Annotated in this window: 40 protein-coding genes and 4 pseudogenes; 29 read left to right on the top strand and 15 right to left on the bottom strand. The window is 60.8% G+C overall.

Annotated elements, in window-relative coordinates:
• The 4 genes from BBX50_RS30655 to BBX50_RS22760 all read right to left on the bottom strand — a co-directional run.
• Window positions 1-415 (bottom strand): hypothetical protein (locus tag BBX50_RS30655; protein ID WP_203229942.1); only part of this gene is annotated, 415 nt, incomplete at its 3' end.
• Window positions 416-802: 387 nt separating this feature from the next.
• A complete protein-coding gene (locus BBX50_RS30850; RefSeq protein WP_274534040.1) occupies window positions 803-1,240 on the bottom strand; it encodes a PDDEXK nuclease domain-containing protein in 438 nt (145 codons plus the stop codon).
• Between the two features lie 143 nt (window positions 1,241-1,383).
• Window positions 1,384-2,811 carry a sodium:proton antiporter gene (locus BBX50_RS22755; RefSeq protein WP_083213775.1) on the bottom strand — a complete coding sequence of 476 codons (1,428 nt, stop codon included), beginning with the start codon at window positions 2,809-2,811 and terminating at the stop codon, window positions 1,384-1,386.
• A 222-nt stretch (window positions 2,812-3,033) separates the two neighbouring features.
• Entirely contained in the window at window positions 3,034-3,711 is a 678-nt protein-coding gene (locus BBX50_RS22760) for a GntR family transcriptional regulator (protein WP_244515129.1), read from the bottom strand.
• Between the two features lie 251 nt (window positions 3,712-3,962).
• Between BBX50_RS22760 and BBX50_RS22765 the strand changes: the two genes are divergently transcribed.
• The 11 genes from BBX50_RS22765 (at window position 3,963) to hydA (ending at window position 16,044) form a co-directional block, all read left to right on the top strand.
• Window positions 3,963-5,153, top strand: a complete 1,191-nt coding sequence (locus BBX50_RS22765) for an aminotransferase class V-fold PLP-dependent enzyme (RefSeq protein WP_065777597.1) — start codon at window positions 3,963-3,965, stop codon at window positions 5,151-5,153.
• 80 nt (window positions 5,154-5,233) lie between these two features.
• The gene (locus tag BBX50_RS22770; RefSeq protein WP_201723510.1) at window positions 5,234-6,268 is read left to right on the top strand and encodes a TRAP transporter substrate-binding protein; all 1,035 of its coding nucleotides are present in this window, start codon (window positions 5,234-5,236) and stop codon (window positions 6,266-6,268) included.
• 68 nt (window positions 6,269-6,336) lie between these two features.
• Window positions 6,337-6,960 carry a TRAP transporter small permease gene (locus tag BBX50_RS22775; RefSeq protein ID WP_083213778.1) on the top strand — a complete coding sequence of 208 codons (624 nt, stop codon included), beginning with the start codon at window positions 6,337-6,339 and terminating at the stop codon, window positions 6,958-6,960.
• Between the two features lie 18 nt (window positions 6,961-6,978).
• The gene (locus BBX50_RS22780) at window positions 6,979-8,271 is read left to right on the top strand and encodes a TRAP transporter large permease subunit (protein ID WP_065777599.1); all 1,293 of its coding nucleotides are present in this window, start codon (window positions 6,979-6,981) and stop codon (window positions 8,269-8,271) included.
• Window positions 8,271-9,680, top strand: coding sequence for an amidase (locus BBX50_RS22785; protein ID WP_065777600.1), 1,410 nt, complete (start codon window positions 8,271-8,273; stop codon window positions 9,678-9,680). The genes BBX50_RS22780 and BBX50_RS22785 overlap by 1 nt, the downstream gene beginning before the upstream one ends.
• Before the next feature lie 28 nt (window positions 9,681-9,708).
• Window positions 9,709-10,458 (top strand): fumarylacetoacetate hydrolase family protein, encoded by a 750-nt coding sequence (locus BBX50_RS22790; protein WP_065777601.1) that lies wholly within the window; start codon window positions 9,709-9,711, stop codon window positions 10,456-10,458.
• 462 nt (window positions 10,459-10,920) lie between these two features.
• Window positions 10,921-12,219 carry an MFS transporter gene (locus tag BBX50_RS22795; RefSeq protein ID WP_065777602.1) on the top strand — a complete coding sequence of 433 codons (1,299 nt, stop codon included), beginning with the start codon at window positions 10,921-10,923 and terminating at the stop codon, window positions 12,217-12,219.
• Between the two features lie 69 nt (window positions 12,220-12,288).
• Window positions 12,289-13,023, top strand: a complete 735-nt coding sequence (locus BBX50_RS22800) for an aspartate/glutamate racemase family protein (RefSeq protein WP_065777603.1) — start codon at window positions 12,289-12,291, stop codon at window positions 13,021-13,023.
• Window positions 13,024-13,072: 49 nt separating this feature from the next.
• Window positions 13,073-13,819 (top strand): GntR family transcriptional regulator, encoded by a 747-nt coding sequence (locus tag BBX50_RS22805; protein ID WP_065777630.1) that lies wholly within the window; start codon window positions 13,073-13,075, stop codon window positions 13,817-13,819.
• Between the two features lie 21 nt (window positions 13,820-13,840).
• Window positions 13,841-14,626 carry an aspartate/glutamate racemase family protein gene (locus BBX50_RS22810; protein ID WP_065777604.1) on the top strand — a complete coding sequence of 262 codons (786 nt, stop codon included), beginning with the start codon at window positions 13,841-13,843 and terminating at the stop codon, window positions 14,624-14,626.
• Window positions 14,623-16,044 carry a dihydropyrimidinase gene (gene hydA, locus BBX50_RS22815; protein ID WP_065777605.1) on the top strand — a complete coding sequence of 474 codons (1,422 nt, stop codon included), beginning with the start codon at window positions 14,623-14,625 and terminating at the stop codon, window positions 16,042-16,044. The genes BBX50_RS22810 and hydA overlap by 4 nt, the downstream gene beginning before the upstream one ends.
• Before the next feature lie 87 nt (window positions 16,045-16,131).
• Here the strand turns inward: hydA and BBX50_RS30580 are convergent, their stop codons facing one another.
• Window positions 16,132-16,338, bottom strand: a complete 207-nt coding sequence (locus BBX50_RS30580; RefSeq protein ID WP_162493762.1) for a hypothetical protein — start codon at window positions 16,336-16,338, stop codon at window positions 16,132-16,134.
• A 226-nt stretch (window positions 16,339-16,564) separates the two neighbouring features.
• Here BBX50_RS30580 and BBX50_RS30855 point away from each other — a divergent pair, with 226 nt between their 5' ends.
• Entirely contained in the window at window positions 16,565-16,849 is a 285-nt protein-coding gene (locus tag BBX50_RS30855; RefSeq protein WP_244513216.1) for a hypothetical protein, read from the top strand.
• Window positions 16,850-17,247: 398 nt separating this feature from the next.
• Here the strand turns inward: BBX50_RS30855 and BBX50_RS29475 are convergent.
• Window positions 17,248-17,788 (bottom strand): annotated as a pseudogene (locus tag BBX50_RS29475) (substrate-binding domain-containing protein); the annotation flags it as partial.
• 141 nt (window positions 17,789-17,929) lie between these two features.
• On the bottom strand, window positions 17,930-18,412 hold the full coding sequence (locus tag BBX50_RS22835) for a hypothetical protein (protein WP_065777608.1): 483 nt from the start codon (window positions 18,410-18,412) through the stop codon (window positions 17,930-17,932).
• Window positions 18,413-18,756: 344 nt separating this feature from the next.
• Here BBX50_RS22835 and BBX50_RS22840 point away from each other — a divergent pair, with 344 nt between their 5' ends.
• Complete coding sequence (locus tag BBX50_RS22840) at window positions 18,757-19,713, top strand: NAD-dependent epimerase/dehydratase family protein (RefSeq protein WP_065792123.1); 957 nt, start codon at window positions 18,757-18,759, stop codon at window positions 19,711-19,713.
• 496 nt (window positions 19,714-20,209) lie between these two features.
• On the opposite strand, the gene BBX50_RS22845 is transcribed toward BBX50_RS22840, so the two are convergent.
• The 7 genes from BBX50_RS22845 to BBX50_RS22875 form a co-directional block, all read right to left on the bottom strand.
• Window positions 20,210-20,914 (bottom strand): GntR family transcriptional regulator, encoded by a 705-nt coding sequence (locus BBX50_RS22845; RefSeq protein WP_139108547.1) that lies wholly within the window; start codon window positions 20,912-20,914, stop codon window positions 20,210-20,212.
• A 167-nt stretch (window positions 20,915-21,081) separates the two neighbouring features.
• Window positions 21,082-21,816, bottom strand: a complete 735-nt coding sequence (locus tag BBX50_RS22850) for an aspartate/glutamate racemase family protein (RefSeq protein ID WP_065777611.1) — start codon at window positions 21,814-21,816, stop codon at window positions 21,082-21,084.
• A gap of 10 nt (window positions 21,817-21,826) precedes the next feature.
• The gene (locus tag BBX50_RS22855; protein WP_065777612.1) at window positions 21,827-22,549 is read right to left on the bottom strand and encodes an ABC transporter ATP-binding protein; all 723 of its coding nucleotides are present in this window, start codon (window positions 22,547-22,549) and stop codon (window positions 21,827-21,829) included.
• A 3-nt stretch (window positions 22,550-22,552) separates the two neighbouring features.
• Window positions 22,553-23,332 carry an ABC transporter ATP-binding protein gene (locus BBX50_RS22860; RefSeq protein ID WP_065777613.1) on the bottom strand — a complete coding sequence of 260 codons (780 nt, stop codon included), beginning with the start codon at window positions 23,330-23,332 and terminating at the stop codon, window positions 22,553-22,555.
• 2 nt (window positions 23,333-23,334) lie between these two features.
• Entirely contained in the window at window positions 23,335-24,321 is a 987-nt protein-coding gene (locus BBX50_RS22865; RefSeq protein ID WP_065777614.1) for a branched-chain amino acid ABC transporter permease, read from the bottom strand.
• Window positions 24,322-24,325: 4 nt separating this feature from the next.
• Window positions 24,326-25,192, bottom strand: coding sequence for a branched-chain amino acid ABC transporter permease (locus BBX50_RS22870; protein WP_065777615.1), 867 nt, complete (start codon window positions 25,190-25,192; stop codon window positions 24,326-24,328).
• 114 nt (window positions 25,193-25,306) lie between these two features.
• A complete protein-coding gene (locus BBX50_RS22875; protein ID WP_065777616.1) occupies window positions 25,307-26,503 on the bottom strand; it encodes an ABC transporter substrate-binding protein in 1,197 nt (398 codons plus the stop codon).
• A gap of 182 nt (window positions 26,504-26,685) precedes the next feature.
• Between BBX50_RS22875 and BBX50_RS30585 the strand changes: the two are divergent.
• Window positions 26,686-26,848 (top strand): annotated as a pseudogene (locus BBX50_RS30585) (LysR family transcriptional regulator); the annotation flags it as partial.
• Window positions 26,849-27,337: 489 nt separating this feature from the next.
• On the opposite strand, the pseudogene BBX50_RS29485 reads toward BBX50_RS30585, so the two are convergent.
• Window positions 27,338-27,502 (bottom strand): annotated as a pseudogene (locus tag BBX50_RS29485) (HU family DNA-binding protein); the annotation flags it as partial.
• 515 nt (window positions 27,503-28,017) lie between these two features.
• Here BBX50_RS29485 and BBX50_RS22880 point away from each other — a divergent pair.
• The 15 genes and pseudogenes from BBX50_RS22880 to BBX50_RS22950 all read left to right on the top strand — a co-directional run bounded on the left by BBX50_RS22880 (window position 28,018) and on the right by BBX50_RS22950 (window position 43,469).
• The gene (locus BBX50_RS22880; RefSeq protein WP_065777617.1) at window positions 28,018-29,067 is read left to right on the top strand and encodes a LacI family DNA-binding transcriptional regulator; all 1,050 of its coding nucleotides are present in this window, start codon (window positions 28,018-28,020) and stop codon (window positions 29,065-29,067) included.
• Window positions 29,068-29,069: 2 nt separating this feature from the next.
• Window positions 29,070-30,035 (top strand): ABC transporter permease subunit, encoded by a 966-nt coding sequence (locus BBX50_RS22885; RefSeq protein WP_083213776.1) that lies wholly within the window; start codon window positions 29,070-29,072, stop codon window positions 30,033-30,035.
• The gene (locus BBX50_RS22890) at window positions 30,035-30,937 is read left to right on the top strand and encodes a carbohydrate ABC transporter permease (RefSeq protein ID WP_065777632.1); all 903 of its coding nucleotides are present in this window, start codon (window positions 30,035-30,037) and stop codon (window positions 30,935-30,937) included. Before BBX50_RS22885 ends, BBX50_RS22890 begins: the two co-directional genes overlap by 1 nt.
• A gap of 49 nt (window positions 30,938-30,986) precedes the next feature.
• Window positions 30,987-32,408, top strand: a complete 1,422-nt coding sequence (locus BBX50_RS22895) for an extracellular solute-binding protein (protein WP_139108546.1) — start codon at window positions 30,987-30,989, stop codon at window positions 32,406-32,408.
• Window positions 32,398-33,603, top strand: a complete 1,206-nt coding sequence (locus BBX50_RS22900; RefSeq protein WP_065777618.1) for an ADP-ribosylglycohydrolase family protein — start codon at window positions 32,398-32,400, stop codon at window positions 33,601-33,603. Before BBX50_RS22895 ends, BBX50_RS22900 begins: the two co-directional genes overlap by 11 nt.
• 16 nt (window positions 33,604-33,619) lie before the next feature.
• On the top strand, window positions 33,620-35,719 hold the full coding sequence (locus BBX50_RS22905; protein WP_065777619.1) for an ADP-ribosylglycohydrolase family protein: 2,100 nt from the start codon (window positions 33,620-33,622) through the stop codon (window positions 35,717-35,719).
• Between the two features lie 30 nt (window positions 35,720-35,749).
• Entirely contained in the window at window positions 35,750-36,799 is a 1,050-nt protein-coding gene (ugpC, locus tag BBX50_RS22910) for a sn-glycerol-3-phosphate ABC transporter ATP-binding protein UgpC (RefSeq protein ID WP_065777620.1), read from the top strand.
• Entirely contained in the window at window positions 36,796-38,013 is a 1,218-nt protein-coding gene (locus BBX50_RS22915) for a CoA transferase (RefSeq protein WP_065777621.1), read from the top strand. The genes ugpC and BBX50_RS22915 overlap by 4 nt, the downstream gene beginning before the upstream one ends.
• The gene (locus tag BBX50_RS22920; RefSeq protein ID WP_065777622.1) at window positions 38,010-38,852 is read left to right on the top strand and encodes a CoA ester lyase; all 843 of its coding nucleotides are present in this window, start codon (window positions 38,010-38,012) and stop codon (window positions 38,850-38,852) included. Before BBX50_RS22915 ends, BBX50_RS22920 begins: the two co-directional genes overlap by 4 nt.
• Window positions 38,842-39,732 (top strand): annotated as a pseudogene (locus BBX50_RS22925) (IS110 family transposase); the annotation flags it as partial. The gene BBX50_RS22920 and the pseudogene BBX50_RS22925, both read left to right, overlap by 11 nt.
• 352 nt (window positions 39,733-40,084) lie before the next feature.
• Complete coding sequence (locus BBX50_RS22930) at window positions 40,085-40,387, top strand: type II toxin-antitoxin system RelB/DinJ family antitoxin (RefSeq protein ID WP_065777624.1); 303 nt, start codon at window positions 40,085-40,087, stop codon at window positions 40,385-40,387.
• The gene (locus tag BBX50_RS22935) at window positions 40,384-40,677 is read left to right on the top strand and encodes a type II toxin-antitoxin system mRNA interferase toxin, RelE/StbE family (protein ID WP_065777625.1); all 294 of its coding nucleotides are present in this window, start codon (window positions 40,384-40,386) and stop codon (window positions 40,675-40,677) included. The genes BBX50_RS22930 and BBX50_RS22935 overlap by 4 nt, the downstream gene beginning before the upstream one ends.
• A gap of 283 nt (window positions 40,678-40,960) precedes the next feature.
• Complete coding sequence (locus BBX50_RS30050) at window positions 40,961-41,167, top strand: hypothetical protein (protein ID WP_139108545.1); 207 nt, start codon at window positions 40,961-40,963, stop codon at window positions 41,165-41,167.
• A 505-nt stretch (window positions 41,168-41,672) separates the two neighbouring features.
• Window positions 41,673-42,044, top strand: coding sequence for a cupin domain-containing protein (locus BBX50_RS22945; protein ID WP_065777627.1), 372 nt, complete (start codon window positions 41,673-41,675; stop codon window positions 42,042-42,044).
• The gene (locus BBX50_RS22950; RefSeq protein WP_201723511.1) at window positions 42,045-43,469 is read left to right on the top strand and encodes an aspartate ammonia-lyase; all 1,425 of its coding nucleotides are present in this window, start codon (window positions 42,045-42,047) and stop codon (window positions 43,467-43,469) included.
• The last annotated feature ends 364 nt before the right edge of the window (window positions 43,470-43,833 follow it).

The following is a 43,833-nucleotide window of genomic DNA, read 5'->3' on the forward strand; positions in this document are numbered from 1 at the left end:
ACACGGTCGCGAATATCCAACGAATGGAACTTGCCCATGAAACACCTCCACGCAGACGTGAATCACAGATGCCATCACAACGGAATCTCTGCGAGTCGATTAAATCGAACGATGCTTTAAGATCTGAATAGATTGCTGAGCGGACTGTGGACGCCCAGGCGGTGGATTTTTTGTCGAAATTCGAGGGCGTGGTTATGGGATACATCGGTGAGCCTCCCACAATTCTGGATGATGTGGCGGTGAAACGGGAGGGAGCGGCGTTTGCTTCGTCCCGTTCATCGGTCTTCGGGACGATGGCAACCTTCTCGGCCGTTGTCCAACGGCGGTGTTCTTGGCGCATGCGGCGCTTGATATCCCGGCGGTAGTATCTACAGAAGAGCAGCTTCCCAAAATGGGGGCGGTCGAGGTCCAGCATGGATTTTTACTCTATCTCGATAATCGGCCAAGCCGGCGTTATCTACTACATCGTGTTCTTTTTTTCATTGTATAAGTATGTTCGAGCCTATAGGCGAGATAAGGAAGAACGTTTTCTGTTTGAATCAGATGTAGAGTATTATTGGGGAACGCTTCTTTCGTCGAGCTTTTCACTAATATTTACATATTTGATTATGAGAGATTATGGTCATTTCTATAGAGTACACGCTGGATATTTATTAGTTCTACTTACGTCAGGATTAATCGCTGGTGACGCAATAATACGAAGACGGATTCGTGATTCAATGGAATTCAAAGGAGAGGCTTTTTTCTACGGCTTTATTATCGTTGCCGTACTATACGGCGTTGATTCTATTTTCTCGATTTATCAAGTATTTAAGTGCTTAGGGAGATGCGCGTATATCGCAGAAATACTTGGAACTCCGGACCGTATGAACGTAATTACATTCATGTCATACGGATGGTTTTCCGCTGCTGTAATAATATTTACTCTCATGATCGCTGTAGGGAAGAGGGGTTGCCATGAGTGATAGAAGTATACGCAATTTTCATGAAGAATTATCCGAGTTAAATGGTATTTCCGGCTTTGTGCGTCTAGGATCGCATAATGGATCGATGGGAACCAGCGCGTGGTCGTATTGTAGGCTTGGCTGCCGTCCTCGAGATGATGTTGGCTGCCGACGAAGGCTAAGCCTTTTCCGAGCTCGAGGATTAAGGAGCGTAGATGTTCAAGTAGGCTTTGCTCGAGCTCGCGTCCGGACATCGCCGGGCCGAGGGTAAGAAAATCGAAGCTGGTGCAGGCCACTATCCACCCCTGATGTGATCTCAAGGCAATGAGAGACGTTCGCCCATGTTCGGACGCCAAAGATGGCCGCGAGTATTCCGCTCACCGACGGTGTTTTGCAATTTTGCGCGCATCGCGGCCATTCATACAGCCCAGGCGATCGCCTAGCTGAAGAAGACGTAGCTCGCAACGAGGAAAGTCGGAATCAATACCGCCCCCGACCAGAGCATGTAGCCGAAGAAGTTCGGCATCTTGATGCCGCGTTCGCGAGCTATGGCGTAAACCATGAAGTTGGGTGCATTTCCGATATAGGTGTTCGCCCCCATGAACACCGCACCTGTCGAGAGCGCGGTCAAGGTGCTGGACAGCGTCGTTGTCAGGACATGCGGATCTCCGCCGGCCAATTCGAAAAAGAGAAGATAGGTCGGCGCGTTATCCAGAAACGAAGAAAGCAATCCAGTGAGCCAGAAATAGGCGAGATCATTTGGCGCGCCCGATTCCGTTGTAATCAACGACACCAGTGGGCCGAACGCGCCATCGGGTCCGGCGCGCAGCATGGCGATGACCGGCGCAATGCAAACGAAAATGCCGGCAAAGAGCTTGGCGACTTCACGGATCGGTCCCCAGGAGAAGCTGTTGGCGTCGCGGTATTCCGTTTTTGTCACCAGCAGGGAAAGAAGGCCCAGCGCCAGTATGAGGGCATCGCGGATGAGATTCTGCAGCTCGACTTCGACGCTGAGAATGCTGAACGATACGTGTGGGTCCCACGCGGCCGAGAGCAGGATTGCGCCGATGACGCCGGCAAGCAGAAGGAAGTTGAGGCGCCCGCGAATGCGTATGCGCGAATCCGGCGTCGGGTCCTTCAATCTGGCGAGCGGTCTCTCTCGCCTGTAGAGCATCCAGTCCATCGCGACAAAGATCATGAGAACAATGCCCGCCACGAGGAAGGTCTCGTGATAAAGATGGGTCGTGGTCCAGAAGAAATCGACGCCGCGCAGGAAACCGACGAAAAGCGGAGGATCGCCGAGCGGGGTCAGCGAGCCGCCGATGTTCGACACCAAAAAGATGAAGAATACAATGACATGCGCATTGAAGCGACGATTGTCGTTGGCCCGTATCACTGGGCGGATCATGATCATCGAGGCGCCGGTGGTTCCGACAACCGAGGCAAGTGCAGCTCCAATCAGAAGCAGCGCCGCATTATTGCGCGGTGAGCCGTGAATGTTCCCGGCCACCAGGACGCCGCCGGCTATCGTGAACAGCGCAAACAGCAATATAATGAAGGACATGTATTCAACGAGCAGGGCATGCAGTACCGCTTCAGCCGAGACTACCGGGCCATGGAAGAGCAACATCGGCAGCACGCTCAGCATCGCCCAGCCGACGGTGATCTTGCCGTAGTGACGTTCCCAGAAGTGAGGATAGAGGAGGGGGCCGGTTGCGATGGAAAGCAGCATGCCGGCAAATGGCAAGGCCCACCAAAGGGACATTGCAGCGCCGGGCAGGCCACTCTGTGAGGCGAAGGCGGGTTCGGCAAAACACAAGCCGATCCATGCCGTAGCAACAGGGCTACGAAAAATCTTCACAAGCATTCACGTCCCCCAACTGGCCCTTGCTGCGTCGTCCGCTGTCCTGCCCCAAATGAACGCTCCTGCATCGCGAAATAGACGACACTGGATATGCGTGCCGCTCCGACGGATGCCCTCTATCAGGTCGCGACTCCCCTTGCCCGGATGGCCGCGCTTAAATCAACGCCGCTCTGAAGCTGGAAGAGTGTGCCGTGCGGGTTTCGACTGCCCTGACAGCGGCTGCGTTCATTCCGCTTCCGCGGTCCCCAATGCTTCGGAGGTCGCGCTCCACTTATGGATCAGGTGCTCATAGAGGATTTCGGCAAGTTCCCGACCGTCCCGACGTCTGAGCGCGTCCAATATCTGCTCGTGCTCGCGCATGGCCTGGCCCCATCGATCCCGCTTGATCGTGTTCGCAGAGTAGCGCAACCGGCGCATACGCGCGGTCAGTCCATGGTAATAAGTCTCAAGCGCGTGGTTTCCCGCAGCGGCGACGATACGTTCGTGTATGAGTTGGTTCAGGCGGAAATATTCGGGCAGTTCCCGGCGCATGTAATGCCCGTACATCTGATAGTGTAGCGCCTCGATCTGCTCGATCGCCGCTTCGGTTATGCGTTCGCAGGCCAGCCGGCCGGCCGTTGATTCCATGCCCGCCAGCATCTCGAAGAACTCGCGCACGTCGTCGGGCGTGAACTCGCGAATGCGAGCGCCCCGGTTTGGCAAAAGTTCGATGAGACCCTCGGCGGCCAGGACTTTGAGTGCCTCGCGCAACGGCGTGCGGGAAACGCCGAGGCTCTCGCAGAGTTGCCGTTCAGGGACACGGTCGCCCGGGCGAAGATGACCCTCGACGATGAAATCGCGCAGCTTGCTCAAAATTCCATCGTGCAGGCTTTCAACTTCTTCATCGATTTTTGCATTCAAAATTGTCGCCGCTTGCGGCTGTTCATATTCCACATCTTCCTCCCGATGCTCCTGCATCGTTCATAACCAATGGCTGGTCGCAATCAAGTGGTTCGACGGCACGAACCGCGCCGATGCCGTTCTTGGTCTAGGCATCATCCCATGCTGGGCCAAACTGCGCAAGTTTTCTTCGAATGCAAAATTGCCGTTGCCAGTCGATAAATTGTATGCAAAATGTCTAACATTGAGGCATTCAAAGGGAGGAGTTTCATACGATGACGCATAGCGGGCGACACTTCTTGCAGATCCCAGGTCCTACCAACACGCCTTTGCCGGTGCTGGCGGCCGTCGCCAAGCCGACCATCGATCATCGCGGGCCGGACTTTCAGAAGCTGGGCGAGGCGGTGCTGGCCGGGATCCGCTCCGTCTTCAAGACGTCCGGTCCTGTCATCATCTATCCGGCCTCTGGAACCGGCGCGTGGGAGGCGGCGCTGGTGAATACGCTGTCGCCCGGCGACCATGTGCTGATGTTCGAGACAGGTTGGTTCGCCACGCTCTGGAACAAGATGGCCGGACGGCTTGGCATCAGCGCCGAATTCCTCAAGGGGGATTGGCGCTCGGGCGCCGATGCTGGTCTCATCGAGGCACGCCTGAGGGAGGATAGGGGCCACGCTATCAAGGCGGTATGCGTCGTTCACAATGAGACTTCGACGGGCGCCACCTCGAATATCGCCGCCGTCCGGCGCGCCATCGACAACGCCCGCCACCCGGCATTGCTTCTGGTGGATACGATCTCCTCGCTGGCCTCGATCGATTATCGCCACGAGGAATGGGGCGTCGACGTAACCGTCGGCGGATCGCAAAAGGGATTGATGCTGCCGCCGGGTCTTTCCTTTAACGCCATCTCGGAAAAGGCGCTGGCGGCGGCGAAGAAGGCGCGTCTTCCGCGTTCCTTCTGGGACTGGGAAGATATGCTTGCGGCCAACAAAACCGGCTACTTCCCCTACACGCCAGCGACAAACCTGCTTCAGGGCCTGAAGGTTGCGCTGGACATGCTGCACGAGGAAGGGTTGGACAACGTCTTTGCCCGACATGACCGGGCGGCCGAGGCAACGCGGCGCGCGGTTATCCATTGGGGCCTGGAAATCCAATGCCGGAACCCGGCCGAATATTCCTCGTCCCTCACGGCAGTGCGCCTTCCGGAAGGACACTCGGCGGATGGATTGCGCGCCGAGATTCTGAGGCGTTCGAACATGTCGCTGGGCAATGGTCTCGGACCGCTCGCCGACCAGGTGTTCCGGATCGGCCACCTCGGTGACTTCCATGACCTGATGGTTATGGGCACGCTTGCCGGCGTCGAGATGGGCCTGGCTGTGTGCGGCATCCCGCACCGGTCGGGCGGCGTCGAGGCGGCAATGAAATACCTCAATGGAAATGCGGGATCGGTGGCGCACGCCGCAGAATAGACAAAGGCGGCCAGTCATCGCGAGAACGCCGGTCAACCGGCGCCGAACAAACCACCAGTAGGGAACCAATGGAGAAAATCATGCGAAAGCTTCTCTCTCTTACTTTCGGGTTAAGTCTTCTCGCTGGCGCAGCCAGTGCCGAGGACATCCCATTGCGCGTTGCCGGTAACCTGCTTGCCACAGGTCTTATTCAGCAGAACAAGGAAAAGCCGTTCTTCGAGAATCTGGCAGAGACGACAGGCCTGCCGCTTGCCGTCGACTACAAGCCGATGGACGTTATCGGTATCAAGGACAGCGAGGGACTGCGCGTCCTCAAGTCAGGTCTGTTCGACATCGTAACCCTGCGTATCGCTCAGGCCTCGCGCGATGAACCGTTCCTGCTCGGCGCAGACCTGGTCGGCGTCAATGCCAATTACGAGACGGCGCGCAAGGTCGTCGACGCCTATCGTGAAGAGTTCGACAAGCGGCTGCAGGACCAGTTCAACGGCAAGCTGCTGGCGATCTGGCCATTCGGTCCGCAGGTGGTCTTCTGCAACGCTGAAATTCATGGGCTTTCCGATCTGCAGGGCAAGAAGGTACGCGTCTACGACCAGTCGCTCGCCCAGTTCATCGAAAAGATCGGTGGCATTCCCGTCACCATCTCCTTCGGTGAGACGCAGCAATCGCTGCAGCGGGGCGTCGTCGACTGTGCCATCACCGGCCCAAGCTCGGCAAACACGGCGGGTTGGCCCGAGGTATCGACACACTTCATGCCGCTTGGCTTTCAGATTGCTCTCAATGCCTATGCCATCAATCTCGATAGCTGGAACAAATTTACGCCGGAGCAGCAGGCAAAGCTGACCGAGGCTTTCAAGGCGTTGGAGGACGATATTTGGGGCTACTCGAAAGAACTCTTCGAGGACGCTTCGCGCTGTAATGTCGGCAGGGAACCCTGCACGACCGTGAAAAAGTTCGCGATGACCGAAGTGCCGGTCACGGACGAGGACCTGAAAACGGTGCAGGGCGCCGTCCAGACGGTCTCGTTCCCGGCATGGTCGCAAGTGTGCGAGAAATCCTATCCCGGCTGCGGCGAGCTGTGGAAGAAGTTGGTCGGGCCGACCATCGGGCTCCAGTGATCGCAACACGCGAAGGCCTCCCCTGCGGGAGGCCTTTTTGCCATCGATGAGAGAGGATGGAGGATCCCATGCAACATACCCAACCCACGACGATCGACTCGGCTCCGCCGGCAAAGACCGCGCATTTCTCTGACGCTTTGCGCTCAATTGGGGCACTGTTTGCCAACATTACCGGCTATATCTTCCTTGCACTTGCAGTTTTGGTCTTGCTCGAGGTGCTGGGCCGAAAGCTCTTTGGCTTCTCGCTCCAGGGCGTCGACGAGCTCGGCGGCTATGCGCTTGCCGTCGGCTCTTCGCTCGCCTTTACGACTGCACTGGTCGACCGCGCACATATTCGCATCGAGCTGTTTCATCTGAAGTTGCCAAAGGTCCTGCAGACGCTATTGAACTGGCTCTCGATCGTTCTCCTTGCCGGTTTCGGCGTTATGCTCGCCTGGGTGTGCCTGACCATTCTCCTCGACACGCTGACCTATCAAAGTACCGCACCGACGCCATGGGCCACCCCTCTGATCTACCCACAGGGTGTCTGGTACGCATCGCTCGTGGTCTTTGCCGTCGTTGCGGTCGCCATGGCCCTTCACGCTACCGCACTGCTGCTGACGGGTAAGGCGAGCGTTCTCAACCGAACCTACGGCCCGCGTGAAACCGTCGAAGAGATCAAAGATGAACTGCAGGACCTGGACCGCCGCTGAGCGACGTAGGAGAATCTGATGAGCATCACAACGATATCCATAGCCTTTCTTGTTGCTCTAGGCGTCCTTTTGCTGGGCGTGCCCGTTGCGGTCGTCATGGCCGGTGCAGGCGTTATTGGCGGTCTAGCGATCGTCGGCCTGCCCATGATCGAATCCATGGGCAGCGTGATCTGGAGTGTTCAGAACGAAAATCTCCTGACCGCGATCCCGCTGTTTATCCTGCTTGGCGAAATCCTGCTCCGCAGCGGTCTTGCCGACCGGATGTTTGTCTCGCTGTCGGCGTGGTTGGGTCGACTGCCCGGCGGGTTGCTCCATTCCAACATGGCGTCCTGCGCTCTTTTTGCGGCAACATGTGGTTCGTCGGTGGCGACTGCTGCGACAATCGGCACGGTAGCACTGCCTGCACTGCACGAGCGTGGCTATGACAAGCGCCAGGCGCTCGGCTCGCTTGCCGCTGGCGGCACGCTGGGCATCCTCATTCCGCCGAGCGTCGCGATGCTCGTCTATGGCTCGATCACCAACAACTCGATCGGCAAGCTATTCATCGCCGGCGTCATCCCGGGTATCCTGCTCACCCTCATCTTCATGAGCTACATCGCCTATTCGAACTGGAGAGGGGCAGGTCTCGTCGAAGCGCGACTGTCATTCAGTGATAAGCTCAATCTCTCCCGTCACCTCGTACCGCCCTTCGTCATCTTTGGCGTTGTGATGGGCAGCCTTTATCTCGGCTGGGCCACTCCGACGGAAGCGGCTTCGCTCGGCGTCGTCATCGCCATCGGCTTCGCGCTCACGGTCGGGCACTTCGATCTTTCGTCGCTGCATCAGTGCTTCCGCAACACAGCGGCAATCACCGGCATGATCATTCTGATCATCTGCGGCTCATTCATCCTCAACGTGACCCTCAACTTCCTCAACATTCCGCAGGAGCTGACCAAGTTCGTTTCCTCGCTCGGGGTCGGGCCAACGGAGTTCATTTTGATCCTGATCGTGTTCTACCTGATCCTCGGCTGCTTCCTGGAGGTACTGTCGATGCAGGTAACGACGATCCCGATCGCCTATCCGATCGTCACACATCTTGGCGTGGATCCGATCTGGTTCGGCATCTTCATCGTTCTGATGAGCGAGATCGCGATGATCACCCCACCGGTCGGCATGAATCTCTACGTCGTGCAAAGCATCCGCAAGGATGGCGGCTCGATCAACGATGTCATCGCCGGAGTCTGGCCATATGTGGCGATCATGCTCGGCTTTACCGTGCTCCTTTGGTTTGCGCCGGAGCTTGTCCTGTGGCTGCCGAGGAACATGAACTGATGCCGACAACTGCTGCCTTGTGGTCACTTGGAGCCGGAACTCTTTCGCGGGCGTTTGCCGCCCGCGAAATCTCGCCGGTTGAAATCGTCAACGCCGTTCTCGATCGGATCGAGGACGTCAACCCGCGTCTCAATGCGATTGTGACGCTTGATCGTGAGGGGGCGCCGCGGGCGGCCGCCGAAAGCGAACGCCGTTGGCGCGACCGAGAGGCGCGCGGCCCGCTCGACGGCGTGCCGCTCACAGTCAAGGACAATATTCCCGTCAGAGGGATGCGGACGACTTGGGGCAGCCGGCTGTTCGCCGGCCATGTCCCTCACGAGGACGAGCTTCCGGTGGCGAGGCTGCGGGCCGAGGGCATGGTGATCCTCGGCAAGACGAATGTCCCCGAATTCACGCTTCAAGGCTACACGGACAACCCGCTGTTCGGGCCGACCAGAAACCCCTGGGACGCGCGGTTGACCCCAGGCGGTTCGAGCGGCGGCGCGGTCGCTGCCGTCGCGGCGGGTCTCGGACCGGTCGCGATCGCGACGGATGGCGGCGGTTCGATCCGTCGGCCGGCCTCCCACACCGGGTTGTTCGGCTTCAAGCCGTCGCCGGGCCGGGTGGCGCGCGCCCACGGCTTGCCGGTAATCCTCCACGATTTCGAGGCGATCGGGCCGATCGCGCGCACGGTAGCGGATGCTGCGCTGGTGTTTTGTGCCATGAGCGGCGCCGATCCGCACGACGGTGCATCGATGGCTTTTGCGCGGGCCGAAGTTGATACCGCTCGTGATCCGAGAAGACTGCGTATTCTTTTCGTGCAGCACTTCGGCGGTTCTCCTGTCGATCCGGAGATTGCGGCGAGCGTTGCGGCGGCCGCTACCAATCTCGAGGAGCTCGGGCATACAGTCGATCAAGGATCGGTGCCCGTCGATCTGGAGGCGCTGGACCGGATCTGGTCGGTCGTCGGGCCGGCGGGACTTGCCTGGCTGATGCACGGTAGGGATCTGTCGCAGATCTCACCGCCAATTCGGCAAATGGCCGAGAATGGCGCGAGGCTGACGGCCGCCGACTATGTCGGCGCGCTCGATGCCGTTACCAGAATGCGCTCGATTTTGGCGGAGTTCTTCCAATCCTATGACCTGATCCTGACGCCAAGCGCCGCAGCTCTTCCCTGGCCGGCAGAGACAAGCCATCCCGACAGGATCGACGGCACGCCGGTCGGCCCTCGAGGGCACGCTGTCTTCACCGCCTTTGCCAATGCCGGCGGTCTGCCCGGCGCGAGCATTCCATGTGCACCAGCGCATTCCGGTCTGCCGATCGGCTTCCAGCTCGTTGGCCGGTTCGGTGATGACGAGGAATTGCTTCGCGTGGCGGCACAATACGAACGCGCCCATCCGTGGGCCGATCGCTGGCCCCCGATCGGCTGACAACTATTTCCAAGTTCCGGAGACCATCATGACCTTCAATATCCAAGCGGCAGCGTCGGCGCTGATCGACAGCAGGAGAGCAAGAAAACTGGCGCGGGTTCTCCCGCCCGGCCCCCGCGATGCCGACGAGGCCTACCTGGTGCAAGACGCCGTCGCACACCAACTCGGACCGGTTGGCGGCTGGAAGGTGGGCGCAAAGTCGCCAGATGCCACGCCGAACGCAGCCCCTCTGCTTACGGACCTCATAAAGGCGGGCTCGACCGGATGGTCGTCATCAGACCTCAACATCTGCTGCATCGAGCCAGAGATCGCTTTCCGTATCGGTTGCGACATTGAGCCGCGCAGCGAGCCTTTGAGCGAAAGCGAGGTCTATGCCTCCGTCGCCTCGATCCACGCGGCGATCGAGATCGTCGATACAAGGCTGGTGGATTGGGATACTGCCGATCCGCTCTGGAAACTTGCCGACAATCAGAGCAATGGCGGCTTCGTCTACGATCCCGCAGGAAGCGCCTGGGGCGGCGAGGGGCTCGCCGATGCCCATGTGCGCCTGACGGTCAACGACGTCGTGAAAGCCGATCAGCGCGGTGGCAATCCCGCCGGTGATCCACGCTGGCTTCTGCTATGGCTCGTAGACCATTGCGTGAGAAAACGCGGCGGCATCAAGGCCGGTTCACTGGTGACGACCGGCTCCTACGCCGGGATGGTTTTCGTGGAACCACGCGCCGCGGTGAAGGCGGAATTCATTGGAATTGGAAGCGCCTCGTTGCGTTTCACCTGAGCAGATGGGCCAAGTGCGATTCCTGTTTCGCTCGGCTCTCCAGAGCATTCCGCTCTCAGCGGAGAAGACGCCTTAATATCAAAGTGCCGGGGCCTCCTTGAGCGTTCATCTGAACGCACGGCGCTCTGGGATCCCATGCGCGCACAAGGGCCTCTTGACGCGTCCTCGACAGCCGCTACGCGAATGCAGTAGCGGCTGTTCGTGTTCGTGCCGGCCATTCAAATCGAAGTGCTTCAGCTATCATGATCGCGCTGACGGCGGCAGAGTATGGGCCGCGATTGAGCCGATTTCAGCAATATTGACGCTGATATAAACTAGCAATATCAAAAATTTAAATCAAAATTGCATGCAGAATGCAAAATTGCGTTGCCGAACCGCGCGCCTCGGTTTAGCTTTTGCTTGAATTGCGATGCTGGAGAGGAGCCGCGTCGCGATCTCAACGGGCCAAGGGAGGACTTGAGCATGACTGTTACAACGGCCGCCGGTGAAATCGGAGGCAAACGCAGCAGCGTTCGATGGAATATCTTTCTGTTGATGCTGTTTCTTATTTCAATCAACTACATCGATCGCGCGTCGCTTTCCGTTGCGATGCCGATCATCGCCAAGGAGTTCGATCTCGATCCGGCAACGCAAGGGCTGATCCTGAGCTCGTTCTTCTGGACCTATGCGTTCATGCAGGTTCCGGGCGGAATGCTCGCCGATCGCTTCAAGCCGCGCGCTGTCATTGCCGCCGCAACGGTCGGCTGGGGCTTCTTCCAGGCCGTTGCGGCAATGGCTCCGAGCTGGTTCGTTCTGGTCTTGACCCGCCTCGGCCTCGGCGCCGCGGAGGCCCCGATCTATCCGGCCGGCGGCAAGCTCAATGCGATGTGGATGACCCAGAACGAGCGCGGGCGCGGCGCGACGCTGCTCGATGGCGGTGCCCCGCTGGGTGCGGCGCTGGGCGCGGTCGTGATCGCGTGGCTTATCGCCGTTTTCGATTCCTGGCGCATGGCTTTCGTCGTCGCAGGCGCCGGCACGATGGTCTGCGGCCTGTGGGCGTGGTGGTACATCCGCAACTCGCCGCGCGAACATCCCTCAGTCAATGAGGCCGAGGCCCGCTACATCGAGGAGGCCCACGCCGCTGAAGACGCCGCGTCGCCGCATTCGACCGGCCAGGGTCGTGCTGCCTACTTCAAGCACCGCTCGGTATGGTTCATGTGCTGCGGCTGGATGTTCTTCAACGCCGTCTTTTACGGACTTCTCACGTGGCTGCCGAACTACCTGTTCAAGGTGCACGGCCTCGACATCAAGGCGCTGGGCGGGGCGACCTTCGTGATCTTCTTTTCCGGCTTCGTCGGCGAAATCGCCGGCGGCTGGATTGCCGATACTTGGCGTGCGCGCGGCGGTTCGCCAAATCTCGTCTTCAGGACGCTCTTCGGTATTGCCGCCGTGGTCGCAACCGTTTCGATCTTCTCCGTCGCCTTCGTCAGCAATGCGATCGCGGTCGTTGCTCTCCTGTCCATCACGCTGTTCTTCCTGCGCTGGTGCGGCATGTACTGGGCAATCCCCTCGATCCTGGCGACCCGTGACCGCGCCGGGTTCCTCGGTGGCTGCATGAATCTCGGCGGCAACATCGCCGGCATCAGCGTTCCGATCATCGTTGGCTTCATCGTGCAACTCACCGGATCTTATTTCCTCGCGATGATGTTCTTTGCAGCCGCTGGTGTCGCGCTCTTCGCGTGCTCGACCGCGATCGACTACAGCCGGAAGCTGCCGGTTTAAGGCAGCACGGCATGGCCTTTCCACCGGAGGGCCATGCCTCTCATCACGAACAGAAAAGGATCCAGTGAGATGACCCAGACTATCCGGCTCGGCATGCTGACCCCATCGTCCAACACTGTGCTCGAACCCGTGACAACAGCAATGCTTGCCGGTTTATCCGAAGTCACGGCTCATTTTTCGCGCTTCAAGGTGACCGAGATCGCGCTGTCCACACAGGCACTTGGCCAGTTCGACGACAGCGAAATCCTGCGAGCGGCCGAACTGCTCGCCCACGCCAAGGTGGACGTGATCGCCTGGAACGGGACATCGGCAAGCTGGCTCGGTTTCGACCGCGACGAACGGCTCTGCGAGCGTATCATCGCGGCGACGGGCATCGCCGCCTGTACGTCAGTCCTCGCCTTCCGAGAAATTTTCCAGGTGAAGGGCGTCGAGAAGATTGGCCTCGTGACACCTTACATCGACGACGTGCAGGCAAGGATCGCTGCGAATTGGGGCGCGTCCGGCTTCGCCTGCCACGCAGAACGGCACTGCGGTCTACAGGATAATTTCTCCTTCGCCAAGGTCACCGACGCGGAGATTCGAGAGATGGTGCGCGCAGTCGCACGCCAAGGCTGCGATGCCGTGGCGATCGTCTGCACCAATATGCGCGCGGCGCCTTCCGTCACGTCGCTGGAGCGGGAACTCGGCATTCCGGTCTATGACTCGATCGCGACGACGGTCTGGAAAAGCCTTTCCCTTGCCGGTGTGGATACCACACGCCTTCAGGGCTGGGGCTCACTGTTTCGTGCGTTCGAAAATGCCTAACATGCATGCCATGGCAAGCCATGATCCGCCGGAAACAGGGACTTCATCGATGACACGTGAAACCAGGACGCTGAAACTGCCAAGGACAAGCAAGGCCCGCCTGCGTGTGGCGCGTGCTGGCTTGCATGAAGAGGCGGCGACGCGGCTCCGGGCGTTGATCGTGACCGGTGAGCTCCAGCCGGGGCTGCAATTGACGGAGGCGGATCTGTCGGAAGCGCTCGGAGTCTCGCGAACGCCATTGCGTGAAGCGCTCAAACTTCTCGCCACCGAAGGGCTGGTGGAGCTGCGACTCAATCGCGGAGCCGTGGTTGCGCCGCTGCGGCCGGAGGAGCTGGCCGATCTCTTCGAAGCTGTCGCCTGTATCGAGCGCGCCGCAGCCGAACTCGCGGCACGACGCATGACGAGGCGGGACCTCCAGCGTCTCAGAACCCTGCAGGATCGCATGGAGCGCCATTACGAGGCCGGCGAGCTCGAGAGCTACTTCCAGCTCAATCAGCAAATCCATGCATTCATCGTCGCCGGCGCCAAGAACAACGCGCTCAAATCCACCCACGAGGCGCTTCTTTCGCGCGCCGAGCGCGCTCGCTATTTCGCCCTCTCATCGCCCGCACGCTGGGACGAATCCGTCGAGGAACACCGCCTGTTGCTGAAGGCCCTCGAGGAACGTGACAGCGACATGGCCGGAAAGATCCTGGCCCACCACGTGACGCGGACCGGCGACGTCGTTCGTGACGTCCTGCTGACGCAAGTGGATGCCGCGGATGAAAGCCCCATCAACCATGCCGTCGGCGCCTGAAACAACCAACTGGTAGAAATCATGAAAATTCTTCTGCTCAATCCCAATACCTCCGCAGGCGTCACCGATCTTCTGCTTGCGGCCGGCCAGCAGGTCTCGGCGCCCGGCACCACGGTTGTGCCCTTAACGGCGAGCCGCGGCGTGCCTTACATCTCGACCCGGGCCGAGGCACAGATCGGCGGTGCGATTGCGCTCGAAATGCTGGCGGAACATCACGACCATGTCGACGCCGCCATTATCGCGGCGTTCGGTGACCCGGGTCTTCTCGGCGCGCGCGAACTCTTCGACATTCCCGTTGTCGGAATGGCGGAAGCAGCGATGCTCAGCGCCTGCATGCTCGGCCGCCGTTTCGCGATCGTGACCTTCGCGCGGGCGCTTGGGCCCTGGTACCACGAGTGCGTGGCCATGCACGGGCTGGAACACCGCTGCGCCGGCATCCGTATGCTTGACGGCACGTTCGGCTCGATCTCCAGCGTCCAAGAAGAGAAGGAGGCGCTACTCGTCGAGCTTGCCAATCGTGCCGTCGAGGAGGACGAGGCAGATGTCGTCATACTGGCCGGTGCGCCACTCGCTGGCCTTGCCGCCAAGGTGCGCGATCGTATCCCCGTGCCGGTCGTGGACCAGATCGCCGCAGCAGTAAAACAAGCGGAAGCCCTCGTCGCGCTCAAGCCGCGCAAGGCGATCGCGGGCACTTTCCGGCGCCCCGAGCCGAAGCCGACCGTTGGTATCGAAGGGCCCCTCGCAGACCGGATCGAGCACCGGACAAGATTGCCAAATGGCTCGATCCTGGGCGGGGTATTGGCATGAAACCGTTCGACACCGTGATCCGCGGCGGAACCATTGCCACGGCTGCCGATACCTTTCGTTGCGACATCGGCATCCGCGATGGCGTCATCGCCACACTTGGCCACGACCTGGGCCCAGCGGAAGAGGTGATCGATGCGAGCGGCAAGCTTGTTCTTCCCGGTGGGATCGACAGCCACGTGCACCTCGCCCAGCCGACCGGCGACGAAACCGTGATGGCCGATGACTTCGAGAGCGGCACGCGTTCCGCCGCCTTCGGTGGCAACACCACGGTGCTGCCGTTCGTTATGCAGCAGAAGGGCCAGTCTCTGCGTCAGGCGGTCGGCGACTATCATGCGCTCGCCGAGGGCAATTGCTACGTCGACGTTTCCTTCCACCTGATACTGACCGACCCGACTCCGAGCATTCTCGGGCAGGAATTGCCGGCACTGGTCGAAGATGGCTACACCTCGTTCAAGGTGTTCATGACCTACGAGGGACTGGCACTCTCCGACCGCGAGATGCTTGAAGTCATGGACGTGGCGCGCGCGACCGGCGCGCTGGTGATGGTTCATGCCGAGAACTATGATGCGATCCGCTTCCTGACCGATCGTCTCGAACGGGCCGGAAAAACGGCGCCCCATTACCATGGGCCGTCGCGGCCGATCGCGGTCGAGCGGGAAGCGACCCATCGCGCGATCTCGCTCGCCGAGATCGTCGACGTCCCGGTCATGATCGTCCATGTCTCCAACCGGGAGTCCATGGAGGAAATCCGCCGCGCGCAGAGCAAGGGGCTGAAGGTATATGGCGAGACGTGCCCGCAATATCTGGTGCTCTTGGAGAAGGATCTGGACGGGCTCAATATGGAGGGGGCAAAATATGTCTGTTCGCCACCGCCGCGCGACGAGGCAAGCCAAATCGCCTGCTGGGAGGGGCTGCAATCGGGGACATTCTCGGTCTTCTCGTCCGATCACTCGCCGTTCCGCTACAATGACCCGCAAGGCAAGCTCAGGGCGAAGGGACGAACGTCGTTCCGATGGGTGCCGAATGGCATTCCGGGCATCGCCACCCGTCTGCCGATCCTCTTCTCCGAAGGGGTTGTCAAAGGACGAATCGATCTCAACCGCTTCGTCGCCCTGACCTCGACCAATCACGCCAAGACCTACGGTCTCTATCCCCGCAAGGGAACCATTGCGGTCGGAGCCGATGCCGACATCGCCATTTGGGATCCGGAACGTGAGGTCACGATCTCGCACGAGCTGCTGAAAGACGGCTCCGACTATACGCCGTATGAGGGCATGAGGATCATAGGCTGGCCGGTTCTGACCATGGTGCGCGGCCGCACGATCGTGCGTGATGGTGCTCTCGTTGGCGGCAAGGAGCATGGCGCATATCTTCAGCGCAAAAGGACGTCGACAAGCAGCTGGCGCCAAATGACATGAGCAATATCACCCTTCGGTGGGTTTCAGCGTGAACAGGAGATCGTAAACAACGGCTGAGCTAGATTAATCTCGCGTCTCTTGGATGTTTTACGATCGGGCGGTCCGGATCCTCGGCGAAGTCGGGCTGCCGGCCAAGGTGGTGCGGTCGGTCGCCGGCAAGGCGGCTCGCACGATCAGAATCGGAACCGTGTATCCGGCAACGACCGGCGTGCTGGTTGCTTTCGCGTATCGGCCGGAGGCAATCCGGCGCTTTTGCCCGGCCCGCTCGGTGAATCCGCCGAACTGCTTGCTCATCCGGTGTTGGCCGATAGTGCGATACGGACCGCCTTTGTCGCAGGCTACCCGGAGGGGCATCCGAACATTCCGGCGGATCAGCTGAAGGATGCGCTTAAGCGCAAGCTTGAGACCTGCGCGCGTCGGTCGCTTGAGCCTCGGATCGTGTCACAGTTTGCCTTCGACGGCGGGATGATCGGCGCCTGAGCAAAGCAGCTGCACCGCGACTACCCGGAGGTACCCGTTCATGTGGGGCTCGGCCGGCGTCACCAGTTTGACGAAACTGATCCGCTTTGCCGCCATGTGCGGCGTGGGGCCCTCGCTGGCCACTCTCAGGCGCTCGGCGAGCGGTCTTCTCAACATCATCGCAGACCGTAATCCGGGCGACGTGCTCGCCGCTATTGCGTCGACCTATCCTAACCCGCCTACGCCGTTACACCTTCATTTCTTTCCGTTTGGCGGGTGGGAAAAGACGCTTACCTGGCTTGATGACTATCGGGAGGCCCGCCAGATGCAGGCTGGCGCACGATGACCCGCCAAATGCGACCGTTCGTCCTCACTTTGACCTGTGACGACCGGGCGGGGATCGTGGCTACGGTGACCTCGCGACTTCTCGACCTCGGCACCAACATCCAAATGCCTGCAACTCCACCCACCGGTCGAAACATGGCCGACGGCATCACCAGGGTAACCGTCAGGCTCCTAACCTGAAGGCCGCAGGTTCAAAGCCTGCCCCGCAACCATTTGTACTTTCGCCAGCACCAACACCGACGTGCTCACACTCAGGAGATCTGGCATAACCGTCCGCAAGATTCTCCCGAACCGGCGATGCCGCCCTAGCCGCCCCCCAAATATTGCGTATCAGCTTTACGTGCCAGCTGTTCAAATACCATCAAGGCGAAGGACGTCAGTATCGCAATGCGCAGTGGCTCACACCGAACAAACAGAAGTGCGCTCGACAAGTCGGCAGGGTGCAACGCAGCTAAAGGGGGCAACCTCGTCGCCTGCGACCACTCCATTCAACCATGCCGCCCCTGGAAGCCGAGGTCATAGTATGGCAATGCCGCTGTAGTCAGTTCCGGTTTCAGCACCATGGAAACCGTTCGGAAATCATCGAAGCCGACGATGCTAACATCCTGGGGATTCCGCAATCCCAGGGACAACGCAGCGATGTATATTTGGATCGCCATTTCGTCATTACCGCTCACGATCGCGGTCGGTCGTTCCTTTTGTCGCAGCAGCTCGCGGTATGACGGAAGGCGTTGAGGCGCAGCTCCGCGCCGACGAGAACGGGATTGAGCCTGATGTAGCCGATCCTGCGATGCCGCCGTTCAAGCAGGTAGCGGGTGAGATCTCTGGCACCGTGAAAGTCGTCGGGCTCGATAGATGGAAATAGCTGGTCTGTCCGTGGTCGGAAGTTGATCATCACTATCGGGATACTGACGTCGCCGGCCTCGGGGTCGGGAAGGCGGATAGCCGGCACATATGAGAGCCAGGAGACCTGCCGTTATCCAGATCCAATCAGCCGGGCGGGGTTGCCCGGACAAGGAACAGATAATCGTCGACCTCAACCTTCCGCCAGATTTCGCTCTCTCCGCGAGGTATGCTCCCATCACGCATCGATCCAAGCGCTGACCGCGAGCAAGGCCAGAGCGCCGCCAACAATCAGCAATCGTCGACTGTGGAGAACTCGTCGCGGCCACGACGAAGATCCAGGTCCACCAGTGATGTAGCGTTCCGTCACATCACGTTCGGCATAGACGATGTCTTCATCGTTCCAACCGTAAGCCAAGGTTTCCGCGGTCGGCCAAACTGATAATGCACTTCGCTGCTCGATTGCCTTGAGGCTTTTTTCCTGGAGTTCCTTAAGCGTTTCGTTTTTTGATTGTGGCGTCTCGATAATCTTGATGGCCACGAGGTCTGAGACGTTGACGTGTTTTTGGCCGATGACCAGTCTTCCACCGGTGCGGTAGGGGGTGAGGAACTGTTTACTGAGCTGCCGTTCATTGAGGTCCCAAAACAGCAGGATGAGCTGATCTGCGGCTTGCGATGTGCAGCCGACAACGCGGAAGTAGCGTTGTTGGGCCTTCTCCATCGTTCCCCTGCACAATTCCATTGCAGCCGGCAGGATAGGACCCGAGTGCGACGCACATCATCTCGACCAGGCCGTATGGGAGGACTACTCTACGACAAATCCAACAGGACGCGAAGGCATGGGATCGAGGCGAGTGGATCGGATGCCCCGCACTGTACAGAGACACTCGCACTCGAACGGAGGTATGCTCCCGACCTCGGGCCCGGTTTAGCTCAAACCGGTTAACCGACCAATCCAAAAAGGTGAGTTGCTCCACGACGCGCCAATTGTAACGTTGGGAGGTTGCTTCATTGCAGTCACGCCGCTCATCCTGCCCAGGATAACGTGAGATGTCGGGGAGGCCGATGCCGAACGTGCTGATCGTTGGCGGTGCCGGGTTTATCGGCTCGCACCTGGTGGCCCGCTGTGTGAAGGAGGGGCACGCTGTCCACGTGTTGGTGCGCCCTGAAACCAATGTGCACCGCTTGAGACGCGCGGATCTTGAGGCTCAGCTGCACATTTTGCACTTGGACGACCGTAGCGCACTTGAGCGGTGTTTTGCGGCAACACGGCCAGATTACGTCTACTATCTCGCCGCTGCAACGCGGCGCAAGCAAGAAGCCAGGCTTGGCGATGCCTTTGCAAGCGTCCAGGAGGATCTGATCGGCCTGCTGTCAACGATCGCGGCTGCCGCAGAGACACAACATCCCCCGGTCGCGTTCGTTCGAGCCGGTACCTTGGCCGCCTACGGCGGCACGCCCTTGCCGCATGTCGAAACACAGCGAGAAGTGCCCAAAACAACCTACGCTGCGGCATTGGTAGCCGGCGGACACTACATCGACGCGCTACAGCCGCGATTGCCTTTCCCGATCGTGACGGCCCGCCTTTCCCTTGTCTTCGGGCCTGCCCAGTCAGACGCGTTTCTTATCCCGTCATTGATCCGGCGTTGCCTTGGCGGTGAGCGTTCAATCATCCGCCGACCAAACGAGAAAAGAGACCTGTTGTTTGTCGACGATGCCGTGGAGGCAATGTACCGTCTGTCGATGGCGCGCCTGCAAGGGGCATCAATCGTCAATATTGCCTCGGGCAACGCGCCGACCATGCGGGAAGTCGCAGCGCTAATCGTGGCAGCAACCGGTGCGGATCCGGCTCTGATCGAGCTTCTTCCGACGCGCGGTTCCGATGACGTCGATCTGTGCCCTTCTCCAGCCTTGGCAGCGGAGTTGTTCGGCTGGAAGGCCGACATCTCGTTGCATCGAGGTATAGCGAGGACAGTATTCTGGTGGCGAGAGAACATACAATCGTCTCCAATTTCCGGATGACATAGCTCTCTTGATCCTAACCGAACGTGCGATCCGAATGGATCGGATTCCTCCCTACCATTCTGTACGGACCCGAACTGCTCCCTTAAAGGCCGTCACCCTCTCCCTACACGTAGGGATGGAACTAGCTCCGCCCGTGCGCCGGACAAAAACGGGACGAGAAAAACGAGATCAAACCACGCCGCCTGGATTGGTCGCCTGCCGGGTGCCATGCTGTATTTTCGCGGACGATGAACAGCCTCTTCACCACTAGCATCATGTACAAAAAATGTTCGGCCGCCTTCTCTGCGCCAAGTTGTCCGCCGTGGCGACGCATATGAACTGACGGTTTTCCTGCAGCATGCGATCGGGATCTGCACGGTCGGAGCATCTTCCAGAGACGTCGTAGTTTCGGGCATGGCCTCGATGCTTGCCGGTGGCCGCCGCATGCGATCGTGTTCGCGTGGAGCAACGGCCAGGTCCGGGGCAGATCAGCCGCACGCCTCCTGCAGCAAAGTCAGCGCAGAATTTCGGCGAGATTTTCCCGTTTTCGTTCGACGTGATCGAGGTCGAGGCCGGAAAGCAGGTCGAGCAGGTGTTCCGTCATCAAGTGTGCGGCCTTGTCTGCGTCACCGGCCTCGATGGCGTCGACGAGCGCATGGTGCGCGTGGCTCTCGCACGTGGTCTCGCGCCGCCGCCAGTAGAGGGCGATAATCAGCGAGGAGTGGGAAACGAGATCCCGGACGAAGCCGGTCAAGATAGCCTGATCGGCAATCTCGGCAATGCCCACGTGGAACATGGCGGACAGCATGATGGCGTCACTGTCGCGTCCTGCATGCAGCGCGTCGTGCTCTTTTTCCAGATGGCTGCGCAGCAAGCGCACATCGTCGGGTTTCGCGATGCCGGCAGCGAGCGCGGCCACTTTCGGCTCTATCAGCGCGCGCGCGTCGAAGACCTCGCGCGCCTCCTTGGGCGACGGCTGCGCGACGAAGGCGCCGCGGTTGGGCTCCAGCCGGACCAGCCCGTCGTGCGAGAGCGCCTGCAGGGCGGCGCGGATGACGGTCCGGCTGACCGAATAGATTGAGGCGAGCTCATCCTCAGGTAGTTTCGTGCCCGGCGCGAGGCGGTGGCTGACGATGGCATCGCGCAGACCGTGATAGATCGGCGACCAGCGCGCTCCCGGTTTCTCGTGATCGTTTTCAGGCCTGAGTGTCGTCAACATGTTCATCGCTTCTGGCGAACTTACCGTTCCCGCGGCTGCCTCATTCGCCCAATGAATTCTCACAGAGCCCGCCCTTCGGTCAATCGGCTCTGCCGCTCGCGTCGATCGTGGCGAGCGGCCGTCGCTGGACCCGGCGTTCGATGCGGGCGGGAACATTGCGCCCTTCCTCAGTCCGCCTTTGGAGACCAGGGCGCATAGTATCCGGCAAATTGCTTCGCAAGCGGCGCGGCATAGCCGCCTTTCTTCGAAGTCCTGAGCCCCAGCGCCGCGACTGTTTCCGCAAGCCTCACCGCGCAGGCAACGCCGTCGAGCACCGGCACCCCGTGTTCAAGCGAGAGTGCGTGCGCAAGATCCGCCATGCCTGCGCAACCGAGCACGATCGCCTCTGCCCCGTCTTCGCTGACGGCGCGCGCGATCTCGGCGGAGACCCTGCGGCGTGCGTCCGAGCCCGGCAATTCGAGGTCAAGCACGGCAACATCGGAAGCGCGGACCTTGGCGCAACGGGAGGCGAGGCCGTATTTCGAGAGGTTGTGCTCAATCGCCGGAATCGAGCGCGCCAGCGTCGTAACAACGCTGAACTTGCCTGCGATCAGCGTGGCGAGGTGAAAGGCTGCTTCTCCGATGCCGATCACCGGAGCCTCCGTGGCGCAACGTGCCGCGTCGAGCCCGGTGTCGTCGAAGCAGGCAACCACATAGGCGTCTACGGCGCCTGCCTTCGCCATTTCCGCGAGGATGCCTGGGACGACGAAAGCCTCGTCGAAGTAACCCTCGATGCTCGGCGGGCCGTCTTGAGGATTGACGGCAACGATTTGCGTCGTCGGCGATGCTGCCGCCTGAGCGGCTTTGCCGATCTTGCCGGTCATCGAAGTCGTCGTGTTGGGGTTTATGACGAGTATACGCACGTTGGGCCGCCTAGATTTCACCGCCGAGATAGAGATGCTTGACGCGTTCGTCGGTCAGCAGTTCGGCGGAATTGCCGCTGAGCGCAACCTTGCCAATCGTCAACGCATAGGCGCGCTGGGAGATGCGCAGTGCCATACGCGAATTCTGCTCGACAAGGAGGACGCTCACCTTTTCATCCCGATTGATCGCCACGATCGAGCGCGCGATGTCCTGCACCAGCTTCGGTGCAACTCCGAGCGACGGCTCATCGAGCAACAGAAGGCGCGGACGCGCCATCAGCGCCCGGCCGATGACGAGCATTTGCTGCTCACCGCCGCTCATGGTGCCGGCCTGCTGCGAATAGCGCTCCTTCAGACGTGGAAAGCGCGTCAGCACCATCTCCATGCTCTGTCGGATCTCGGCCTTGTCGGTGCGGCTGAAGGCACCCATCAACAGGTTGTCGCGAACGGTCATGAAGGGAAAGACGCGACGTGCCTCCGGCACCATCGAGATGCCCATGCGGACAACCTCATCTGGGCTGATGCCATCGATGCGCTTTCCCCGATAGTGGATCTGCCCGGTGCGGATCTTTCTCAGACCGGTGATGGCGCGCAATATCGATGATTTGCCCGCACCGTTAGCGCCGATCAGCGCGACGGTCTCGCCCTCGTACACCTCGATCGAGACGCCTTTGAGGGCGTAGACGTGGTCGTAGTAGAGCTCTACATCGTCGAATTTCAGCAGTGGTTCCATGGCCTACAGTCCGATCGATTCGTCTTCGACACCGAGATAGGCTTCGATGACCTTCGGGTTTTGCCGGATCTGGGCCGGCGTGCCCTCGGCGATCATCTGGCCGAAGTTGAGCACGACGATACGGTCGGAAATGTTCATGACCGCCGACATGTCGTGCTCTACCAGAAGCACCGTGATGCCGCGTTCGCGCAGCTTGCGCACGATCTGGAGCGCGCGGCGGGTCTCGTCGTAATTCATGCCGGCGAAGGGCTCGTCGAGAAGAATGACAGCGGGATCGGTGGCAAGTGCGATCGCAATGCCGAGCGCGCGCAGGTGGCCATGCGGCAGGTTGCTGGCGATCTCGTCACGCATAGCTGCCAGGCCGAGAAAGGCGAGGATCTCGTCCGCCGAGGCGCCGAAGGCCTCAAGGTCGCTGCGTGCCGCCGCGCTGCCGAAATAAAAGCCGGCCAGGCTCGCGCGCGAGCGCAAATGGTGGGCCGTCACGACGTTGTCGAGTACGGTCATGTTCTTGAAGATCGTCGTTTCCTGGAAGGTCCGCACCACTCCTCTCCTGGCCGCGACGTGCGGGGCGAGCCCCGAAATGCGCTCCCCCTTGAAGCGCACTTCGCCGCTCGTCGGCCGCAGGAAGGAGGAGATCAGCTTGAACAATGTCGACTTGCCGGCACCGTTCGGCCCGATCACAGAAAGAATTTCGCGATCGCGCACGGTGAAGGACACATTGTTGACGGCGACGAGGCCTCCGAAGCGTTTGGTGAGCCCGACGACTTCCAGGAGATCCGGCATGGCTAGACGCTCCTCTTGCGGGGGATGGCGAGGCTCAAGAGGCCGTTGGGCAGCGCGAGCATGAGCACGATGAGCACGGTCGAGAAGATCAGGAGCTGGAATTCTCCCGTCTGGAACAGGAGGTCCCAGCCGAAGTAGAGGACAAAAGTGCCGAGCATCGGTCCGAGCACGTAGCCGAGGCCGCCAAGGAAGCAATTGAGCATGAAATTGACGGAATCGGCGACAGTGAAGCTCGAGGGGTAGATCGACTGCGCTATCGCGGCGAACATTGCTCCGCCGACGCCTCCGAAGAAGGAGGAGAGCGCATAGGCAATGACGCGGAGATAAGCGATGTTGACGCCGATCGACGAGGCGAGTTCCTCATTCTGCTGCAGCGACTGACAAAGCTGCCCTGTGCGCGAGTGGGCGAGCCGGTAAAGACTGAGGAAGCACAATGCCATCAGCAGCACGGCGACAATGTAGAAGGCGAGGCGCGGGTTCGCCAGCGTTGCGAAATCCGGAACGAGCGTGACACCGAAGAAGCTGATGCCCGACGGCAGCGGAATGCTGACGATGCCGCTGGCGCCGTTGGTGACCGGCAGCGCAAGGGCAAGCAGGCGGGCGACTTCGGTCAAAACCAATGTGACCATGGCGAAATAGACGCCGCGCAGGCGCAGGATTGGCAGCCCGATGAGCACGCTCGCCGCGGCGCAGAAGAGACCGGCCAGCGGTAGGGTCAGCCAGAAGGACATGCCGTAGCTCGTAACCAGGATGGCCGAGACATAGCCGCCCATCAGCGCATAGGCGCCCTGGCCGATATTGATGCGGCCGATATAGAATGTAATCCACACGCCCGCGCTGATGATGCTGAGCAGCGCCACCGAGGTCAGCGTGTAATAGAGGTCAGTTCGCCCGGTGGCCTCGATCAGCAACGGCACTGCGACCAGCAGAGCGAGAAGGAAAAGGGCGCTCGCGATGATCCTGACCGTGGTGGCCTGTGACGTACGCATCGCATCAGCCCCACGGTTTGCCCATCAGCCCGTTTGGGCGGATGCTCAAGAAGATCATCAGAAGCGCGAAGATGACGAGGTAGGTCACGTCGCCATATTCGCGTAGCGTCGCTAGGCCTACTGACTCCATCATGCCGAGGATGAAGCCGCCGGCGATCGCACCTCCGACGACGCCGGCCCCGCCGATCATCACCATCAGGAAGGCTTTGATCGAAATCGGCCCACCGATGCCGGAATTGACGCCGGTGATACTGACCAGCAATCCCCCGACGATGCCTGCAAGCATGGCTCCGAGTGCAAAGCCGATCATCGAGTAACGTTCCACCTTGACGCCCATGAGTTGTGCGGCAATGCGATCCTGTGCCAGTGCCCGCATCGCGCGGCCCGGTTTGCTGTACTGCATGAAGAGCATGAAGGTGGCGATCATCAGGATGGCGATCACGCCCACCATGATGCGGTCGTACGGCAGGATCACCCCCTCCGAGGCGAAGACGCCGCTGACAATCTTCGGGACGCCGCGCTGTTTCTCGCCGAACAGAAGCAACATCACGGCATCGAGAAAGAACGCCGTCGCGGCCGCCAGAAGCATCGTGCTTTCCTCGCGCTTGCTGCGGCGGACGACCGTTCGGAAGAGAAACCTCTCCATCAATGCGCCGATGACCGCGAGTGTCACGCCCGAGCAGATCAGGGCGACGACGAAAGGCAGCTTGAGCTGGCCGTAGATCGTATAGGTGACGAAGCCGCCAAGGACATACATCTGGCCATGCGCGAAGTTGAGCACGTTCATGAGCGCGAAGATCAGCGTCAATCCAAGTGCGATCAGCGCGTACTGGGCGCCGAGATAAAGTCCGTTGGCGATCACCTGTTCCATGGCGGCGGATCCGGCGGAGGTCCGGTTGCCCGAACCTCGGTTGAACTCTCTGGGCGCGGTCAAAAGACATCACGGGCTGCTGCTGGCCGCGCCCTTGTCGTCGGTCGGCGGATGTCAGTCCACTTCGCCGACAAACAGCGTCTGGAAGGCGCCGTCCTTGAACTCTGTCACCACCATGGGCACGGAAAGTTGCCGTTTCTGGCCGAACGAGGTCGCGCCGACATATTTCAGCGTGCTGTCCTTGGCGTAAGGGTTGGGCGCGGAGAAGCCGTCAATGGTCTTCTTGAACTCCTCCACATTGTCGATCGCCTTGGGGTTCGCCTTCAGCGTTTCCACGATGTATTCGAGCGCATAGACCTTGGTGTTGGACTCGTCGTTGTATTCGCCGAACTTCTTGGTGTAGCGGTCGATGAATTCCTCCATCACCGGCGTCCGGATCTCCGGGGTGGAGGCGCCACCGACCGAAATGAAGCCGTTGGCGAGTTCGCCTGCGCCCTCCTGCAGCACGGTTGCATCCTGCGCCGTTTCCGCCGACATGAGGCCCTCATAGCCGAGTTCGCGCGCCGCGCGGATCAGGAGCGGCGCATTGGCGGGCGCGACGCCCGAGAGCACCAACAGGTCCGGCTTCAACTGAACGATGGGTGTCAACACCGGCGTGAAGTCGCGGGTGTCGTTCTGGTAGGTATCCTTCTCGGCGACGACTTCGAGGCCGAGTTCCTTGGCAGCGGCTACGCCGCTGTCACGCTGGCTGAGCGGGTCGGACTCGTTGGCCGCGATGAAGGCGACCTTCTTCACGCCCTTGTTCTCCTTGAGATACTTATAGATGGCCGGTCCCGACTGATAGTTGGCGACCATGCCGAGCACGGCGTTCGAGGCCGGCGGCGTGTAGAGCGCCTTCGGAAAGGCGTAGGGGAAATAGATGACTCCCTTGGATTCCGCGACCGGGCGGACGGCGGCTGCGCCGTCATCGACATTCGGCCCGACGACATAGTGGATGCCTTCCTGAGCCATCTTTTCCATGCCCGCGATGGCCCGCTTGGGGTCCCTCTGGTCGTCGAAGGTGACGATGGTGATGTTGTAGGTGTCGTCCCCGATCTTCACGCCGCCCGTCTCGTTGAGCCAGTCGGCTCGGGTCTGCATCGAGCGGACGTTGGACGTGCCCCAAGCCGCGGCGGGACCGCTGGTCACGCCGACGAAGCCGATCTTGAGTTCCTTGTTCTCGGCCTGTGCGGAAAAGGTGCCCGCCGCGATAGCCAGTAATGAAACGGCGCCGAGCGCCAGCGATTTCAATGCAGAGCGTCTGTTGATCATTTCACTCCCCATCTTTGCATCCGGCGCGCTTTGGCGATGCGGATGGATTAAGGAAATCCTAAAATACACGATTGTCAACATTGACATCATGTCTTGTATACAAAATTGATTTTGCACTGCCGAAGAACAAGTTCGAGGCAGAGTTGAACCCGCGCCACAGCCGTGTTGAAAAGCCGGCGCCGATGCATTCACCTGGGCGACTGCATTTCCATCGGGCAGCGATGCGCATGCACATCGCCCAGCCGGCGTTGAGCAGCCACATCCAGGCGCTGGAGAAGGAGTTCGGTGTGCGACTGCTGGAGCGCTCGACACGGCGGGCTGACCAGGGCAGGGGCGGTGTTCTACGTCGGGCCGTGCCGGATCATCGGGGAGGGCGGACTGTAAGTTTCACTCAAGCAGAAGCAGGCAAAAACCCCCAGAACTGTGGGGGTTCACGCAATGACTTACGTGTTCGAAGTGGTCGACGAAGCTGGGGCAGTTCGCAACTACGTAGCTAAAGTTATGCGCCGGGAAGCAGACAAGCTTGTCGTTGAGTATCGCGGGCTGCAGATGAGGTTCGCAATATCGCATATCCGCGACTGGCGCGCGGTAGAGTGAAACAGAAAGACCGGCCGCACTTCGCATGAGCCGAGCATTGGGTGATCAACGACTCGCTCATCGAAACGGCAAAGGTCAATGGCGTCGAGCCATTGACTGCGACAATCAGATCGACGCCGAGCGGCGCATGCAGCGCCAACGGCTTCACGCGATGACATCATCGATACTGCTCGGTCTTTGGCGCGGCCGGGCCGTTGAAGGCTCTCCGCCTGCGCGGCCCGGACCTCGTATCTTGCATCAGCCGTTCAGCGCGTCCTTGAGGGCCTTGGCCGGCGCGAAGGTGAGCTTCTTCGCAGCAGCAACCTTGATCGTCGCACCAGTGGCCGGCTTGCGTGCCTCGCGCTCCGGCGTGTCCTTGACCTTGAACCTGCCGAAACCCGGAATTGATGTCTCGGCGCCGGAAGAAGGTTTATGGAGCTGAACAAAAAGTATAGAATTTTCAAGGCGTTAAAATGCCTATGTGGTCGGCTTGGCGCATGATTTTGGTGCATGCCCGATCGATACACCTCGTTTTGAGCCAAATTACGGGAGCCCGTAACGTGTCCCACTCCGAACGCCTAGCGAATGTGCCATCTCTTACAAGTTGCTCGACGCTCCCTCAAATTCGCGATCGCGGAATCTCAAGACCAGCTCGTTTGTGAATGTCTCCGATTTTCGATTGTGGGCCGACGTCTTCAACAACAAGTGCCACCAACCGGTGCGGCTCAATGCGCTTCAGGGTCGTTCCACTGATGATGGCATGGCATCCCTACAGCTTCGTTTTTCTTGCCCGTCCAGGAGAAGTGCGAACTCGAGCTCATCGCATCATGGATCGTTGAGCCTGGGACAATTCCGGTCTTGCCAAGCAGCAAAGCTCCATGGTAACGTTCCCATGGATCGAAGTTCCTCGCATGCGGGTCTTCCGTCCGGGAGGAAACATGAAGAACGGACCCAGGCAGCGGGCGACCATTATCGACGTGGCGGAACGAGCTGGAGTTTCGAAGAGCACAGTTGCGCGCGTCCTTGCCGGCTCCAGCAATATTTCCGACGAAGCGCGCGATCGTGTGCTGAGGGCGGTCTCGGCCACGGGCTACGAGCGCAATCATCTGGCCGTCGGCATGCGTTCGGGCCGCAGCGGTCTCTTGGGCCTCGTCATTCCAGACATCACCAACCCTTTCTGGGCCGAGGTTGCCCGCGGCGCACAGGACCGCGCAGCGAAGGACGACATTTCGCTCCTCGTCTTCTCGTCCGATTGGGATGCGGGCAAAGAAGCGACCCATCTGCGCGCGTTGCGCCGGGCGCGCGTCGATGGCGCGATCATCAATCCCGTCGCGGACAACTTCGATGATCTGGATCGTTTCGGATTGCCCTTCGTCTTCATCGGCTCCAGCGCCGAGCGGTTTCCGGACACCTTGAGTGTCGGGTCGGATATCGCCCAGGCCGTTCGTCTCGGCATGGATATTCTGTTGCAGCGGGGCCATCCCGCGCCGGCTCTGATGCTCGGCCCACGGTCGCGCCTGGCGCGCGCCCGGTTCCTACGTGCCGTGCACGAGCATTGCGTTGCACGGGACGTGGATCCTGAGATCCTCCTGGTTGAAGAATCTGACTACACGGTTGAAGGCGGCCGAAGGGCAATGGGCCGCTTGCTCGCCGGGACATGGAGAGGCAGTCGCGCCGTTTTTGTCGCCAACGATCTGATGGCGCTCGGTGCCATGATCGCCGTTCGCGAAGCAGGCCTCCGGTGCCCGGAAGACATTTCCATTTTGGGTTTTGACGGCATTCCCGCGGGCGCATTCTCGTGGCCGGGCCTGACGACGATCGAAAAGCCCGGCCGCCAGATCGGCGTTCGCGCGGTCGAATGCCTGCTCGCTCAAATTGCCGGCCGCCCCGAGCACGGCCGGATTTTTCTGCCGTGCCGCCTGGTGGAGCGCGGCTCGCTCGCCGACGTTTCGGCCTCCGCACCCATTCGGGTGGCGGCTGGGAGGTAAACATGACCGTAAGCAACGATCTGGCGACCAGCGTGGCCATGCCAAGAAATGGGAACGTTCCCAAGATTCAACGCCGAAATCTTGCGAGAGGTTTCCGGCAATGGTGGCCCTATTACCTGATGATGGCGCCGGGCCTGATCTTCTTCGTGATCTTCCACTACCTGCCGATCTGGGAAGCCAAGATCGCCTTTGAGCAGTTGCGCATCATCCCGCCGAACATCTGGGTCGGCATCAAACATTTCCAGACACTCTTCTCGTCGCCGATCTTCTGGCAGGTGCTGGCGAACACGTTGATCCTGTCGACGATGAAGATCGTCTTCTTCTTCCCGATCCCGATCATCGTGGCGCTGCTGCTCAACGAAATCCGTGGTGGCGCCTTCCGCAAATTCATCCAGTCGGCGATTTACCTGCCGCATTTCCTGTCCTGGGTCGTCATCGCCGGCGTCTTCATTGCTGTGCTGTCGCCGAGTGACGGCGCAGTGAACGACATCATCGGCTTCTTCGGCATGCAGCCAGTCTCCTTCATGACCGATACCGGTTCGATCCGCTGGGTGCTGGTGTTTTCGGAGATCTGGCGTTCGGCCGGCTGGGACAGCCTGCTTTACCTCGCGGCCATCATCGCCATCGATCCGGAACTCTATGACGCGGCCGAGATCGACGGCGCAAACCGCTGGCAGAAAATCCGCTACGTCACCATTCCCGGCATCGTTCCAACGATCGCAACGCTCTTCATCCTGAACGCCGGCATGTTCCTGAATGCCGATCTCAATCAGGTGATCAACTTCTCCAACGACGTGGTGCGCAGCAAGATCGATATCATCGACACCTATGTCTACCGCATCGGCCTGCAGACCGGCGAGTACTCGCTGGCGACGGCCGCTGGCCTCTTCAAGGCGCTGCTCGGCATGCTGATGATCGTCGCAGCCCACCTTCTTTCCAAACGTCTTACCGGCAAGGGGGTATGGTGATGGCCGCCCACAACGTCCGCAGAACGCCGCTCGAGCGGCTCGAATATGCGACAATCGTTTCGACGCTGCTGTTTCTCGTCGTGCTGACGGTCCAGCCGCTCCTCAACCTGCTGGCCATTTCGTTCTCCGATCCCGGCAAGGTCGCCGGCATGAGCGGCCTGACGGTCATTCCCAATGGTTTCTCGACCGAGGTCTGGGACCTGTTGATCAACAATTCCGCCGTTCAGCGAGGGCTCTTCAACTCGATCTTCATCACGCTGGTCAGCACCGTCCTTGGCGTCGTGCTTACAGCGCTTATGGCCTGGGCGCTTTCGCGTCCCGGTCTGCCGGGGCGCCGCGTCATCTTCGTCTTCGTGCTGGTCACGATCGTCTTTGAGCCCGGCATCATTCCCGATTATTTCATCAACAAGCGCCTCGGCCTCATCGACAGCTACTGGTCGCTGATCCTCTTCAAGGTCGTCAACGCCTGGTATCTGATCATCCTCGTGCGCTTCTTCGAGGAAGTGCCGAAGGAACTGATCGAGGCCTCCGAGCTCGACGGCGCCAATCCCTTCCAGATCTTCTGGTATGTGGCGCTGCCGCTCGCCAAATCGGCGCTTGCGACCATCGCTCTCTTCTATTTCGTTTTCCACTGGAACGAGTTTTTCCGGGCGATGATTTACCTCAACGACCAGTCGAAATGGCCGCTGCAGGTCGTGCTGCGCCAGTTCGTGGTTGAGGGCGACAAGCTTGCCATGGTCGGCGTGGTCGACAGCAACAACTACACCGGTGCCAGCCAGATCAACATTCGCGCGCTGAAGGCCGGCATGATCCTGCTCACGATCGCGCCGATCCTCGCGATCTACCCGCTCATCCTGAAGTTCTTCACCAAGGGCACCATGAGCGGTGCGCTGAAGGGCTGACGATGCCGAACCGAAACAGAAAAGCCAAAGCATACTGGGAGGAACAAACATGCTTGGAAAACTGATCCTGGGCGCAACCACCGCCATGGCATTGATGGCGAGCGTCGCCATGCCCGCCTTCGCCGATCCGGTGACCATCCGCGTCGTCTCGAAGGACCTCACCACGAGCAATCCCGACGACGTGAAGCTGATGAAGGCCTATGAGGAGGCGCTGAAGGCCAAGGGCACCGACATCCACATCCAGGTCATCGACCTGCCGTCCTCGGGCTATGCCGACAAGCTCAGCGCCATGCTTCTGTCAGGCGATATTCCTGATCTCATCTATTTCCAGGGCGGCGACGCCAAGATGGCGGAGCAGGGCGTTCTGGAGGACTGGAACACCTGGCTGCCGAAGACGACCTATCTCAAAGACGCGCTCTTCCCGCACAATGTCGAGCGGCTGAAGAACTATCCCTATCTGCTCTATGTCTACCCGCCGCGCATGCCGCAGCCGGTGATCCGCACGGATTGGCTCGAAAAGGCGGGCGTACCGGCGCCGAAGACGACTGACGACTACGTCGCTCTCTTCAAGGCGATCAAGGACGGTGACCTCGACGGCAACGGCAAGGCCGACAGCTACGGCGTTACCACCGCCGACAACACCCAGGAACTCGACGCCATCTTCAACCAGGCCTTCGGCGTGACCGGCACCTGGGTGAAGAACGAGGCCGGCGAGTGGATCCACGCCCGCGTTTCGGCCGCGGAAAAGGCGAAGATCGCCTTCTACGCGTCGCTCCGCGAGCAGGGCCTCTACGATCCGGAATTCATCACCACCAAGTGGGACGTCAAGGAAGACAAGTTCTATTCCGGCCGTGCCGGCGTGATCTTCGGGTCTTCCGCCGAAGTCATTGACATCTATGGCGGAAAGATGCGTCAGGCGCACTCTGATGCAAAGCTAAGTCTGCTTTCGCCGCCGAAGGGACCTGCGGGCCAGGGCCTCATGGCACTCGACGTATCCAAGGAGTCCCGCGGCCTCGCCATCGCGACGACCTCGGAACACAAGGAAGAGGTGGTCAAGCTGCTCGATTTCATCGCCAGCCCCGAGGGCCAGGCGATCGAACGGCTCGGCTTTGAGGGCGAGCAGTACACAAAGGACGGCGAAACCATCAAACCGACCGACAAGCTCGCCACCTGGTATGCCCGCTTCCTCGTCGCCGCCAACTGGCAGCCGCCGGTGCAGTGGCTGAGCGAGGCCGCGCAGCAATCTCTGACGACGATCTCCGCCGACTTCAAGCCGGACAACGCCTTCGTCTGGCCTGCGGAATACGCCACCGACATCGATGCCACGGAAAACGCCTACCGGGCCTGGGTGTACAAGTTCGTCTCCGGCGAAGCCAAAATGGACCAGTGGGACCAGTTCGTTTCCGAGTGGAACGCTGCCGGCGGCGAGAAAATGACCGAATATGCAAGGACGGTTCTCAATGACAAATGATGCTCAAGGGCTCTCCCTTCGGGGACGGGTTCGGGCGCTACTCTTTGGCGTCGCCTACGGCGACGCCATCGGGGCGCCGGTCGAAAAACTCTCCGCTGCGGAAATCCGCGAACGCTACGGTCGGGTGACGTCGCTCGATACCGAGTGGCACCGCATGAAGCAGAACGACGCGGCCCGCAACGGCCGCGTCCGTGGCGGCGGTATCGTCACCGACGACACGCTGATGACGCTCTGCGTCATGTCGATCTATGGCGACGTGAAGCGTCACCTCGATGCCTGGGATATGGCTTCCGGCATGGTGCGCGAGATCGCCTGGACGCCGCGCTGGGTGCCGGAACTGCAGCGCGAAACGATGCTGATCGAGCGGCTGTTCTATCCGGAAAAGTGGATCTTCCAGCGCCACCAGCTTTCCGGTTGCGACCCGCGCCAAGGCGGTGTCGGCAATATGGTGAATTGCGGCGCGGCCATGTACATCGCACCGGTCGGTGTGGCCAACGCCTGCGATCCGAATGCCGCCTATGACGAGGCGATCGCCTTTGCCTCCGGCCATCAGCAGAGTTTCGGCTTGGAGGCAGCCGGCGTGCTTGCGGCTGCCGTGGCCGCCGCGTTCGTGCCAGGGACCACGCTCGACACAGTCATCGAGCAAACGCTTGCCGTTGCCAAAGACGGCACGCGCAACGCGATCGCCGATATTGTCGAGGCGGCGAACTCCTTGAAGGGCGCCGAACACCAGGCGGTCGTCGCCGAATTCCACCGGATCATCGCCCGCTATTCGCCGATGGGCGACAACGTGCAGCACACGCCGCACAAGGCCGGTATCGCCACGGACGCTTACCAGCCATCACGTCTCCACGCGATCGAGGAGCTGCCGCTGGCGCTCGGTTTTGCCGTCGTCAATGACGGCGACTTCTACAAGACGATCGTCGACGGCATCAATTCCGGCCGCGACACCGACTCGATCGGCGTCATGGCCGGCGCGATCCTCGGCGCCATGCAAGGCGAGAGCATCATTGACCGGGCGATGGCCTCCCAGCTCGACCGCGTCAACAGGCTCGACCTCTTCCGCTCTGCCGATGCCTTCACCGAAACGGTGACCGCGATCCAGGCGGCTGACTACAAACGCGATATGGCGCGGGCGCGGGCGCGGGCGGGGCTCCTTTCAGTGCCCGACCTCACCCAGGTTTCCAGTCTCTAGAACTTGAAAGTATCCAATGCTCAGCACCACAGAAATCTTCGAGCGTATCTATTCCGGCTTCATCGGCAAGGCGATCGGCGTGCGCTTGGGCGCACCCGTCGAACCGACGATCTGGAGCTATGAACGCATCCGGGACACCTATGGCGAGGTGAAGGAATATCTGCGCGATTTCAAGAATTTCGCTGCCGACGACGACACCAACGGCCCGGTCTATTTCATCCGGGCGCTGCGCGATTACGGGCTCGGCGCGACCGCCGAGGAGGTCGGCAAGACCTGGCTGAACTATGCGGCCGAAGAACACGGCATGTACTGGTGGGGCGGCTTTGGCAACTCGACCGAACACACCGCCTACCAGAACCTGCGTGCCGGCATCCCGGCGCCGCAATCCGGTTCGATCGCCCAGAACGGCACGACGGTTGCCGAGCAGATCGGCGGCCAGATCTTCATCGATAGCTGGGGCTGGGTGCATCCGGCCGACCCGAAGAAGGCAGCGGAAGCCTCCGCCCGTGCAGCAAGTGTCGCCCATGACGGCGAGGGCCTGCACGGCGCCCGTTTCTGCGCCGCGGCCATCGCCCAGGCCTTTGTTGCCAAGAACATCGAGGAGGTCATCGAGACGGGTCTCGCGACAATCCCGGCCGACTCCCTTTATGCCAAGGTTTCTCGCGCGGTGCTCCGCTTCCACGACGCCAACCGGAACGACTGGCGCGCCTGCCGCGACATGTTGACGGCGGACTGGGGCTATGACCGTTATCCCGGCGTCTGCCACATCATCCCGAATGCCGGCGTGCTCGTCATGAGCCTGATCTATGGTCAGGGCGACCTGCCGCGCACGGTCGAGATCGCCACCATGGCCGGCTGGGATACGGACTGCAATGCCGGCAATGCCGGCGCGATCGTCGGCACCTTGCAGCAGGCTCAGCCGGGCTGGGCCAAGTACCGCAAACCGATCAACGATTTCGTCGTCGCTTCCGGCATCACCGGCACGATCAACGTTGTCGACATTCCCTCCTTCGCGCGCGAGCTGACCGTACTTGCGCTCCGGCTGCAGGGCCGGGAGCCTCCGGCGCTCTGGGCCGAGGATTTCGAGCGCCGCGGTGTGCGCTTCGACTTCGATGCCCCCGGCGCCACCCATGGCTTCCGCACCGAGCCGTTCAACCAGATTGCCGTCAAGGCCTCAGTGGAGCGCCATACCGACAATGCCAAGGGATCGCTGGAAATCCTGCTCGACCGGCTCGAGCGCGGGCAGGGCGGACGCATCTTCTGGAAGCCCTTCTATCGCCGCTCCGATTTCGACGACGAGCGCTACCGCCCGATGTTTACACCCCTTGCCGATGACGGCCAGACGGTGAGGTTCAAGCTCTGGCTCGACCCGTGGAACGGTGATGGCAACCTGCGGGTGGCGCCTTATGTTCGCCGCGCCATGAGCGGCGCCATCCAGGAAACGGGCGCCTGGCACGTGCCGTCCGCGAGCGGCTGGCAGGACTATGAGTTCACCATCCCCGACGGCAACGGCGAGGCGGTCGACGAGATCGGCATCCTGGTCGAATATTTCGGTCGCCTGAAATTTCTCGGTCGCTTGTTCCTCGGAGACTTCTCCGTCTCCGGCAAGGGACGCGCCGTGATCGATCCGGCGAAGGAAGCCCAGGAATGGGGCGGCATAACCCGCTTCACCTGGAACCGCGGCCATTGGAGCCTGCAGCAGGGGCGTATCCATGCGCATACGGCGACCGATGCGGATGCGTGGACGGGCAATGCCTATCTGCGCGATGTGAGCGTTACCGCCGAGCTCCAGCCGCTCTCCGGCGTATCTCACCTGGTCGTTGCGCGGGCACAAGGGACCAGCCGCTTCTATGCGGCCGGATTCCAGAACGGCGAAGTGGTGATCCTTCTGGAAAACCACGGCACCACGTTCCTTGCCCGCAGTCCGTTCCGTATCGAATACGGCCGGAGCTACGCGGTCGGTCTCACGGTCGAAGGCGGCAAGCTGATGCTAACCGTCGATGGCGAACGGGTGCTGCAGGCCGACGATGCGACGCTTAGCTACGGTATGGGCGGCCTGCGCATGGCGTCGGCCGGTCGCATGTCGATCGGCCGGATCGAGGTCGCCGAGCGCTGACCGCGCGAGGCGGAAAGAAAGGGAGGAAACATGTCCGAGATAGAGCTCAGAAGTGTCGGTAAGAGCTACGGCAGTGTCGCCGTGCTCAATGACATCTCGCTGGAAATGGGCGATGGAGAATTCGTGGTGCTCGTCGGCCCGTCCGGCTGCGGCAAGTCCACGCTGTTGCGGATGATCGCCGGGCTGGAGGATATTTCAGCCGGCGAGATTACCATCGGCGGCAAGGTCGTCAACGACATGCCGGCGAAGGAGCGTGACATCGCCATGGTCTTCCAGTCCTATGCGCTCTATCCGCACATGAAAGTCTCGGAAAACATGAGCTTCGCGCTGAAGCTCGCCGGCGCGCCGAAGGTGGAGATCCAGAAGCGCGTGACCGAGGCGGCCGAGATCCTCGGTCTCGAAAAACTGCTCGACCGCCTGCCGCGCGAACTCTCCGGCGGCCAGCGCCAGCGTGTCGCGATGGGCCGGGCGATCGTGCGCGATCCGCGCGCCTTCCTGTTCGACGAGCCGCTGTCGAACCTCGACGCCAAGCTGCGGGTGAAGATGCGCAGCGAGATCAAGAAACTGCACCAGCGGCTGCGTCGGACGATGGTCTACGTCACCCACGACCAGACCGAGGCCATGACCATGGCCGACAAGATCGTGGTGATGAACGGCGGAAAGATCGAGCAGGCGGGCGCGCCGCTCGATCTCTACAACGATCCTGCCAATCTGTTCGTTGCCGGCTTCATCGGCTCGCCCGAGATCAATCTCATCGAAGCGATCGCCGAGGGCGAGACGGCATTGACAAGCGGCGGCGTGTCCCTGCCTATTGGCAGACGGGTGCAACCGGGAAGGCGGATCGTCTGTGGTATCCGTCCTCAACACATCACGCTCGGAACTACGGGCGTTCCGGGCCGTATCAGCCTGGTCGAGCCGACCGGCGAAGACCAGGAAATCGTCGTCGACGTGGGCGGCGAGGACATCTCAGTGGTGGTCCATGGTGGCAAGCTGCTGTCGGCCAGCCAGCAAGTGATGCTCGGGATAGACGTCGAGAAGGTGCTGCTCTTCGACAAGGAAACCGGGGAGCGCATCCGATGAGCGGGTTTTCCAAGCGACATTTCGACCCCGCCGCCAAGGGGCCGCTTGCCGGCACCCGCGTCCTGGATCTGTCGCGCCTTGTTGCCGGCAACATGCTGTCGCTGCAGCTTGCCGATGCCGGTGCCGACGTCATCAAGATCGAGCCGCCGGCGGGCGATCCACTGCGCGACTGGAAGGACGACGGCCACTCGCTCTATTGGAAAACCTATAGCCGCAACAAACGCTCCGTCGTGTTGAACCTCCGGCAGGAGGCGGCGATGGCAGCACTCTGGGCGCTGATCGAGACAGCCGACATCTTCATCGAGAATTTCCGGCCAGGAACACTGGAGCGCATGGGACTTTCACCGGAAGCGCTGCATTCCCGCAACCCCAACCTGATCATCGTGCGTATCTCGGGCTTCGGCCAGACCGGTCCCTACGCGCAGTTCCCCGGCTTCGGCACGATCGTCGAGGGCATGAGCGGTTTTGCCTATCGAACCGGATTTCCCGACCGCGAACCTGTGTTGCCGCCTTTGGCGCTTGCCGACATGATTGCCGGCGTCTACGGAAGTTCTGCGACCGTGACGGCGCTGTTGGCACGCGATCGCGGCTACGCAAAAGGACAGGTAATCGACCTGTCGCTGCTGGAGCCGATGTTTTCGGTGCTTGGACCGGAAGCCGCGATCTATCAGACGACCGGCAAGATCAAGGAGCGCGTTGGAAGCGCCTCGAACACGGCTGCGCCGCGCAACGTCTACCGCTGCCGCGACGGCAAATACGTCGCACTTTCCGGCTCGACGCCGCAAGTTGCCCGGCGCATCTTTGAAATCATCGGCCGCGCCGACATGAACGAGGACCCGCGCTTCGCAACCAATTCCGAACGCGTCAGGAACCGCGACCTGGTCGACGAGGCCGTCGGCGACTGGTTCGCTAGGCACGACCACGACGAGGCGCTGCAGATCATGCGTGACGCCGGCGCGACGGTCGGGCCGATCTACAACATCGCCGATGCGAGCACCGACCCGCACTTTGCCGAACGAGAGATCATCGTCGACGTGGAGGACGCCGAGTTCGGCAGCCTGCCGATGCACAACATAGTGCCACGGCTTTCGGAGACGCCAGGTGTCTGGCGCAGGCCAGCGCCAGCCCTTGGCGAGCACACAGCCGAGGTCCTGGCGGAAGCGGGGCTGGACGCAGGCGCCATCGAGCGCGTTCTGGAGGGACAGGCGGCATGAGATTGCGCTCCCTTCTCTATGTGCCGGCGTCGTCCGAGCGCTTCATCGCCAAGGCGCATGAGCGCGGCGCGGATGCGATCATCCTCGACCTTGAGGATTCGGTTGCACCGGACCAGAAGCAGGCGGCGCGGGACGGGTTGAAGGAGGCGGTGGTGCGGGTAGGGCGCGGCGGCGCGACCGTCTTCGTCCGCGTCAATTCGGCCCCGGAGATGCGGATGGCCGATGCCGAAGCAGCCTGCCTTGCCGGAGCCTTCGGGCTTTATGTCGCGAAAACTGAGTTGCCCGGAGAGCTGGACGCACTCGCCGCGCATCTCGCGCCGATCGAACGGCAGATCGGTCGGGCGCCGATGGCGTTCGTGCCACTGCTGGAAGATGCCAGCGCCGTTCTCGAAGCCCGCGCGATCGCTCGCGTTCAGCGCGTGATCGGCCTTGCGGCAGGCGGTGAAGACATCGCGACCAGCCTGGGAGCGGAGCCGTTGCCGGAGGTGCTGCGCCTTCCGAAGCTGCTGGTCCACCTCGCAGCCAAGGCCGAGGGCAAGCTCTCCTTTGGTATGCTTCTGACAATTGCCGACTACCAGCGGCTCGACGCCATAGAGTCGGCTGCCCGCGAGGCGAAGGCCCATGGCTTCGATGGTGCGAGCTGTATCCACCCGTCCGTGATTCCCGTGCTCAATGCGTCCTTTTCTCCGAGGGCCGAGTTGATTGCCTGGGCAAAAGCCGTGATCGCCGCAGCGCGGGCCACGGGACAGGGCGCCTTCGAATTGAACGGCGTCATGGTCGACGCGCCGGTGATCGCCCGCGCGCTCAACGTGCTCGAACAGGCAAACGAGTTTCAGTAGACTGGAGGCCGGCCCTTTGTCGCAGTGGCTCCATGCCGGCATGGTGAAAGCAGGTCTTTCCGTCGAGCTGATCGAGACGCGCCATGTGCGTGCAGCCTTCAAGACAATGCCAGTCAAGACCGACAGGAAGGACGCCCGCGGCATTGCGCAGTTGATGCGGCTGGGCTGGTTCCGACCGGTCCACTGCAAATCGCTGGCCGCCCAGGAGGTGCGTGCGCTGCTGACCGCCCGCAAGCTTATTCAGGGCAAGCTTCATGACGTCGAGATGAGCATCCGGGGCATCCTGCGCGGCTTCGGCCTCAAGGTGGGGCCGACGACGCGGCGCACGTACGCGGGGCGCATTCGCGAACTGATTGCAGGCCATTCGACCTTGGAAACGATCGCCACGGCACTCTTGAAGGTGCCCGACGCGCTGGTGCAGGAATTTGCAGGTCTTGAGCGCACGCTGCGCGCCATCGCCCGTCAGGATGACAACGCCCTTCGGTTGATGACGACGCCCGGCGTTGGCGTCCTGGTGGCGCTGACGTTTGTGGCGGCCGTCGATGCGCCGGAGCGCTTCCGCTCCTCCCGCGCTGTGGGGCCGCACTTCGGATTGACACCAAGGAAATATCAATCAGGGGAGACCGATCATAGCGGTCGCATCTCGAAGATCGGCGATGGCAGCGTGCGAACCGCGCTCTATGAGGCGGCCCACGTCATCCTGACGCGTCCGGTCAAAGGCTCCGATCTGAAGGGCTGGGCGTTGGCGGTCGCCAGACGGGCCGGTCCCAAAAAGGTGCGCGTGGCGCTGGCCCGCAAGCTGGCGGTGGTGTTGCATTGCCTGCTCAGGGACAGAACCACCTTCATTCCTCATAAGGGAGCGCCCACTCCGGCGATTTGAGGGAAAAGACGACAACACAGGCTTTCGGACGGGCACAGCCATCCGCCTGCCGGAGCAAGGTCCCTTCGCCGGGACGATGGATGGGTTTGGCCGCTATGCGATCAGCAGCACGCGATGACTGCGCCTCTAAGATTGGCCAGCCGGTCCTTGGCAGACACCATAGAGCAGCGGCAAAGCGCCGACTGCGGACAGAAGCTAGCCCTCGGCGAGGGATTAAGCGCGCAAGGGATTGAAGAACAGCCCGTTACAGAAGATCGCATAATGTATCAAGTGGAACGTCAGATCCGCAGTCGCTCGACTGGATTTTGTCATGCAACCGCATTACATTAATGCTCGGTAAAGGAGATTTGCGATGGCTTCAAACGCACTCGTTCAGACGCGAATTGATCCCGACATTCGTGACCGCGCAACCGCCGTGCTACAGAACATGGGTCTGACGGTTTCAGACGCTGTTCGAATTCTTTTAACCCGGACGGCCAACGAAGGCTCGCTGCCGCTGGAATTGGTTGGCAGCACTGACGCTCACGATGCCTGGTTCCGCGCAAAAGTGTTGCAGGCTCTTGAGGACACGCGACCCGATTTCGAGGATGTCGACGTTGAGGCTAGATTCCGCGAGCGTCGGGCGGCGGCTGCGCGTAAAGCAGGAGACCGATGAGGCTTGTCTGGGCGCACCATGCGCTTGACGATCGTGATGCCATCTTCAGTTACATTGAAAGTGAGAACCCGAAGGCGGCGGTCCACGTCGACGAGGAAATTGCGCGACCCGTTCGGCGCCTCCTCGATTTTCCCGAAAGTGGCCGACCTGGTCGAATTGAGGGAACACGCGAGTTGGTAATTCCGCGCACACCTTACATCGCAGCCTATATGCTGATGGCGGATCGGATCCGCATTCTTCGGATTTTGCATGGCGCCCAGATTTGGCCCTTCGAATTCGGCGACGAGTAACGCTGCAGAATGCATGTTTTGGCGGTCTGCGGTTCGACTCCCTTCAAGGCTTACCATTGCTAAGCCGGCGCTGCTTGATTTCAAGGACGCGACCGAGGAGATGATCGGACCGGTCTGGGTGCTTCGTTTTGCCGAGGATACGCCCGTCATCGGCGATAGAACGCTCGAGCATCGTTCTCGGCTGCCTTTGTGATCGCGGCATCGATAGCGTCGCTATCGGCCTTGGCGTAATGCCGCATTGGTGAACAAGCCAATCGCAACCTGTGGGGAACGGTCGCCGTTGATGGATACCTTGCAGAACACTGAGGAAGGAAGAAAGAGTAATACGACGAACGAGCGCCACGAAATCGATTGTCATACGTTAAAACGGCGCTGCGACGTGCCGCTCAGGGCCGGCGGGTACATCCGCTGGCGCAGGCAAAGTGAAAACAAGCATGTCAGTGTTGTGGCATGGAGCGTTAAGTCGCGCAAAAGCGAAATGGATCTCTAGGCAAGGACCTCGCACATCGGCGAAGGGCGGGTTTCGCCGTGAGCCGGGAACTGGGCGGCTGGCTGTGCGCTGCCGCCACGGCCATGTCCCGTTCGCGAATTAGCGGTGCTCCCTTGACCTGAGAGGTGGAGGCGGCCTCCGTCCCGGCATCGCAGTGTGCCCAAGCGTCGATGTCGACGCGTCGAGTTGGGCGAATGCAAGTCTTTGTGCAATTGGACCCACGACGCAATCCAGCAAAACCACCCGATGCCGTCGTCTATGCTCAAGGACCGCATGATATTAATTAGGAGTCTCCTAAGCCGGGAAAAAGCAAACTGTTGTTTTCTGACACCGCGATCGACCTAAAACTAAGAGGCGCGAGATTACGAAAGGCTACAAAGCGACCTGCTCCCGGACTTGCCTAGCCGACCACGCTGCGCCGTCGTCGATGCCAGGATGGCGGCATGGCGCGATCGTCCGCACCGCTTCGCCATGCCACCAAGGCCTCAAGGATAGGAGAAACAGCATGATGAAGTTGTATAACCCGGTTGGCGAGGAGTCCGGGCTAGCCGACTGGGGGAAGCCGGAGGACATTGGCGCGGTGACGGTCGAGGGCGACGTTCGTGTCGCGGGCCGTTTCGATCTGGGGTCGCCGCAGAGCGAGGTTTTCGGTGGTGTGTTTGTCGCAACACGCGGGCAGTATCGCCTCGTCTATGCGTTCCACGAACATGCGACACTGCTGTCGGGACGGCTGGAGCTGACCGACGAGATAACAGGTCAGACGATCTCCTGTGACCCCGGTGACAGCTGGATCATCGCCAAGGGCACGCCTGTCCTGTGGACGATCGTGAGCGACCGGATCAGCAAAAGCTACGTCGCCGCGACGCGCGACATTTAATTGGAAAGCCTGGAAATCGTGGAACCCTGCAGAACCGAGCGCGACTTTCTCGGCGAGATCGTGCTGCCCGCCACCAGCCTTTACGGTATCCAGACGGCGCGCGCCGTTGCCAATTTTTCGATCACGGATGTGCCGCTCAGCCACTTCCCGGAACTCGTGGTGGCTCTCGCGCAGGTGAAGAAGGCCTGCGCCCTTGCCAATGCGGAATGTCATACCCTCGATGCGGATGTCTCCGCGGCCATTGTCGCCGCCTGCGACGAGATCATCGCTGGACGGCACCATCAGTCTTTCGTCGTTGACATGATCCAGGGCGGAGCAGGGACGTCGACGAACATGAACGCCAACGAGGTGATCGCCAACGTCGCCCTAAAGAACATTGGCTATGCGCCGGGCGACTACCAGCACCTGCATCCGAACGACCACGTCAATCGCTCGCAGTCGACCAACGATGTCTATCCGACGGCGATGCGCCTTGCCGTCCTCAGCCAATGTGGCGCGCTCACGCGGGCTCAGGAACGTCTGCGTAGAGCCTTTTTGGATAAGGCGCGCGAGTTTGCCACCATCGCCAAAGTCGGGCGTACCCAACTGCAGGACGCAGTGCCGATGACGCTCGGCATGGAATTTGCCGCGTTCGCGGTGACCGTGGAAGAGGATATTGAGCGAATTTACCAGCTCAGTGAGCTGTTGAGAGAGTTGAACCTGGGCGGCACGGCGATCGGAACGGGCATCAACACGCCGGCGGGCTACGGGCCGATCGCCGTCGCTCATCTTTCGCAGATCAGTGGCGAGCGGCTGGTGCGTGCCAAGGATTTGATCGAGGCCACCTCGGACCTCGGCGCTTTCGTGACGTTCTCGGGCGTGCTGAAGCGCATGGCGGTGAAGCTCTCGAAGATTGCCAATGACCTGCGGCTGCTGAGCAGCGGACCGCGTGCCGGATTCGGGGAAATCAAGCTGCCGGCCGTGCAGCCCGGATCTTCGATCATGCCTGGAAAGGTCAATCCGGTTATTCCTGAGGTCGTCAATCAGGTCGCCTATCAGGTGATCGGCAATGATCTGACGGTGACGTTCGCTGCCGAAGCAGGGCAGCTCCAACTCAACGCCATGGAACCTGTGATGCTGTTCAACGTGCTGCAGTCGATCCGCATCCTGACCAGAGCGATCACCGTGCTGTCGGAGCGTTGCGTCGAAGGGATAGAGGCGGATGTCGATCGCTGCGACGAGCTGGTGAGCAACAGTCTGATGCTGGCCACCGCCCTGGTGCCGCGTATCGGCTACGAGAGTGCCGCGAGGGTCGCGGCGATAGCCGGGAAAAGTGGCCGCACGATAGCGCAGACGGTCTCCGATCTTGGACTGATGACCCAGGAAGATTTCGACGAGTTGAAGCGGAGCTGCCTCGATGTCTTCGGGGCCGCCACACGCCAATGATAGTCGCTCAACCGCCCGCTCCTTAAATCGTAGCCGATTTAAGGACAAGAACATGCAGCAATTGAGGGTGCTACAGCGACTTTCGCGTCTGACAAGACGCTCGGCGCTGTAGAGCATTTCCAGCAAAAGTCCGGAGCGACTTTCGATCCGGAATAGGTGAAAACAAGAAGATGGAGCGGGCCTGCGGTTCGACTTGAGGGCCGCCGGTCTGTGAGAGCTGAGCAACATCAAGGAGTTGCATAGATTGAAAATACTTGTGACGGTGAAGCGGGTGGTTGACTACAACGTCAAGATCCGCGTGAAGGCAGACGGTTCGGGCGTCGAGCTTGCGAACGTGAAGATGTCGATGAACCCGTTCGACGAA

The organism is Ensifer sp. LC11, from assembly GCF_001695835.1.
Classification (GTDB): Bacteria; Pseudomonadota; Alphaproteobacteria; order Rhizobiales; family Rhizobiaceae; genus Ensifer.

What these genes read in the sequence shown, in the direction of transcription:
- BBX50_RS22755 (WP_083213775.1), bottom strand. Translation starts at nt 2,811, where the DNA reads ATGCTTGTGAAGATTTTTCGTAGCCCTGTTGCTACGGCATGGATCGGC.
- BBX50_RS22765 (WP_065777597.1), top strand. Translation starts at nt 3,963, where the DNA reads ATGACGCATAGCGGGCGACACTTCTTGCAGATCCCAGGTCCTACCAAC.
- BBX50_RS22770 (WP_201723510.1), top strand. Translation starts at nt 5,234, where the DNA reads ATGCGAAAGCTTCTCTCTCTTACTTTCGGGTTAAGTCTTCTCGCTGGC.
- BBX50_RS22775 (WP_083213778.1), top strand. Translation starts at nt 6,337, where the DNA reads ATGCAACATACCCAACCCACGACGATCGACTCGGCTCCGCCGGCAAAG.
- BBX50_RS22780 (WP_065777599.1), top strand. Translation starts at nt 6,979, where the DNA reads ATGAGCATCACAACGATATCCATAGCCTTTCTTGTTGCTCTAGGCGTC.
- BBX50_RS22785 (WP_065777600.1), top strand. Translation starts at nt 8,271, where the DNA reads ATGCCGACAACTGCTGCCTTGTGGTCACTTGGAGCCGGAACTCTTTCG.
- BBX50_RS22790 (WP_065777601.1), top strand. Translation starts at nt 9,709, where the DNA reads ATGACCTTCAATATCCAAGCGGCAGCGTCGGCGCTGATCGACAGCAGG.
- BBX50_RS22795 (WP_065777602.1), top strand. Translation starts at nt 10,921, where the DNA reads ATGACTGTTACAACGGCCGCCGGTGAAATCGGAGGCAAACGCAGCAGC.
- BBX50_RS22800 (WP_065777603.1), top strand. Translation starts at nt 12,289, where the DNA reads ATGACCCAGACTATCCGGCTCGGCATGCTGACCCCATCGTCCAACACT.
- BBX50_RS22805 (WP_065777630.1), top strand. Translation starts at nt 13,073, where the DNA reads ATGACACGTGAAACCAGGACGCTGAAACTGCCAAGGACAAGCAAGGCC.
- BBX50_RS22810 (WP_065777604.1), top strand. Translation starts at nt 13,841, where the DNA reads ATGAAAATTCTTCTGCTCAATCCCAATACCTCCGCAGGCGTCACCGAT.
- hydA (WP_065777605.1), top strand. Translation starts at nt 14,623, where the DNA reads ATGAAACCGTTCGACACCGTGATCCGCGGCGGAACCATTGCCACGGCT.
- BBX50_RS30580 (WP_162493762.1), bottom strand. Translation starts at nt 16,338, where the DNA reads ATGAGCAAGCAGTTCGGCGGATTCACCGAGCGGGCCGGGCAAAAGCGC.
- BBX50_RS30855 (WP_244513216.1), top strand. Translation starts at nt 16,565, where the DNA reads ATGTGGGGCTCGGCCGGCGTCACCAGTTTGACGAAACTGATCCGCTTT.
- BBX50_RS22835 (WP_065777608.1), bottom strand. Translation starts at nt 18,412, where the DNA reads ATGGAGAAGGCCCAACAACGCTACTTCCGCGTTGTCGGCTGCACATCG.
- BBX50_RS22840 (WP_065792123.1), top strand. Translation starts at nt 18,757, where the DNA reads ATGCCGAACGTGCTGATCGTTGGCGGTGCCGGGTTTATCGGCTCGCAC.
- BBX50_RS22845 (WP_139108547.1), bottom strand. Translation starts at nt 20,914, where the DNA reads ATGTTGACGACACTCAGGCCTGAAAACGATCACGAGAAACCGGGAGCG.
- BBX50_RS22855 (WP_065777612.1), bottom strand. Translation starts at nt 22,549, where the DNA reads ATGGAACCACTGCTGAAATTCGACGATGTAGAGCTCTACTACGACCAC.
- BBX50_RS22860 (WP_065777613.1), bottom strand. Translation starts at nt 23,332, where the DNA reads ATGCCGGATCTCCTGGAAGTCGTCGGGCTCACCAAACGCTTCGGAGGC.
- BBX50_RS22865 (WP_065777614.1), bottom strand. Translation starts at nt 24,321, where the DNA reads ATGCGTACGTCACAGGCCACCACGGTCAGGATCATCGCGAGCGCCCTT.
- BBX50_RS22870 (WP_065777615.1), bottom strand. Translation starts at nt 25,192, where the DNA reads ATGGAACAGGTGATCGCCAACGGACTTTATCTCGGCGCCCAGTACGCG.
- BBX50_RS22875 (WP_065777616.1), bottom strand. Translation starts at nt 26,503, where the DNA reads ATGATCAACAGACGCTCTGCATTGAAATCGCTGGCGCTCGGCGCCGTT.
- BBX50_RS22880 (WP_065777617.1), top strand. Translation starts at nt 28,018, where the DNA reads ATGAAGAACGGACCCAGGCAGCGGGCGACCATTATCGACGTGGCGGAA.
- BBX50_RS22885 (WP_083213776.1), top strand. Translation starts at nt 29,070, where the DNA reads ATGACCGTAAGCAACGATCTGGCGACCAGCGTGGCCATGCCAAGAAAT.
- BBX50_RS22890 (WP_065777632.1), top strand. Translation starts at nt 30,035, where the DNA reads ATGGCCGCCCACAACGTCCGCAGAACGCCGCTCGAGCGGCTCGAATAT.
- BBX50_RS22895 (WP_139108546.1), top strand. Translation starts at nt 30,987, where the DNA reads ATGCTTGGAAAACTGATCCTGGGCGCAACCACCGCCATGGCATTGATG.
- BBX50_RS22900 (WP_065777618.1), top strand. Translation starts at nt 32,398, where the DNA reads ATGACAAATGATGCTCAAGGGCTCTCCCTTCGGGGACGGGTTCGGGCG.
- BBX50_RS22905 (WP_065777619.1), top strand. Translation starts at nt 33,620, where the DNA reads ATGCTCAGCACCACAGAAATCTTCGAGCGTATCTATTCCGGCTTCATC.
- ugpC (WP_065777620.1), top strand. Translation starts at nt 35,750, where the DNA reads ATGTCCGAGATAGAGCTCAGAAGTGTCGGTAAGAGCTACGGCAGTGTC.
- BBX50_RS22915 (WP_065777621.1), top strand. Translation starts at nt 36,796, where the DNA reads ATGAGCGGGTTTTCCAAGCGACATTTCGACCCCGCCGCCAAGGGGCCG.
- BBX50_RS22920 (WP_065777622.1), top strand. Translation starts at nt 38,010, where the DNA reads ATGAGATTGCGCTCCCTTCTCTATGTGCCGGCGTCGTCCGAGCGCTTC.
- BBX50_RS22930 (WP_065777624.1), top strand. Translation starts at nt 40,085, where the DNA reads ATGGCTTCAAACGCACTCGTTCAGACGCGAATTGATCCCGACATTCGT.
- BBX50_RS22935 (WP_065777625.1), top strand. Translation starts at nt 40,384, where the DNA reads ATGAGGCTTGTCTGGGCGCACCATGCGCTTGACGATCGTGATGCCATC.
- BBX50_RS30050 (WP_139108545.1), top strand. Translation starts at nt 40,961, where the DNA reads ATGGATACCTTGCAGAACACTGAGGAAGGAAGAAAGAGTAATACGACG.
- BBX50_RS22945 (WP_065777627.1), top strand. Translation starts at nt 41,673, where the DNA reads ATGATGAAGTTGTATAACCCGGTTGGCGAGGAGTCCGGGCTAGCCGAC.